Source organism: Paenibacillus sp. cl123 (assembly GCF_900101595.1).
Lineage (GTDB): Bacteria > Bacillota > Bacilli > Paenibacillales > NBRC-103111 > Paenibacillus_G.
The window spans coordinates 115,343-173,013 of sequence record NZ_FMYY01000003.1; the positions used below are offsets into that span (position 1 = coordinate 115,343).

General features: G+C 56.8%; 47 protein-coding genes (2 of these 47 running past the window's edge). 36 read left to right on the forward strand and 11 right to left on the reverse strand.

Annotated elements, in window-relative coordinates:
• The 4 genes in view from BLR08_RS07120 to BLR08_RS07135 are tightly spaced (at most 6 nt apart) and all read left to right on the forward strand, a layout consistent with a single transcriptional unit that may run on beyond the window.
• Window positions 1–814, forward strand: partial view of a spore germination protein gene (locus BLR08_RS07120; RefSeq protein ID WP_256257426.1) — the 3' portion only. Its footprint begins 719 nt before the window's first position; only the last 814 of its 1,533 coding nucleotides appear in the window; its start codon lies off the left edge, out of view; the stop codon is at window positions 812–814.
• Complete coding sequence (locus tag BLR08_RS07125) at window positions 801–1,910, forward strand: GerAB/ArcD/ProY family transporter (protein WP_072328502.1); 1,110 nt, start codon at window positions 801–803, stop codon at window positions 1,908–1,910. The genes BLR08_RS07120 and BLR08_RS07125 overlap by 14 nt, the downstream gene beginning before the upstream one ends.
• Window positions 1,900–3,093: a Ger(x)C family spore germination protein gene (locus BLR08_RS07130; protein ID WP_072328504.1), complete on the forward strand. Its 1,194-nt coding sequence runs from the start codon at window positions 1,900–1,902 to the stop codon at window positions 3,091–3,093. The genes BLR08_RS07125 and BLR08_RS07130 overlap by 11 nt, the downstream gene beginning before the upstream one ends.
• Before the next feature lie 6 nt (window positions 3,094–3,099).
• A complete protein-coding gene (locus tag BLR08_RS07135) occupies window positions 3,100–3,282 on the forward strand; it encodes a hypothetical protein (protein WP_072328506.1) in 183 nt (60 codons plus the stop codon).
• Window positions 3,283–3,338: 56 nt separating this feature from the next.
• On the opposite strand, the gene BLR08_RS07140 is transcribed toward BLR08_RS07135, so the two are convergent.
• Both BLR08_RS07140 and BLR08_RS07145 read right to left on the reverse strand, forming a co-directional pair.
• Entirely contained in the window at window positions 3,339–4,337 is a 999-nt protein-coding gene (locus tag BLR08_RS07140) for a Gfo/Idh/MocA family protein (RefSeq protein WP_072328507.1), read from the reverse strand.
• The gene (locus tag BLR08_RS07145) at window positions 4,334–5,347 is read right to left on the reverse strand and encodes a Gfo/Idh/MocA family protein (protein WP_072328508.1); all 1,014 of its coding nucleotides are present in this window, start codon (window positions 5,345–5,347) and stop codon (window positions 4,334–4,336) included. The genes BLR08_RS07140 and BLR08_RS07145 overlap by 4 nt, the downstream gene beginning before the upstream one ends.
• A 136-nt stretch (window positions 5,348–5,483) precedes the next feature.
• Between BLR08_RS07145 and BLR08_RS07150 the strand changes: the two genes are divergently transcribed.
• Window positions 5,484–6,359: a helix-turn-helix transcriptional regulator gene (locus tag BLR08_RS07150; protein ID WP_072328509.1), complete on the forward strand. Its 876-nt coding sequence runs from the start codon at window positions 5,484–5,486 to the stop codon at window positions 6,357–6,359.
• Between the two features lie 269 nt (window positions 6,360–6,628).
• Here BLR08_RS07150 and BLR08_RS07155 read toward each other — a convergent pair whose 3' ends face one another.
• Window positions 6,629–7,585: an AraC family transcriptional regulator gene (locus tag BLR08_RS07155; protein WP_072328865.1), complete on the reverse strand. Its 957-nt coding sequence runs from the start codon at window positions 7,583–7,585 to the stop codon at window positions 6,629–6,631.
• A gap of 126 nt (window positions 7,586–7,711) precedes the next feature.
• On the opposite strand from BLR08_RS07155, the gene BLR08_RS07160 reads away from it, so the two are divergent.
• The 3 genes from BLR08_RS07160 to BLR08_RS07170 all read left to right on the forward strand — a co-directional run bounded on the left by BLR08_RS07160 (window position 7,712) and on the right by BLR08_RS07170 (window position 10,534).
• The gene (locus BLR08_RS07160; RefSeq protein ID WP_072328510.1) at window positions 7,712–8,854 is read left to right on the forward strand and encodes a Gfo/Idh/MocA family protein; all 1,143 of its coding nucleotides are present in this window, start codon (window positions 7,712–7,714) and stop codon (window positions 8,852–8,854) included.
• Window positions 8,851–9,690 carry a sugar phosphate isomerase/epimerase family protein gene (locus tag BLR08_RS07165; RefSeq protein WP_072328512.1) on the forward strand — a complete coding sequence of 280 codons (840 nt, stop codon included), beginning with the start codon at window positions 8,851–8,853 and terminating at the stop codon, window positions 9,688–9,690. The genes BLR08_RS07160 and BLR08_RS07165 overlap by 4 nt, the downstream gene beginning before the upstream one ends.
• A 349-nt stretch (window positions 9,691–10,039) precedes the next feature.
• The gene (locus tag BLR08_RS07170; protein ID WP_072328513.1) at window positions 10,040–10,534 is read left to right on the forward strand and encodes a hypothetical protein; all 495 of its coding nucleotides are present in this window, start codon (window positions 10,040–10,042) and stop codon (window positions 10,532–10,534) included.
• 469 nt (window positions 10,535–11,003) lie between these two features.
• Here the strand turns inward: BLR08_RS07170 and BLR08_RS07175 are convergent, their stop codons facing one another.
• Window positions 11,004–12,905, reverse strand: a complete 1,902-nt coding sequence (locus tag BLR08_RS07175) for an ATP-binding cassette domain-containing protein (RefSeq protein ID WP_072328515.1) — start codon at window positions 12,903–12,905, stop codon at window positions 11,004–11,006.
• Window positions 12,902–13,864 carry an energy-coupling factor ABC transporter ATP-binding protein gene (locus tag BLR08_RS07180; RefSeq protein ID WP_072328516.1) on the reverse strand — a complete coding sequence of 321 codons (963 nt, stop codon included), beginning with the start codon at window positions 13,862–13,864 and terminating at the stop codon, window positions 12,902–12,904. Before BLR08_RS07180 ends, BLR08_RS07175 begins: the two co-directional genes overlap by 4 nt.
• A 124-nt stretch (window positions 13,865–13,988) precedes the next feature.
• Between BLR08_RS07180 and BLR08_RS07185 the strand changes: the two genes are divergently transcribed.
• Complete coding sequence (locus tag BLR08_RS07185; protein WP_072328517.1) at window positions 13,989–14,576, forward strand: biotin transporter BioY; 588 nt, start codon at window positions 13,989–13,991, stop codon at window positions 14,574–14,576.
• A 135-nt stretch (window positions 14,577–14,711) separates the two neighbouring features.
• Here BLR08_RS07185 and motB read toward each other — a convergent pair whose 3' ends face one another.
• The 3 genes from motB to BLR08_RS07200 all read right to left on the reverse strand — a co-directional run bounded on the left by motB (window position 14,712) and on the right by BLR08_RS07200 (window position 17,736).
• Window positions 14,712–15,515: a flagellar motor protein MotB gene (gene motB, locus BLR08_RS07190; RefSeq protein WP_072328518.1), complete on the reverse strand. Its 804-nt coding sequence runs from the start codon at window positions 15,513–15,515 to the stop codon at window positions 14,712–14,714.
• Entirely contained in the window at window positions 15,508–16,302 is a 795-nt protein-coding gene (motA, locus tag BLR08_RS07195) for a flagellar motor stator protein MotA (RefSeq protein ID WP_072328519.1), read from the reverse strand. Before motA ends, motB begins: the two co-directional genes overlap by 8 nt.
• 429 nt (window positions 16,303–16,731) lie before the next feature.
• A complete protein-coding gene (locus BLR08_RS07200) occupies window positions 16,732–17,736 on the reverse strand; it encodes an aldose 1-epimerase (RefSeq protein WP_072328520.1) in 1,005 nt (334 codons plus the stop codon).
• A gap of 175 nt (window positions 17,737–17,911) precedes the next feature.
• Here BLR08_RS07200 and BLR08_RS07205 point away from each other — a divergent pair, with 175 nt between their 5' ends.
• The 9 genes from BLR08_RS07205 (at window position 17,912) to BLR08_RS07245 (ending at window position 29,652) form a co-directional block, all read left to right on the forward strand.
• Complete coding sequence (locus tag BLR08_RS07205; protein WP_072328521.1) at window positions 17,912–18,949, forward strand: LacI family DNA-binding transcriptional regulator; 1,038 nt, start codon at window positions 17,912–17,914, stop codon at window positions 18,947–18,949.
• Window positions 18,950–19,082: 133 nt separating this feature from the next.
• On the forward strand, window positions 19,083–20,327 hold the full coding sequence (locus BLR08_RS07210) for a Gfo/Idh/MocA family protein (protein WP_072328522.1): 1,245 nt from the start codon (window positions 19,083–19,085) through the stop codon (window positions 20,325–20,327).
• A 2-nt stretch (window positions 20,328–20,329) separates the two neighbouring features.
• Window positions 20,330–22,303, forward strand: a complete 1,974-nt coding sequence (locus tag BLR08_RS07215) for an alpha/beta hydrolase family protein (protein ID WP_072328523.1) — start codon at window positions 20,330–20,332, stop codon at window positions 22,301–22,303.
• A 68-nt stretch (window positions 22,304–22,371) separates the two neighbouring features.
• Window positions 22,372–23,622 carry a Gfo/Idh/MocA family protein gene (locus BLR08_RS07220; protein WP_072328866.1) on the forward strand — a complete coding sequence of 417 codons (1,251 nt, stop codon included), beginning with the start codon at window positions 22,372–22,374 and terminating at the stop codon, window positions 23,620–23,622.
• Window positions 23,623–23,649: 27 nt separating this feature from the next.
• On the forward strand, window positions 23,650–24,387 hold the full coding sequence (locus tag BLR08_RS07225; protein ID WP_072328524.1) for a glucosamine-6-phosphate deaminase: 738 nt from the start codon (window positions 23,650–23,652) through the stop codon (window positions 24,385–24,387).
• A 159-nt stretch (window positions 24,388–24,546) separates the two neighbouring features.
• Window positions 24,547–25,710 (forward strand): N-acetylglucosamine-6-phosphate deacetylase, encoded by a 1,164-nt coding sequence (locus tag BLR08_RS07230; protein ID WP_072328525.1) that lies wholly within the window; start codon window positions 24,547–24,549, stop codon window positions 25,708–25,710.
• Window positions 25,711–26,102: 392 nt separating this feature from the next.
• Window positions 26,103–27,767 carry an extracellular solute-binding protein gene (locus BLR08_RS07235; RefSeq protein WP_072328526.1) on the forward strand — a complete coding sequence of 555 codons (1,665 nt, stop codon included), beginning with the start codon at window positions 26,103–26,105 and terminating at the stop codon, window positions 27,765–27,767.
• 45 nt (window positions 27,768–27,812) lie between these two features.
• Window positions 27,813–28,760 (forward strand): ABC transporter permease, encoded by a 948-nt coding sequence (locus BLR08_RS07240; protein WP_072328867.1) that lies wholly within the window; start codon window positions 27,813–27,815, stop codon window positions 28,758–28,760.
• 13 nt (window positions 28,761–28,773) lie between these two features.
• The gene (locus BLR08_RS07245; protein WP_072328527.1) at window positions 28,774–29,652 is read left to right on the forward strand and encodes a carbohydrate ABC transporter permease; all 879 of its coding nucleotides are present in this window, start codon (window positions 28,774–28,776) and stop codon (window positions 29,650–29,652) included.
• A gap of 81 nt (window positions 29,653–29,733) precedes the next feature.
• Here the strand turns inward: BLR08_RS07245 and BLR08_RS07250 are convergent, their stop codons facing one another.
• From BLR08_RS07250 to BLR08_RS07260, 3 genes are all read right to left on the reverse strand, one after another.
• Entirely contained in the window at window positions 29,734–32,010 is a 2,277-nt protein-coding gene (locus BLR08_RS07250; protein ID WP_072328528.1) for a helix-turn-helix domain-containing protein, read from the reverse strand.
• 235 nt (window positions 32,011–32,245) lie between these two features.
• Window positions 32,246–32,785, reverse strand: coding sequence for a glutathione peroxidase (locus tag BLR08_RS07255; RefSeq protein ID WP_072328529.1), 540 nt, complete (start codon window positions 32,783–32,785; stop codon window positions 32,246–32,248).
• Window positions 32,786–32,804: 19 nt separating this feature from the next.
• Window positions 32,805–33,266, reverse strand: coding sequence for a MarR family winged helix-turn-helix transcriptional regulator (locus BLR08_RS07260; RefSeq protein WP_371117125.1), 462 nt, complete (start codon window positions 33,264–33,266; stop codon window positions 32,805–32,807).
• Between the two features lie 211 nt (window positions 33,267–33,477).
• Here BLR08_RS07260 and BLR08_RS07265 point away from each other — a divergent pair, with 211 nt between their 5' ends.
• From BLR08_RS07265 to BLR08_RS07350, 18 genes are all read left to right on the forward strand, one after another.
• Window positions 33,478–34,053: a TetR/AcrR family transcriptional regulator gene (locus BLR08_RS07265; protein ID WP_072328530.1), complete on the forward strand. Its 576-nt coding sequence runs from the start codon at window positions 33,478–33,480 to the stop codon at window positions 34,051–34,053.
• Between the two features lie 92 nt (window positions 34,054–34,145).
• Window positions 34,146–35,420, forward strand: coding sequence for an HlyD family secretion protein (locus BLR08_RS07270; RefSeq protein WP_072328531.1), 1,275 nt, complete (start codon window positions 34,146–34,148; stop codon window positions 35,418–35,420).
• Window positions 35,421–35,429: 9 nt separating this feature from the next.
• A complete protein-coding gene (locus BLR08_RS07275; RefSeq protein ID WP_072328532.1) occupies window positions 35,430–36,695 on the forward strand; it encodes an ABC transporter permease in 1,266 nt (421 codons plus the stop codon).
• 114 nt (window positions 36,696–36,809) lie between these two features.
• On the forward strand, window positions 36,810–38,138 hold the full coding sequence (locus BLR08_RS07280) for a TolC family protein (RefSeq protein WP_072328533.1): 1,329 nt from the start codon (window positions 36,810–36,812) through the stop codon (window positions 38,136–38,138).
• Window positions 38,139–39,086: 948 nt separating this feature from the next.
• Window positions 39,087–40,250: a Gfo/Idh/MocA family protein gene (locus BLR08_RS07285; protein WP_072328534.1), complete on the forward strand. Its 1,164-nt coding sequence runs from the start codon at window positions 39,087–39,089 to the stop codon at window positions 40,248–40,250.
• Between the two features lie 17 nt (window positions 40,251–40,267).
• Window positions 40,268–41,374, forward strand: a complete 1,107-nt coding sequence (locus BLR08_RS07290) for a Gfo/Idh/MocA family protein (RefSeq protein WP_072328535.1) — start codon at window positions 40,268–40,270, stop codon at window positions 41,372–41,374.
• Between the two features lie 4 nt (window positions 41,375–41,378).
• Complete coding sequence (locus tag BLR08_RS07295) at window positions 41,379–42,215, forward strand: sugar phosphate isomerase/epimerase family protein (protein ID WP_072328536.1); 837 nt, start codon at window positions 41,379–41,381, stop codon at window positions 42,213–42,215.
• Between the two features lie 94 nt (window positions 42,216–42,309).
• Complete coding sequence (locus BLR08_RS07300) at window positions 42,310–43,158, forward strand: helix-turn-helix transcriptional regulator (RefSeq protein ID WP_072328537.1); 849 nt, start codon at window positions 42,310–42,312, stop codon at window positions 43,156–43,158.
• A 291-nt stretch (window positions 43,159–43,449) separates the two neighbouring features.
• Window positions 43,450–43,959 carry a DinB family protein gene (locus tag BLR08_RS07305; protein ID WP_072328538.1) on the forward strand — a complete coding sequence of 170 codons (510 nt, stop codon included), beginning with the start codon at window positions 43,450–43,452 and terminating at the stop codon, window positions 43,957–43,959.
• 5 nt (window positions 43,960–43,964) lie between these two features.
• On the forward strand, window positions 43,965–45,089 hold the full coding sequence (locus BLR08_RS07310; RefSeq protein WP_256328331.1) for a DUF3231 family protein: 1,125 nt from the start codon (window positions 43,965–43,967) through the stop codon (window positions 45,087–45,089).
• Between the two features lie 193 nt (window positions 45,090–45,282).
• Window positions 45,283–45,786 (forward strand): GNAT family N-acetyltransferase, encoded by a 504-nt coding sequence (locus tag BLR08_RS07315; protein ID WP_072328540.1) that lies wholly within the window; start codon window positions 45,283–45,285, stop codon window positions 45,784–45,786.
• A 107-nt stretch (window positions 45,787–45,893) separates the two neighbouring features.
• Window positions 45,894–46,166, forward strand: coding sequence for a hypothetical protein (locus tag BLR08_RS07320; protein ID WP_143151531.1), 273 nt, complete (start codon window positions 45,894–45,896; stop codon window positions 46,164–46,166).
• Window positions 46,167–46,335: 169 nt separating this feature from the next.
• Window positions 46,336–50,499, forward strand: a complete 4,164-nt coding sequence (locus BLR08_RS07325) for a response regulator (protein WP_072328542.1) — start codon at window positions 46,336–46,338, stop codon at window positions 50,497–50,499.
• Window positions 50,499–51,326 carry a CheR family methyltransferase gene (locus BLR08_RS07330; protein WP_072328869.1) on the forward strand — a complete coding sequence of 276 codons (828 nt, stop codon included), beginning with the start codon at window positions 50,499–50,501 and terminating at the stop codon, window positions 51,324–51,326. Before BLR08_RS07325 ends, BLR08_RS07330 begins: the two co-directional genes overlap by 1 nt.
• Window positions 51,327–51,369: 43 nt before the next feature.
• Window positions 51,370–51,972: a chemotaxis protein CheB gene (locus BLR08_RS07335; RefSeq protein WP_072328543.1), complete on the forward strand. Its 603-nt coding sequence runs from the start codon at window positions 51,370–51,372 to the stop codon at window positions 51,970–51,972.
• Window positions 51,969–53,096: a sensor histidine kinase gene (locus BLR08_RS07340; RefSeq protein ID WP_072328544.1), complete on the forward strand. Its 1,128-nt coding sequence runs from the start codon at window positions 51,969–51,971 to the stop codon at window positions 53,094–53,096. Before BLR08_RS07335 ends, BLR08_RS07340 begins: the two co-directional genes overlap by 4 nt.
• A gap of 215 nt (window positions 53,097–53,311) precedes the next feature.
• Window positions 53,312–54,358, forward strand: a complete 1,047-nt coding sequence (locus BLR08_RS07345) for a LacI family DNA-binding transcriptional regulator (RefSeq protein WP_256257429.1) — start codon at window positions 53,312–53,314, stop codon at window positions 54,356–54,358.
• Window positions 54,359–54,481: 123 nt separating this feature from the next.
• Window positions 54,482–57,671, forward strand: the 5' portion of a protein-coding gene (locus BLR08_RS07350; RefSeq protein ID WP_072328545.1) for an alpha-mannosidase. 161 nt of this gene lie beyond the right edge of the window; only the first 3,190 of its 3,351 coding nucleotides appear in the window; its start codon is at window positions 54,482–54,484; the stop codon falls past the right edge of the window.

The window sequence follows — 57,671 nt, forward strand, 5'->3', positions numbered from 1 at the left end:
ATTCCCGCTGATCATGAACACGGAGCGGCCGGATAAGGTAGCCGGGTCGCTGTTGCAGGGAAGACTGGCAGTGCTTGTGGACGGGGACCCGTTTGCGCTTGTGCTGCCGATCACGTTTGCCTCCAGCATCAAATCGCCCGAAGATTATTACCAGCACTGGCTGATCTCTACGTTGACCCGGCTGCTCCGGGTCGTGGCTATTTTTATTGCTACGTTCCTGCCGGCCTTGTACATTGCTCTGCTGGAATACCAGCATGGCATGATTCCTTCCAAGCTTGCTTTTTCGATAGCGGGATCGAGGGAGGGCGTGCCTTTTCCGGCGGTAGTGGAGGCGTTCGTTATGGAGTTTACTCTGGAGATGCTGCGAGAGGCGGGACTTCGGCTGCCCAAGCCGATCGGACAAACCATTGGCATTGTCGGAGGTCTGGTAATCGGGGAGGCGGCCGTATCCGCCGGCGTCGTCAGCCCGATTATGGTTATCGTCGTAGCGATCACGGCGATTTCTTCGTTTGCGCTGCCCTCCTATACGTTTGCCATCTCGCTGCGGATGATCCGGTTCGGCGTGATGCTGGCGGCCGCCTTTTTTGGCATTTACGGGATTATCCTGGTCTTTATCATGATCAACATTCATTTCGTCAATCTCAAGAGCTTCGGCCTGCCCTATGCCGCTCCGTTCGCTCCAACCTTCCCCCGGGATTGGAGGGATCTGCTGCTTCGCGCCCCGGTGTTCCTGTTGGGTAAGCGGACACAGATGATGAAGCCCAAGGATAAGCGAAAAATGAAGCCGGGGAGCGGAAACCATGACCAAACTTGACCGGATCGATCGGCAGATCGGAAAAAATGAAATGACCGCCACGGTCTCTTCCATGACCATCGCCGTCGGCATCCTGACGCTGCCCCGGGAACTGGCCAAAACGACGCATTCCTCCGACGGCTGGCTATCTATTTTGCTGGCCGGCCTGCTGGCTATGGGGTTCGGCTGGGTGCTGGGCAAGCTGGCGGTCAGGATGAACGGTCTAAGCTTTCTGGCTTTTATGTCCAAAACCATCACGAAGCCGCTCGCTTGGTTACTGACGGCCGGCATGAGTTTCTATTTTATGTTATTCGCCGCTTATGAGATGAGGGCGGTTGCCAACATCTCCAAGCAGTATTTGTTCGAACGCACGCCGACTGAGGTTATCTCGCTTACATTTCTTCTGGTGGTCGTCTATGCCGTAAGCGGCTCGCGAGTCGGGCTGGTTAGGCTGAATACCTTGTTTTTGCCGTCAGTGATTGTCGTAGCGCTGGCCGTCCTTTTTTTCAGCCTCGGTAATTTTTACTTCGAGGAGCTAAAGCCATTTTTTATCTCCGATTGGCGGGAGCTGCTGGCCGGGGCGCGATCCACGATATTCTCTCTGCTTGGCTTTGAGGTGATCCTCTTTTATACGGCGCTGATGAGCAAACCTCAGGATGCTCCGGGAGCTGCGGTAAAAGGGGTGGGCATTGCCGTCGTGCTCTATTTGCTGGTTTATGTGGTTGGAGTAGGCGTATTCTCGCGCGACGGCTTGAAGGAGGTGACTTACCCCGCCATCGAGCTGGCCAAGGAGGTACAGGTGCCGGGTGAATTTTTCGAGCGGTTCGAATCTTTCTTCTTCGTTATCTGGATTATGGCGATTTTCAATTCTGCGAAAATGGCCTTTGATATATCCGCCATGACGCTCAAATCGCTATTTCCGGGCATCCGGCGATTCCGCCTGATCGTTATGCTGGCTCCTGTCATTTATCTGATAGGAATGTTTCCGCGCAACGGCAATGAATTTATGATGCTTGGCGAAATCATCAGCTATGCGGGCACCGTCATTTTGATCGTCATACCAAGTCTGATCTACGCCTGGACAGTTATTCGAGGGAGGGGTAAGCATGCGCGGTAAGCTGGCGAAATGGACGCTTCTCGTTATGACCGTCCCCCTGCTCGGCGGCTGCTGGGACCGAATCGAAATCGACCAGCGGGGCTTTGTGGTCGGAGTAGCCGTGGATTTGCCGGAGGAGGTCAAAGAAACCCAAGGCTCCAAAAAATCGGACCGCAGGCTGCAGGGCACCTTTCAATTTGTTATTCCGGCCGGGATGAAATCTGGCGATTCGTCAAGTCAGAATGGAGGCGGCAAGGCGTACTTTAACATGAACTCGGTAGAAAGTTCCCTACCGTCCATTTCGGGCAATCTGGCTCAGAAGACGAGCCGGACTCCTTATTTCGAGCATCTGAAGATCATTGTCGTGTCTTCCAAGGTAGCGGCGAAGGAAGGGGCTTTTCCCGAAGTGCTGGACTACTTTCTAAGGGATAATGAGATGCGCCGCAATGTCAAAATATTGATAGCCGACGGCAGAGCCAGCGACATGCTGAAGGTGAAGGTGTATAACGAAAAGTATCCTGTCGCTTATCTTGAATCCACGGTCAAGAACAGCATCAAGAGCAACTACATGCTGCCGGAGTCGAGAATCGGCGACGTTCATGAATATTTCATGCGCAAGGAAAGCTATCCGATTCAATTGGTCAAAACCTCGGAGCTGGGCATTGTTCTGAGCGGGGCGGCGATTATTGAGGGCACAGGCAACAGGCTGGTCGGCTTTATGTCAGGGAAGGAGACGCAGGGGCTTAATTTTATTCGCAACTGGGTGGAAGGGGGCAGCATAGAGGTCGAATATGACCGGCAAATGGTCGTGTTCGAGGTTGAGCGGACACGCCGGAAGATGTCCGCCCAGATGGAAGCGGAGGGAAGGGTCGCGTTTAAGATTGCCATTCAAGCGGAAGGGACGCTGGGCAAATCGACGGGAATGCTCGATGTCAACGACGAAAACGTCGTCCGGAAGCTGGAAAGCAGGCTGGAGAAGGAAATTGTGAATATCGTCAACCAGTCGGTGCAGGTGGCTCAGCATAAGTTTAAACTAGATCCGCTTGGTCTGGGGGCGTACCTGTATCAGAACCGGTATCCGCTGTGGAAGCGGGTAATGCGGGATTGGGAGCGGGGCAGCTGCCTGTTCTGCAAGGCGAAGGTTGATGTTGACGCTGAAGTCACCATCCGGAGGATCGGAAATATTAACAAAAATGAGAGGTGACCCAGAGTGTGGGAGACGGTAAGAGACCGGTTTCCTTCGGGGATTGTACTGCTGCATGCCGCTCTGTCGTTTGTTATTCCCTATGTTATTTACCGAATCAACCAAGCGCTTCACGGGCAGGGCGACCCGCCTTGGAAACGGAAGGAGGAGGAGTCTGACAGCTCGGGCGCCGCACGCAAAAGCACCTGACGGCTTGCCGTCAGGCGTTTTGCGTTTTATGAAGCCGAGGCTATGGACAGGACGGCTTACCGTCCCGCCAGCGCGATCGGCTGTCCACGCTTAACCGACTCGTATCCCGCGATGGCGACTTCGGCTGAGCGCAGCCCGTCTTCACCGGTGATGGGCACGGACTTGCCCGCGAGCACCGCTTTGACGAAATCGCGCACCAAGTATTCGTCCATCGAATCGCCCCAAGTGGACCATACGCCTTTGCCCGATTCATTCGTGTAAAGCTCGTTCATCTGCGCGAAGCTGTCGACGGAGATGGCGCCTTGGGTGCCGATAATCTCCATCGTGACATCGCCCCAGGTCGGGAAAGCTTTCGGACGGGACCAGCTCGTGTCGAGCACGCCGAACACGCCGTTGTCGTACTTCACGTGAATCATGCCGGTATCGTCTACCTCCAGATGCTCATGGAATCGGGTTGCCGCATAGGCATACACTTCCGTTACCCGGGCTCCCGTAAACCAGTTCATCAGGTCCATCACGTGAACGGTATGGTCCAGCAGGGCGCCGCCGCCGGACAGCGCCGGATCTACGAACCAGCCTCCCGGCATCGAGCCCCGGTTCGTTCCTTTGATCGCGACGATCTCCCCGATATCGCCGCGATCCACCGCTTCCTTCGCGCGGACGACGGCCGTGATGTAGCGGCAAGGGAAGGCGGTCATCAGCTGCACGCCGTTGTCGCGGCAGACGGCGATCATCTCCTCCATCTCGGAGACCGAAATGCCGAGCGGCTTCTCGCACAGCACATGCTTGCCGGCACGGGCCGCATCCAGCGTGAGTCTGGCGTGATGCACGTTCTCCGAGCAGATCACGACCGCATCGACATCGGCGGCGAGCAGCTTTTTATGATCGGAGAAGAAGGGGATGCCGTGCTGCCGGGCAGCCTCCTCCACACGGGAGGAAGGGGCGTCATGAGCTATGCCTGTCAGCTCCACCTCCGGGAGAGCGGCGAGCGCTTTCAGATAAGAAAAGGCATGCCCATGCGCAAAGCTGATCAGACCGACTTTCAAACGATTCATGGCGTTTCCTCCTTGCTCGCTGTACTTTGCTGCTGCATATAGACCGCTTGGCCGGTGCTGAGCGATTTTAACGCGGCTTCGACGATTTCGACCGCCTTCAGCGCATCGTCGGCCGTCACATCCGCCTCTGCGCCTGTGCGCAGGCAGGAGATGAAGTGATTCAGCTCGCGTTCGTAGACTCCCTCATAGAGCGGGCTGTCGGTCTTCTCCACATAGCTTCTTCCCGTCGCCGGATCGGCGGTCTGCCGGATATGCAGCGAGCTTGTCTTGCGGCTGTCCGCCCGGACGACGCCTTCGCTGCCGGCGATCTCCATGGCGGTGAAGAACGGGGCGGGGTAGCCCCAGCAAGCCTCCAGATTGGCCACGGCGCCGCTCTCGGCAACGAGCGTCACGGAAGCATAATCGAACAGCTCGGAGGTGCGTCCGAGCGCATAGACGGACTTTATATCACCCAGCGTCCAGCGGACGAAGTCGATATCGTGAATCATCAGATCGGCAATGACGCCGCCGCTGAGCGACATATCCTTGAACCAAGGCTTGGCTTCGCCGGGATGTCCTCCCATCCGCTTGGCGTGAAGCGTGCCGATCCGGCCGAGCTTGCCCGCCGTCACGACGCTGTGCATGTGCCTGTAATCCGGGAAGAAGCGGACGACATGGCCGATCAGCAGACGGACGCCGCGTTCTGCGCAGTAGTCGATCATCGCTTTGGCATCCTCGGAAGACAAGGCGATCGGCTTCTCGCAGATGATATGTTTGCCTGCATCCGCAGCTTTGATCGTATATTCGCGATGCAGATGGCTCGGCAGCGTCAAACTGACGACATCGAACTCCGCTTCGGCCAGAAGAAGGTCGAAGGAATCGAACGAAGGGACCCCCGCAAGCTCGCCTAGCTGGCGAGCCAAGCCGGCGTTGACGTCGCAAACTCCCGTTAGCTGGACGTCAGGCATCCCGGCATAAGCCAGGGCATGCACGCGCCCCATTCCGCCGCAACCGACGACGGCTGCTTTCATGATACATCTCTCCTCGCTTGGTGGTATAATACTAGTGCTATCTGTTACGATACAGGTATGGAATTGTACTGTATATGCGGCGATTTGCCGCGTTCCTATCCAAATTTGCCAAGGCGAAGGCAAGGTGTGGCCCGTCATGAAGATTTTTCAGGAACCGATTCATTATCAGAATCCCGCTCTCCGGCTCAAGGTGGATCAGTTCATCAGCGATCAGATCGAATGCCCGTCCAACGGTCTGTGGCATCATCATAAGGAAGTGGAGCTCATCCTGGTGCAGCAGGGGCGCCATGAGATCCGGATGCCTAACCGCATCTATATCTTGGAGCCCGGCGATGTGATGCTGGTCGGAGCATCGAGACTGCATGCGCCCCGCAAGCTCGGCGAAGAGAAGCTCGTCCATATCGTCGTGCATGTCGACCTCCAGGCTTACTTCGATCCGGCGATGATGAGCTATTACCGGCACTTCTCCGAGGCGCTGCATCCGCTTGACGAGCTGAACGAGATGTTTCGCGACGAGCGGGTAAGGCGCGACGTGGGTCGCATTATCGAGGATATCCACCGCGAGGTCGTCGAAGCCGCCAAAGGGTATGAGATTGCGGCAAGCATGCATGTGAAGCACCTGATGCTGACGCTGCTGCGTCATGATGCCCGCGGGCTGCTGCAGCCCCACGAATACATCGACGCGGATGTCGTCCGCCCGATTCTGGATCATATCGACGAGCATCTGGAGCAGCGGCTCGACATGGAGCGTATCAGCCAGATGGCCGGCATGAGCTATTATTATTTCTCCCGCTATTTTAAGAAAATGATGGGTATGTCCTTCACCGACTACGTGAACCGGAGGCGTATTGCCAGGGCGGAGCGGCTGCTCGTTACCGGCAGGCAAAGCGTGATCGAGATCGCCGAGGAGGTGGGCATCGGCAATATGGCCCATTTCTACGAGCTGTTCAAGCGGTACAACGGCTGCACGCCCAAGCAGTTTATGAGCAAGGTGAGCTTCAAGGGGGAGTGACAGGCATAAGGGAGTACTTAAATCGTATATTTTAGAGGCGGTTTTCTTAAAGTTTTTCAGCCGCTGACCAAACGCTGTACCCTTGATCCCTTGAATAAGCGAGGATTTCCCCAGTGACTCCAACCTCCTGCAATGGGCAGGTAACCGATAGAAGCTTCCCGTCAGGATGCTTCTTTCTTCGGGAAGTCGCCGGGGATTTTCTTGCTTTCGCGGTGATTAGGCGATTATAGGATACGCCAGAACGTGTAAGCTTGAGTTACGCACAGCTTCTAATGACGCTTTAAAGCGTTTATCCTGGCTTTGCGGTAAGCGGAAGGAAGCTGCCCCTTGGACTCCCGGAAGATGCGGGAGAACGTCTTGAAGGAGCCAAAGCCGACTTCATGCGCGATTTCGGCGATCGTCATCTCAGTGGAGGCGAGCAGTCCGCAAGCATGACGCAGCCGCAGATCGCGGAGCAAGGGAACAAAGGACTGGCCCGTGGCTTCCTTGAGCAGCTCGCTGATGCGCGACGGGCTGAGCGGAAACAGCCGGGAGAGGTCGGCAAGCGACAGATTCTCGTCCTGGTAGTGGGTATGAATATAATGAATGATGCGCCAGACGGAACCCGGAGCCGCAGCGGGATAATCGGATGGACCTCCCGTTTGCATCGGCAGAGCGGCGGCGGAACCGCCACCGCCAGCCGCAGCCGCAGCCGAAGAGCTTCCCGGCCGCGCTGTCAGCTTGCTGCAGCGATCCCGGTCGAAGGCGATCAGCAGCTCCTTCAGCTTGGAGGCGATCAGCACATGGCGCCAACGACTGTCCCCGTGAAATTCCCGGTACATCTCCTCTACGATCAGACGGATGTCCTGAGCGGCTTTGTCCTCGAAATAGGTATAAGGGGGCAGCGATTCGGAATCGGCCAGCAGGTCGGACATCGCGAACCGGCTGCCCGGCTCCGTAATCAGCCCCATGTCGAAGTTGCCGTTGTACAGCACGAGCGCGCTGCCGGGGTCGGTAAACAGCTCGTGCACCTGGTAAGGCAGCACGAAGGTAAAGGTGCCGGGCTTCATCGGGTGGAGGACGCCATTGATGGATTCGCTGCCTGTCCCTTCGACGACGAAGGAAAATTCCAGGAAATCATGCCGATGCGCCGGATAGCCGTGCTCCAGACGATTTTTACGCAAGGAGAATGGCAGCGCGGAATCCATGTTCGGATAGGTTTTCAAATATTGTGGGAAATAGGTCATCGCATAAGTCCAGCTTTCTTCCGAAATATTGGGACATTTATCGAAATAGAAGGCATGCATGGCAATCGTTTTCATTTTACCATGAGGAGGAACTAAAGTCTGTAGGGATGGGGTTGAATAAAAAGGATGAATCAATCGCAGCGTATTCGTATAGGTATCATCGGAGCAGGCAATATCGGACAGGTGCATATGCGCGAGTTCGCCAAGCTGGCGGAGGAATGCGAGATTACGACGGTAACGGATGCGTACCGGCCTCTGGCCGAGCAGCGGGCCCGTGAATTCGGCATCGCCCATGTGGTGGATACGGCGGCTGAAGTTATTGACAGCCCTCATGTTGATGCGGTAATTATCGGGGTGCCGAATCAATATCATGCGTCCTTGGCGATTCAGGCGCTGGAAGCGGGCAAGCATGTGCTGGTCGAGAAGCCGATGGCGCTTAACGGACAGGCAGCCCGGCAAATCTGGGAAGCGTCGCAGCGTTCGGACCGGACTTTGATGGTCGCCCACCAGATGCGCTGGGAGACGGTGCCGATGATCATCCGCCAGCAGGTCGAGCGCGGAGAGCTGGGCCGCATCTATACGGCGAAGACCGGCTGGTACCGGCGCAAAGGCATCCCGGGCTGGGGAACCTGGTTCACCCGGATGAATGAATCGGGCGGGGGACCGCTTATCGATATCGGCGTCCATATGCTGGATTTGGCCTTGTTCCTGATGGGCAATCCGAAGCCGGTATCCGTCTATGGCTCCACTTATGGAGAATTTGGCCCGAAGCGCAAAGGAATCGGGACATGGGGCAAGCCGGATTGGAACGGCATTTACGATGTGGAAGACCTGGCTACGGCGATGATCAAAATGGAGGATGGCAGCTCGCTTACGCTTGAGGTCAGCTGGGCCGTCCATATGGATACGGACAATACGCCGTTCGTTCATCTGATGGGTACGGATGGCGGCGCGACATATCGCGGTGCAACCGGCAAGCTGCTGATGGAGAAGTTCGACCGGCCATTGGAAGCGCTGCTGGCGCGTCCGGAAAATGATGAGGGCGAACGTCTGCGTCTGAGCAGGCACTTCCTGGAGTGCATCCGCGAAGGCAAGCAGCCGATCAGCCCGGCTCTCTCGGGACTGACGAGCAACCTGGTGCTTGACGCAATCTACGAATCTTCGCGTACCGGCCATGAGGTCGTGCTGGACTGGAGCATGCTGGAGCAGTCTTCGGCACAAGCCGAGGCGGAAGTTGCAGTGGCGGCCGGCGAGGGGGGAGCCGTATGAAACGCGGGTTAACGAGAGCAGGTCTTGGCGACGCGGGTACGACGGAGTCCTTTATCGCGCGCGCTGCGGCTTACGGTTTCCAGACGGTTGACCTGGGAGCGCAGGAGCTGGCTGATCCCGAGCAGGCGGCAAGCATCGGCGCGAGCCTCAAGCAGCATGGCATAGAAGCCGGATCGTTCGGCTTGCCGGTAGAGTGGCGGAAAACGGATGAAGCGTTCCGCGCCGGACTGCCGCTGCTGGCCGCGGCTGCGGCCGGGGCCGCTTCGATCGGATGCCTGCGCTGCTGCACCTATATTTTGCCGTCGACAGATGAGCTGCCCGCGCCTTTCCTGGCGAAAGCAACTACGCGGCTGAGAATTTGCGCCCAGCTGCTGGGCGCGTACGGAATCCGGCTGGGTCTGGAATTTGTCGGTCCGCATCATCTGCGGACCCGGTGGCAGCATCCGTTCCTGTGGACGATGGACGATACGCTGGCCTGGATTGACGCGATTGGCGAGCCGAATGTGGGGCTGCTGTTCGACGTGTACCATGCCTACACGACCGGGCTGGCCCCGGCTGAGCTGGACCGGCTGACGGCAGCGCAGGTCGTTCACGTGCATATCAACGATGCGCCGGACGTGCCGGTCGAAGCTGTGCTGGACAATGAGCGTCTGTACACCGGCGAAGGCGTCATTGACGCAGCCGCGTACTTGCAGGCGCTGCAGCGTATCGGCTATGACGGGCCGGTTGCGCAGGAAGTACTGCTGCCCGCAGCGCCGACCGATTCGGTGGAGGCGCTGCTGGAGAGGTCGAAGGCCGGCTTTGACCGGGTATTCACGGCAGCGGGATTGGTGTAGCGGCGCCGGTTGGCGTCCGGGTGTCCGGGTGTCCGGGTGTCCGGCTGTCTGGCTGCGAGCCGGACGGCGCGGTGGCGCGCGGGAGATACCGGGCGGTGTTTCCGGTGATCTCCGAATGGTTTCGGCGGTTCGCCGGACAAATAAACGAAGCGGGCCCGGTCTCCGTGCAAACGGCGGGTCCGCTTTTCAAATTTCCCCGTTTGGACGACAAACAGGACCCTTTACCCGCATAGCGGAGTGAAGGGTCCCTTTTAAATAGAAAACTCCGTTTTTCTGCGCCTCTGGACCTTGCCGTTTATGGAATGAATAGGTATAGTGGTGGCGGGAGGCGATTTATATTCAAATTAGGATGAGCCGTGATTTATTCCATTCCTTCGAAGACAAGGAGCTGAGCCAAGCTTGCATCGGAGAGGTGCTGCGCGGTCTGCGGGGTCAAAGCCCCGAGAAGAAGCTGGAGGTTTACCGGGCTTTGACAGCCGGGCAGCGGGCGCTATTTATGTTCCATGTGTGGCATGACCATGCCTGCCATTCAGCCGACGAGCTGTACGCCTGGAGCGCTCAGCTTATCAGCGAACAGTCAACTTGGGCGGAGATCAGGCAGGGCCTTGCCTACTTCGGAGCTCTCGAGCTTCTTCAGGTGATGGATGAGCTGGAGCTTATGATCGGGGCGGCAGACGGAGAGCGTGAGAAGCCTTCCATACTTGATCTTGACCGGCATCCGCAGCTTCGCGAAGAGCTGAACCGCGTGATGGCCGGCTTTCAACAGGCCGCCGAGGAAGCCAAGCGGCGGATCGGCTTGCATGTGCGGGCTAATCCCGGGCAGTTTGTGGAGCTGGTTGGCTAGTGAGCGATTGGATTAAACGAGCTTATATAGAGCTGGACCAGGAACCGGTATCCGATCTCATTCGGACGCCGGTTTTTTGTTCCAAGCTCAGAACATTCAGACCCTTTACGAGGCGAAAGCGAGATGGCTGCTCTTCGGTTGAAACAGGGCCTGTCACGGGGCAACTGCACATAAGAAACGCTGGAAGTTTTGCAGCAGCCAGCCGGAAAGCGACTCTGCCCGGTTTCCCTCATCCCGCCAGAGCGGTAGTGTTGATTATTAGCCCGCCGGCAGTCCTGAAGCACGATTAATGTCTTTTAAGACCGCCGGCGGGCAAGCACGAGCTGCATGGAAGGCGCGCAGACGGTATGAACCTTCCTTGTCGTCCGGGTTCGGTGGCCTATGAAGTCGGTTGAGCGTACAACGCTCTCACATCCCTGGTATTCGTCCCTTTCCCCGACTAAGCAGCGCTGCATGCCGGCCGCCTTCGTCAGCGGGTCGCAAGGAGCACGGCCAGCCAGAGCATACCGGCCACAGACAACAGGGTATCCGTCCAGCTCCAAGCGAGCAGCGAAGGCTGTACAGAGTGGAGGGTGCTGCGGCCGAGGCCCAAGCCTTTCATCTCCATAGCGGTCGTCAAATCCTCCGCCCGTTGAAATAATGACATCATCAGCGGCACCACGAGAGCCGGGATGTCGCGGACTCTGACGGTGCCGGGGCGCAGAGCGGCTTTGCCTCTGGCCCGGACGATCAGGGAGAACCGTTCCCACTCGCTCATAATCATCGGAATGAACCGGAAGATAAGCGAAACGGCCAGGGCGAAAGAATCGACGGGCAATCCCGCTTTATGGAAATAGGAGAGGGCCCAGTTCAATCCTTGCACCATACCGCCGTAGGGAGTAGCCACGGCAAACCATAGGCTGGCAAGGGTGATGACCAGCAGGCGGTACACATAGAAGGCGGTTGTGGCCGCCTGCTCGGCGGAAAAACCGAATAGGGGCCGGTCGCCGTCAGTCGTCAGTGTCAAGCCGGATAGCGCCACGGAAAGCAGAAAAAATACAGCCAGCGGCTTCATTACTTTCCGCAGGCTGCTGAAAGCCGACCGCGGCAGCCCTATGAAGCCAAACACTACCGGCAGCAGCGAGATCGTGAGTCCAAGCCAGCTCTCCTGCAGCATAGTGCCGATGACCGACAGAACGTAAAGCAGCCATTTGGCCCGCGGATCTGCCCGCCGCAGGAAGGCCGTTCTCGGCGGCGCAGGTTCCCCGTTTGCTGCAAGCGGCAGCTTCTCCGTGGCTGAGGAAGTGGACTCCGCTTCCCCGGGAAATGAGCCGGCATGCCTGGTAGCCGCGCCAGCGTCCCCAAGAGCAGAGCCGGTATCGCTGGGAGCCGCCCCTGCGTCCTCAGGAGCAAAGCCGGCACTCCCGGGAGGCGAACCAGCTTCACCGGGTGCGCCAAAAGGAGACGGCTGCGCTTCCGAATCCGCCGGATACGGAGCAAAGCGTTCGGCAGCCGCCCAGCCGGCATCTCTGGCCCCTTCCCCGTGCCCGCGGAATGCCAGTGCCGAAGCGATCGCTTCGGCTGTCTCTTCCGGGGTCAGGCGATCCGGCGGAATCGTTATTCCCTGCGCGCCAAGCGCCTTGGACACCGTGACGCAGCCCGGCACGCCGACGCCGGTCCGGAGCAAAAGCTCCGGCTGTGCGCACAGAGCCCGAGGCGTCAGATCGGCGGCGACGTTTCCGTCTTGCAGAATAACAACCCGATCCGCCAGCGGCAGAAAGGTGTCCAGATCATGCGTCACGATAACTGTGCCGCCTCCGTTCTCACGCCGCTCGCGAATATAGTCCAGCAGCCCGAGCACGGCTGCGGCTTCGAGGCCGGCCGTCGGCTCGTCCATCAGCATCCAGGCCGGGCCGGCCGCCGCGGTGGTCGCCAGCGCGAGTCTGCGGCGCTGACCGCCGCTCAGGGTGAACGGCGAACGCTCCGGCGCGAAGGCGTCCGTATGGCCCAAGACGGCGCTGGCGGCGCGCGTGCGCTCTTCTTCTTCCATGCGGCTCAGCCGGAAGGGACGGAGCGAGTAGGCGAACTCATGGCGAATCGTCCGGGCGAACAGCTGCTGCTCGGGAAATTGAAAGACGAGGCCGAGCCGCAGCAGCAGGCGGCGATCGGGGCGTCCTTTGCGCCAGAGGGGCGCTCCGTCCAGCCGGACCTCGCCGGATGCTGGCGCGCGGACGCCGGCGAGCAGCTGCAGCAGGGTGGATTTGCCCGACCCTGTGCGTCCGATCAGCAGGGTAATCGTGCCACCGGACAGGCTGAGATCGAGCGGGTTCAGCAGCAGGCGTTCCGGATGATCGGGAGCGGCTGCCGAAGCCTGGATCAGCGACAAAGTCATAGCGGGCTGACCTCCCTGCGCAGCGGATGGCAAGCCTGCAGCGCCGCCGCCAATTGATCGGCCTGCAATGGGCAGCCCTCCACCGCGATGCCGCGTTCACGAAGCGCCTTCACCGTCCGGACGACGTAAGGAGGCTCCAGCGCGAGACGTTCGCAAGGCGCTGGCTGCAGCACAGCTGAAGCTGTCTGCCGGCCCGATATACCGCTTCGAGCATCCGGCCGGTCATTTCCGGCGCATACGCTCGAAGCTTCTCCAGAGCGGGACAGGAGCAGTCCGGCCGGCTCGCTATAGAAAAATGCTTCCGGCGTTCCGTCGAAAGCCAGCTCTCCCGCTTGGAGCGCTATAATCCGTTCGGCGGCCGCGGCTTCCTCCATCCGGTGCGTGATCCAGATGATGGTCGCGCCCTGGCTGTGAGCGGCTTTCACCAGCTCAAGCATGTGCTCGCGCGTATGAGGGTCCAGCATGGCCGTCGCTTCGTCGAGCAGAAGACCGTCCGGCCGTGCGGCCAGCGCCAGCGCGATATTAACGAGCTGTCGCTGCCCGCCGGACAGCGAGGAAAAAGGCGTTCCCGGGGCCAGCCGCAGTCCGACCTGAAGCAGCGCGGCTTGGCGGACGGCCGCCAACTGCTCGGCGTTATCGTATAGCTGCCGAAGCGTTAGAGCGAATTCTTCCTCGACCGTATCCCCGAGAACTTGGGTATCAGGCTGCTGGAGCACGCCGCGCAGCTTCGAATTCTCCTGCATCGCCAAGCTGCCGCGGGAGAGGGGACAAAGCCCGAGCATGACGCTGGCGAGGGTGCTCTTGCCGCTGCCGTTCGGCCCGACGAGGGCTACAAACTCGCCTTGGCGGATATCCAGGGTGATGTCGCTCAATGCTTTGCGGCCGCCGCCAGATCCGGACTCGGAGGAAAATTGCACGGCGGCTTGCCGCATGGAAAGAAACAGGGGAGAGAAGCTCATCGCAAAAAATCCTTTCACAGGCTGGAAGTTTATGCTACAATCCTGATTGTTAACCGAAATGAATGAAAAATGGTTAACGAATAATCTTTCTCTACCATACCAAAATCAGGAGGATTACACAATCATGAAACTGACGCTTCGCGGAATCGTATTTAGCGCTCTATTCGCTGCTTTACTTGTGTTGTTCGGCTATATCAGCATCCCGCTCGGTTTTACGCCGGTGCCGATTACACTGCAAACGTTGGCTGTTATGCTGGCAGGAGCGCTGCTCGGGCCGCTGTACGGCTTCTTAAGTGTTACCCTGGTCATTGTGCTGACCGCTCTCGGCTTCCCTCTGCTGCATGGGGTGGGGGGATTGCAGGCGCTGCTCGGGCCAACCGGAGGCTATATTTTCATGTGGCCTTTCTCCGCGCTGTTGATTGGCTTGCTGCTGCCGCGCATCAAGCTCAGCGGCTTGGCCGGTTATGCATCGGCGTTTGCCGTCCTGCTTGTATTCGGCTCTTGGCTGCTGTATGTCAGCGGAGTGCCTTGGCTGGCCCAAGCGACCGGTATAACGCTTGAGAAGGCGATGATTGGAGGCTGCTACCCGTACCTGCTGGGCGATGCGATCAAAGCGGCTGCGGCGCTCGTCATTACGATTCCGCTCCGTCAAGTATTTCCGGCCGAACGGCTGACGGGGACAGCAGGGGGGAAGGTCGTCACGCTGGACTAAGCTGCTCTTGGCAGTCAAGCCGGGCCAAGCCGGGCCGACTGCCGCCATACACGTCTGCATAGAAAAAAGGACCTGCCGCTGAGGCCAGGTCCTTATTACATTTTCGGCAACCGGAATGTCTTTTATAACGAACGGTTACTTAGGCACGTCCTTGATTTGCGGCGACTTGACGCTGCGCAGGATACTGACTTCCACTCTGCGGTTTTTGGCTTTGCCCTCTGTCGTATCATTCGTATCGATAGGGTGATATTCCCCATAGCCGATCGAACGGAAACGCTCAGGTCCGACTTGGGCGTTTTCCAGCAAAATTTTCATGAAATTCAGCGCACGCTTGGAGCTGAGATCCCAGTTGGTCTCAAATGCGGCCGTGCCGATCGGCACGTTGTCCGTATGGCCGGCAACTTCGATCCGGTAATTCGGATACTGGGCCAGCATATCGGAGATGGCGACCGCCAGCAGCTTGGCTTCGGGCTTGACGTTCGCCGATCCGGAGGCAAAAAGCGCGTTGTCGCGGATCGTAATCATAAGCAAATCCTCGGTTAGCTTCGTATCCAACTGGGCGGACAAGCTGTTAGCATTAATATATTCGTCCAGCTTTTCCTTAAGCTGCTCCAGATCCTTCTGTTCCTTCTGCAGCTGCTGTTGCTCGGAGTACGTTTCCTGCGGCTGCGCCGACGTCGGCTGATCGTATTTCTTGGCCTCCATATTCGGCTCCGTCGAAATCGGAATCAGATTGGAGGACTCGAATGCGCCTACGCCACCCGAGAACGCCTGGTTTAACGAACGCATGATGCTGTTGTACTTCTTGGAATCCGTCTGGCTGGAGGCGAACAAAATAATAAACAGCGCCAACAGCAGCGTCAGCAGGTCGGCATACGGGATGAGCCAGGATTCATCCACATGCTCCTCATGATGCTCGCTATGCTTCTTTTTACTCATCCTTGTTCCCCGCTTTGTTATCCTTCTTCTCATCCCGCTGGGAGGTCGGCACGAAGACCATCAGCTTCTGCTTCACGGCAGTCGAGGAGATGCCGGATTGAATCGAGAGCAGACCTTCGACCATCATAAGGCGGATTTCAACCTCTTTCTTCGACTTCTGCTTCAGCTTGTTCGCGATCGGATGCCAGAGTACATAGCCGGTAAAAATACCGAGCAGGGTGGCGACGAAGGCGGCGGAGATCAGATGGCCGAGCGCTTCCACCTCGTTCAGGTTGCTGAGAGCCGCGATCAGACCGACAACCGCCCCGAGAACCCCGAGCGTCGGCGCGTAGGTGCCGGCCTGCGTGAAGATCTGCGCGCCTGACCGGTGGCGCTCCTGCATGGCATGAATATCTTCCATTAACACGTCGTGGACGAAATCCTGGTCGTTTCCGTCAATGATCATTCTCATGCCGTTGCGCAGAAACGGATCTTGAATTTCCTCGACCTTGCTTTCCATCGCAAGCAGCCCTTCGCGGCGCGTAATGGATACCCAGTCCGTGAACAGATTGATCAGTTCCATCTTGGGGATCGATTTTTGCTCGGTGAACACAATTTTAAGAAGCTTCGGGAACATCTTCAGCTCCTCAAGCGAGAAGCCGATAAACAGCGCCGCCGCCGTCCCGACAATGATGATCATGATGGCTGCGGGATTTGCCAAGGCCGCCGGATTCGCGCCTTTCAGAATCATGCCCACGATAACTGCAGCGAAGCCTAGAACAAGGCCGATTACGGTTGACTTTTCCAAGAGAGAAACACCTTCCACACCAGTATTTTTTCGGATTCAGACTTGCATGATGATGGAAGACTATTTCGACAAAAACTGACACTTCTCCTGCCGGAGCGCATAAAGTTTTTTCATCTTCCTTCACAAAATCGGACGGCAGCACCAGGGGGAATGCCAGTACGAAAAAGTCCGATCCCGTCAAGCGGCATAACCGGGAGAGCTCGGCATGACCCATCGGAAGCCTGCCTGACGATTAGTTCGGCAGTCATGGTCAGATGGGAGGATTGGCCGAAAAAAGACTCTGTACCGATTATATCGGTGACAGAGTCCTGGTTTTGAAGGCTAGGGGATTATTTCTTGTAAAAAAACCGCGGTGGCAGCGGATGGGGACGGAAAGCAGAAAGCCGTTCAGACTCCTCCTGGGATAGTCGCCGCCGGGGCTAGGCTAAGCTACTGCGCGCGAACGACGTAGAGCCGGCTTGTCTCTTCCCAAATCTCGCCCGGCGCGAGCCGCACAAGACCGGTTTCTTCAGCAGGAAGATCGACATTGGGGGCATTGACAAGGTTGATCTGCGGCTCAGGGCAGAAAAATTGGCCTGCGGCTTGATTGTTCCAGACCATCCAGTACTTGTAGGCCGTTCCTGCGTCATAGATCAGCTTGGTTCCCGTTCGTCCGTCCGTCAGCACCATCCGGTTATGGCCGTTCTGGGGCACGGCCGTATAGTGGTTGTCCATCTCTTCGAACCATGGGGAGATGCCGCCGGCTTTCATCGCTTCTTCGCCCGCATTCAATGGCTGGAAGGCGCCTGTAGGCAGCATCCGCTCAGTCATCTCGTAGCGCTGGCCTGTCGTCAAGGTGAAGGTGCAATCGCTCTCCGTGCTGCCCGGCTCGAACGGCGCGTTGATCGCTGTGTGGAAGCCAAGCAGGCAGGGCATCGCTTCCGAACCGTTATTGCGAATGCTCACATGCTGCATAAGCCCGTCTGCCGATAGCGTGTAGCGAAGGCGGAAGGTGAAGGCATGCGGGAAATAGCGGTATACCGCATGCTGGGCGTCAACCCGCTGCACCAGACTTACATAGCTGCTGGCCGCGGTCGCGCCAAACTCCTCCACTTCCCAAGGGATCGTATGCAGAAATCCGTGCAGGTGGTTGCCGCGCGCTTCTTCATTAACCGGAAATTCGTATACGGCGTTGTTCCAGCGGAATTTGCCGTCCTCATACCGGTTGGGCGGGAACAGCACAGGCATCCCGTGGACGCCCGGCTTGGCCAGAAACGCATCCATCTCCTCGGGAGCCGGCTCGCGCAAAAAACGGCTGCCGTTCACCGTATCGCGGAAGGCGATCAGGTTGGCTCCCACGCCAGGCAGAACGACGGCTTCATACCGGTCGCCCCGCAGCGTAATGGCCGGCAGTCCTTGGTATGTATCCTCACTTGCTTGATAAGTCGATGTCACAATAAGTCCCTCCGTTAATGGTCGTAATACAGTCCCTACAGCATCTATCATACCTTTAACCGTCCTTGGTTTCCATATAAATGTTGTTGAGGAGGTGTGAAGAAAACATTGCTTTCTAAGAAAAGGACTTGTAAACTACTTACATAGTACTCGATTACTTGAAGGGAGCACTACCATGAGCAAGCCTACGACCATTCATGATATCGCCCGAATGGCCAATGTTTCCTCCGCTACCGTCTCGCGGGTGTTGAGCAACAGCAGCTATCCGGTCAGCCAGGGATTGAAGGAGAAAATTCAGCGTATCGCCAAAGAATCCAACTATGTTCCCAATATGCTGGGCAAGCAATTAAAAACGAACATCAGCACCACGATCGGGGTTGTTATTCCATCTATCGTCAATCCGTTTTATGCCTCGGTCGTATTCGGGGTAGAAGAGGTGGCCAGGTACAACAATTACACGGTAATCGCCTGCAGCTCCTTGCAGGACGCCGCCCTGGAAGACGAATATATCCGCATGATTATGGAAAAGCAGGTCAAGGGACTGATCATTTCGTCGATTACGACGGATAAGTCGCAGCTGAAAAGCCTGATGAAGCTCGGGGTCAGCGTAATCGCCATCGATCAGAAGGTGGAGGAAGAGGGAATCGTCCAGATCGAGTTCGACTACCGGAAGGGCGGCTATCTGGCGACCCGGCATCTGCTGGCCAATGGGCACAGCCGCATCGGTTATGTGACATCGAGAATGGACAGGCCGAGCCGGAAGAGCATCTGCCAAGGCTATATGGACGCGATGAGCGAAGCGGATCTGCCCACGATGATCGTGGAGTCGAGCGCGGACGACCCGAGCAATGCGTTATCCGAGTTCGATGCAGGGAAACGCCTGACCGACGAGCTGCTATCGTCAGAATCGCGCCCTACGGCAATTTTTGCCTGCAACGACATGATGGCCTTCGGCGTCATTAATGAGCTGTCGCTTAGAGAAATCCATGTGCCTCAAGACATGTCGGTGATGGGTTTCGACGGCATCGAGATGGGGCAGATGATTCATCCGCCGCTGACGACCATCAAGCAGCCGGATTACGAGATGGGCAGGATGGCCTGCAAAATGCTGTTCGATATGATGAAAGGCGAGGACAATCCATTGTTCAACGTTACGCTGCAGCCCAAGCTGATCGAACGCAAATCCGTCCGTCATATCGGGCAGGAGCAATAAACGTTTGGAAATATACTAGCCATCCCAAAAGGAGGTGTGGTATACTTCCACTATCAAGTAATCGATTACTTGATCGTTGCCGATTAAAAAGAAATCGATTACTAATGACAGTGTCAATCCGGGGAGGGTCATCATGAAGGTGTATGTACTGGTAGGCGCAGGCTCGAGGGCATTGTATATGTTCGCGAAGCCGATGTCGGCGGAATGGCAGGAGCATGTTGCATTCAAGGGTGTTTACGATATTAACCCGGTACGGGCGGCATTGCTTAGTCAGGAGTGCGGCAATGTGCCGGTGTATGACGATTTTCACAAGATGCTGGCTGATGTACGGCCCGATGTCGTCGTGGTGGCGAGCACGGATTACACGCATCACACGTATATTATCGATTCGCTTCGCGCGGGCTGCGACGTTATCACCGAGAAGCCGATGACGATCGATGAGGAGAAGTGCAGACAAATTTTGCAGGCGGAGAAGGAAACCGGCAAGAAGGTTACAGTTACGTTTAACCTCCGGTTCGCTCCTTATTTTGCGAAGGTCAAGGAGCTGCTGCTGGAAGGCGCAATCGGGGACCTCTACCATGTCCACCTCGAATGGTATCTGGACCGCCGGCACGGGGCGGACTATTTCCGCAGATGGCATTCGGAGCTTGCCAAGAGCGGCGGTCTGCTGGTGCATAAGTCTACGCATCATTTCGACATCATCAACTGGTGGATGGCCAGCCGGCCGGCCGAGGTTCATGCCTTTGGGGCCCGGCGGGTGTACGGCGACAACCGGGCCGAGAAGGGCGAGCGCTGCCTGACCTGTGCTTATAAGTCCTCATGCGAATATTATATGGACATCGAGCAGAATCCGTTTATGGAAACCTACTACCATCAGGCGGAACAAGAAGACGGATATATCCGCGACCGCTGTCTCTTCGATGAGCGGATCGATATCTACGATACGATGTCGGTCAATGTCCGGTACGAGAACGAGGCGCTGTTAACCTATTCGCTGGTCGCCTATAGCCCTGTCGAGGGCTGGCGCGCGACCTTGAACGGAAGCGGCGGAAGAATGGAGCTGACGAACGAATACAGCAATGCGGATATGCGGCAATCGGATGTGAGCCTGATTAAGATTACGAGGCCGGACGGAACTGTAGAGCAAATAGAGGTCGTCACCTCGGCGGCCGGCCACGGCGGAGGTGACGCCAAGCTCCGCCAAGCGCTGTTCGCAGGCAATGTGGAGGACCCGCTCGGGCAGCAGGCTGACAGCTCGATCGGCGCGGACTCGCTGCTCATCGGAGCGACGGCGAATCGCTCGATTGCAGAGGGCCGGGCGGTCCGGTTCCCGGACATGACCGCAGCCTCCGCAGCATCCGGTCAAGGGAGCCGATAAGGATGGCGCAAGTAAACGAATTGGAGCGCTATATTTGCACCTTGTACGATACGCGCGATCAGCTCAAGAGGCATATATACGACCGGGCGGACCGGGCATTCGCCGCAGGCGATCAAGCCCGGGACCGGATTGCCGGTCCGGAGCAGCTGAAGGCCCGCCAGCTGGAGATGAAAGCCGCGTTCCTGACGGCCATCGGCGGGCTGCCGGAGACGGAAGCGCCCTTGAACGCGAGAACGGCGGGCAGGTCGGAAGGCTCCGGATACAGCGTCGAAAACGTCATCTTCGAATCGCGGCCCGGTCATTATGTGACTTCGAACCTTTACTTGCCGGCGCAGCTCGAAGCGCCCGACGCAGCCGTGCTGTTCTTGTGCGGACACGAGTATGAGGCGAAGCATAGTCCGTATTACCACGAAGTGTGCCTGAGGCTTGTTCAGGCGGGGCTGATCGTGTTGGCATTAGACCCTGTCGGGCAAGGAGAACGGCTTGGCTTCCATGAGCCGGGAAGCGCGGGCGGAGAAGCTGTCTGGGGCACCCGCGAGCATCAGTACCTCGGAGTCAAAAGCCATGCGGTCGGGGAAAGCGTGGCGCGCTACTTCATCCACGATGCGATGCGCGCAGTCGATTACTTGTGCAGCCGTCAGGAGGTCGATCCGGCGCGCATCGGCGTAACGGGGAATTCCGGCGGCGGCACTCAGACGGCGATGCTGATGATGTGCGACGACCGGATCGCAGCTGCTGCCCCGGCCACCTTTATTATGAACCGTCAAATGTACATGCATGCCGGAGGTGTACAGGACGCGGAGCAGGTATGGCCGGGCTTGACGGCGGCGGGCTTCGATCACGAGGACTTGCTGCTTTCGTTCGCCCCCAAGCCTCTGCTGGTGCTCGCTGCCGAATACGATTTCTTCCCGATCGAGGCTACCCGGCGAACCGTCGCCCGCAGCAAGCGCTTCTGGGAACTGCTCGGCAGGGAAGAGGGACTGCGGCTGACGACGGACCGCTCCCTGCACCGCTTCACGGATAAGCTGGCTGTAGCTGCGGCTGCTTTTTTTGCCGAGCAGCTTGCGGGCCGGCATCCATCGGCTGCGGCGGATCGGGAGCCGCTGCCTCCTCTGCCGGCGGGCCGGCTGATCTGCACCTCCAGTGGCCAGGTGCGGGAAGAATTCCCGGACGCGAGGTCCATTGATGACGAGATCATAGTTCAGGCGGATGAGTTGGAGCGGACAAGAGGCGCATCATCCGATGACCGCATGCGTCAGGAGAGCCTGGCTTGGCTGCGAGAGAAAATCGTATCGAACCGCAAGCCCGTCGGGCTGTCGCCCCGGCGCGTACCGATGGGGCGTGTGGACGATGTAACGGCGGAGTACATCCTCTGGTGGTCCCAGGAAGGGCTGATGAACAGCGGATACGTGTTTCAGAGCACGGAAGCGGAGGACGGAGCCAAGCAGCCGGTTACCGTCTGCGTGTGGCGCGGGGGCACCGGCAGTTTGGAAGCGCATTGGACCTGGATTCGGCAAACCTGCGGCGGGGGACGGACGGTCCTCGTTCTTAACAGCTCCGGCGTAGGGCCGCATGAGCCTTACCCGATCTATGCCAGGCCCGCCCACGGATTTTTCGGCGTCATCCACAAGCTGGCGGACGACCTGATCTGGCTGGGCGACAGCTTGGCGGCTTTGCGCGCCTACGATGTCATTCGCTGCCTCGATCTGATCGGGCATTTGGATGAATGGCAGAGCGGCCAGGTCGATTTTTATACGGAAGGACTGCAAGGCATCTATGTCCGGCTTGCAGCTGCCGTGGATGAGAGAGTCGGACATATCGCGGAGGAGCGGCCCGTGAAAAGCGTGGCGGATCAAGTAAGATCGCGGCAGTACGAGGAAGAGGATGTCATGAGTGTCGTGCTGCCGGGATTGCTTCGCTATTGCGACCTTCCGGAGCTCAGGGAGCAGAGCGCCGGATCGGAGAGTGACGTATGACCCGAACCCGGAGCGTTAACGAAGATCGCAGCGAATACGGAATTACTCAAGGAAAGGAAGCCGACGGCATGACCCAACCATTGACGATTACATTAGTCGGAGCCGGCTTGCGCGGCATGATCTACAGCGGGTTTTCCTTGAAGCGGCCGGATCATATGCGGATCGTAGCCGTGGCCGATCCGAACGAGCTGCGGAGAAACCGCTGCAAGGAGAAATACGACATCGAGGACAATATGGTCTTCGCAAGCTGGAGTGAGTTGTTCGCCAGGCCCCGGGTGTCGGATGCGATCTTTATTTGCACCAGGGACCGGGACCATTTCGAACCGGCGATGAAGGCGATGGAGCTCGGCTATCACGTGCTGCTGGAGAAGCCGATGTCTCCGGACTGGCAGCAATGTCTGGAGCTGGGCCGGCAGGCCGACAAGTACGGCCGCATCCTGAGCATCTGTCATGTGCTGCGCTACGCGCCCTTTTTCCGCAAGATCAAGGAGCTGCTGGACAGCGGCCGGATCGGACGCTTGATGTCGATTCAGCATAACGAGAATGTAGGCTACTGGCATCAGGCGCACAGCTACGTTCGCGGCTATTTCAACAGCGCGGAATCGTCGAGCCCGATGATTCTGGCCAAGTCCTGCCACGATCTCGATATCATCGCCTGGCTGGCCGGAGGTAAGTGTCTAAGCGTCGCCTCCTACGGCCACCTGTCTTATTTCCGTCCGGAGAATGCGCCTCCCGGAGCGCCGAAGCGATGTCTCGACGGCTGTCCCGTGGCAGATGAATGCGTATATTACGCCCCTAATACGTATTTGATCGAAAACGGCGGCTGGAAAGCGGAGGCGGCAAGCAGCGACCCGAGCTACGAGGCGCGGTACAAGGCGATGAAGGAAGGGCCGTTCGGCCGTTGCGTATACCACTGCGACAACGATGTGGTCGATCATCAGGTGGTCAGCATGGAATTCGAGAATGAGATTACCGCCGTCTTCACGATGAGCGCTTTTACCGAGAAAACGAGCCGTACGCTCAAGCTGATGGGCACGCACGGCGAGATTCGGGCGTCGATGGAGACTGACGAAATCGAGATTCGCCGGTTCGGCAGCGGCGAGCAGGAGAAGATCAAGCTCGTTCCGCCGGAGGGGCATGTCGGTCATGGCGGAGGCGACAGCCGGCTTGTGTACGATTTCGTCAAAGCGGTGAAGTCGCAAGGGGAGCACAGCAGCGCAACCTCGGTTCATGCTTCGATCCAAAGCCATCTGATGGCGTTTGCCTCGGAGCGGTCGCGCCTGGAGAAGCGGATGGTACGGCTAGACGAGTTTCAATAAGCTCATAACTATAAGGAGGCATGCATCATGCAGCTAACAATCAAGGAAACCGCGGATCAAATCGGCCTGGAGGCCGCAATCGCCTGCAGGCAAATCATTCAGGAGGCCATTCAAAAGCAAGGGAGCGCTCGCATCGTGCTTTCTACGGGAGCCTCGCAGTTCGAGTTTTTGCAGCATTTTGTGAAGATGGATGTGGAATGGGACAAAGTCGAGATGTTCCATCTGGACGAATATATCGCGCTGCCCGAAGCCCATCCGGCTAGCTTCCGCAAATATTTAAAGGAACGCTTCCTGGCTTACGTCAATGTGAAGCAGGCTTGGCTGGTGGACGGAGAAGGCGATCCCGCAGAAACGCTCAAGCGTCTGAACGAGGAGATTGTAAAGGCGCCCGTCGATCTGGCGTTAATCGGCATCGGAGAGAATGCGCATATCGCGTTCAACGATCCGCCGGCAGACTTTGACGTGGAGGACCCGTACATCGTCGTAGACTTGAGCGACACCTGCAAAAATCAACAGGTGGGCGAGGGCTGGTTCGCGACCACGGCGGATGTGCCGAAGCAAGCGATCACGATGTCCGTGAAGCAAATCATGAAAAGCCGGCATATCGTGTCTGTCGTTCCGCGTCCGTCCAAATCGCAGGCTATCGCGGACATGATGAAGCTGGGAGTGGACTGCCATTGCCCGGCCACGATGCTCAAAACTCATCCGAGCTGGGAGCTGTATCTGGATAAGCATTCGGCTTCGCAAGTTTATACCTGGTGCTGACGGACGGCTCCGCCCGGCACACAATGGACAGCCATCATTCGCATAGGCGCGCGCCCCCCGGCGCATGCCTGCGCTGCGGCATGATGGCTGTCAGCTTCTTTAAGGGGATAGGCGTCCAGCAGAAGATAGAAAGTCGAAAGCTGAAAGGGGAGAATCACGATGATTTGGCAGGGTAAGCTGGTGGAGACAGGCATGGCGGCAGCCATTGTCGTAGAGGCGGGGAACATAATCGAGGTGCGTCCTTTGGAAGCGCAGGCATCCGGTCTGCCGTGGATATCGGCAGGGTGGATCGATCTGCAGGTGAACGGCTTCGGCGGGTACGATCTGAACGGACCGGTCACGACAGCGGAGGACGTCGAAGGAGTGACCAGGGCGCTGCACAAGCGAGGCGTGGCTTCCTATCTGCCTACGGTGATCACGGGGCATCACGACCGGATGCGCCAAGCGCTGGCAGCCATAGCGGATTATCGGCGTTCGGGGAAATTCGCGGCCGGCTCGATCGCGGGCATTCATATGGAAGGCCCTTACTTGTCGGGAGAGGACGGGAGCCGGGGGGCCCATCCGAGAGAGCATATCCGCAACCCCGATTGGGATGAGTTTATGCGGCTGCAGGAGGCGGCTGACGGCTTGATCAGCATGGTCACGCTTGCGCCGGAACGCGAGGGAGCAATTCCGTTCATCCGGCGTCTGGCGGAAAATGGGATCGTGGTCGCCATCGGACACACGATGGCAACCGGAGAACAGATCGAGCAGGCCGTAGCGGCAGGCGCCGCGCTGTCGACGCATCTCGGCAACGGCTCGCAGCCACTTTTGCCTCGTCACCCTAACTACATCTGGCACCAGCTGGCGGAGGACCGGCTGTGGGCGACCTTCATCCCTGACGGTCACCACCTGGCGCCGCCCGTGCTGAAGTCGATGCTGAGAGTGAAGGGGAACAAGTCTATTCTTGTGAGCGATTGCACGCAGTTCGGCGGCATGGCTCCGGGCAAGTATGACAGCCTGATCGGCGGCAAGGTCGAGCTGACGGAGGAAGGCCGGCTCCACACGGTGGCGAATCCGAGCATACTTGCAGGCTCGGCCGCTTCCCTGGATATCGGCGTAGAGAATGCCGTCCGTTACACGGACATGGGCTTGGAGGAAGCGATAGAGGCGATTACGCTCCGGCCCGCGCAGGCGATGGGGCAAGCGGAGTCGGGGATGGGGCGTATCGCCATCGGCCATCCCGCCCATCTGACACTGTTTCGGTACGACGCTCAGCCAGGCCGCATCACGGTTCAGGAAACGGTTGTTTCCGGCGAATCCGTATATCGACTGCAGCCATAAATCGCATATTATCGAGAATAAACAGCCTGTCCAAGCGCGCGTCCTTGGCAGGCTGTTTTTGCTGCCGGCTCCTGCCCGGGGGCGGCTCTATATGGGATTATAAGGGAAATACAGGACATAATACGAGTATTCCGTATGCTTTTTTATATGCTTATCGTTCGATTTTGGACTTCTTGGCGACGTGAAAACAAATGGAGGATATACCGGTCTGCTTTTTTTCGGTAAATTGGGAGTACGCGGCGGTTCGGCAGCACAGCCCCCTGGTCCGGAAGCGATAGGGGGACGAGGCTGTCGGCTGTACCGAGTAAAGCACGATGCGCGATCGGCAAATGTTCGCTTGGAGGCATGGAACTTAAACGAGTCGAGATTTCAACAAAGGGAGGTTCAATGCAATGATCAAAAAGAAACATGCTGTGATGAACAAAAAATCCGTGCTGTCTGTGATGTCGACCGCTCTGGCGGCAACCGTCGTATTAGCTGGGTGCGGGGCCGATGAGAACACAGCCAAGCCGGACAATACGACCCCGGCGCCAGCCGACAATGTGCAATCCGAAGGATACAAGCTTCCTATCGTCAGTGACGGCAGCGTGACATTGACCGTAGCGACCCGTGACTTCGATCCCCCGTACAGCTATACCAAAGGCTTCCCCGTATGGCAGGAAGTCGAAAAACGCACAGGCGTCAAAATCAATTGGCAGGTAACGCCCAACGATCAATATGGCGACGTCATGAAGGTCAAGCTGGCGGCGGGCAAAGATTTGCCCGATATTATATCGCTGCCGACCGCTGATCCGGTGAAGACGGCGGATGACGGTCTCATTATACCGATGGACGACTTGATTGCCAAATATGCGCCGAATATTGCCAAGTTTCTCGATGAGAATCCGGAGGTCAACGGCAAGCTGCGTTCCCCGGACGGTAAAATCTACGCGTTATCCTCGGTTACGTCAGGCGCCGCCTATGCGGACCCGTACGGCTTTCTGATCCGCAAGGACTGGCTGGATAAGCTGGGGCTGCAGGAGCCGAAGACGCTGGACGATTGGTACAATGTGCTGAAGGCATTTAAAGAGAAAGATCCGAACGGCAACGGCAAGGCGGATGAAATCCCGCTTAGTCCCGATCTGAAGCTGAGAGGGCTTACGTTGTTCGGCGGGGCAAAAGGATTGCATCTCTTCTACAGCTCCGGTTATTATCCGGACGCCAGCGGCAAGGTGCAGTACGAATGGCTGAAGCCGGAAGCGAAGGAGCTGATCGTCTGGCTGAACAAGCTGTATAAGGAAGGCTTGATCGATCCCGAATTTATGACCCGGACATCGGATTCGAATACGGCGAACATTACCCGCAGCCAGGTCGGCGCCACGAACCGTTTCCTTAACGGCAAGCCGAAGTTCGAAGCGGCCATGAAGAAGTCAGGCGAAGAAGGGGTGACCTGGGATATGACCGTGCCGCCTTCCGAAGGAAACAACAAAGGCTTTTATGAAAAGTATGGCCCGATCAGCGGCTGGTTCGCCATCTCGAAGGATGCGAAAAATCCGGAGGTCGCCATTAAATTCCTCGATTACATCTATGCGAGCGAGGAAGGAAACCGGCTGATGACCTTCGGGATCGAGGGGAAATCGTACACGATGGAGAACGGTCAGCCGAAGTTCACCGAGTTTGCCTATAACAACCCGGACGGGCTGGACATCAATGCGGCGCTCCGGTCGCTCGGCGCATCGCCGACGATGCCATGGATTCGCGCGAGCGAGGGGCCGCTGTCTCTGCAGCCGAAGGCGATCATGGAATTGGACCCGAAGTCGGCTGAACAGGCGAAGAAGGTGGAATCGTATCTGATCGAGGCGAATCCGTATTCGCTTCCGTCCGTGGAGGAATCCGAGATTCTGGCCAGATATCAGACGGAAATCACGACTTATGTAGACTCCATGCTGGCTAAATTCGTTACCGGCGTAGAACCGATCGACTGGGATAAATTTACGAAGCAGGTTCAGGCGCTTGGCATCGATAAAGTGATCGACGTGAAGCAGAAAGCATATGACCGGTACAAAAACAAAAAATAAGTGCTTATAGAAATGGAGGCGGAGACCGTGCAAACGGATTCAGACATGATCGATCGGACGGCGCTTCTCTCCAGCAAGAAAAGCTGGTTTAAACGGATAGGCAAAGTCATCCAGCGCGACAAATATTTATATTTGCTGATTTTGCCCGTCATCGTGTATTACATTGTATTTCATTATATTCCGATGTACGGGGTTGTCATTGCGTTCAAAAAATTTCAGCCGCTGAGGGGCATTCTGGGCAGTCCGTGGGTCGGCTTCCGGTACTTTGAAGAGTTTTTCTCGTCGCCGCATTTTTGGGTGCTGCTGAAAAACACGCTTCTGTTAAGCGCGAACTCGCTGTTTTGGGGCTTTCCGGCCCCAATCCTGTTCGCGCTGCTGCTCAACGAAGTGAGACGGAAGATGTTCAAGCGCGTTGTGCAGACGATCAGCTACTTGCCTCATTTTATTTCCTTCGTTGTGATCGCCGGTATGGTCGTCAGCTTTACGAGCTTGCAGGAAGGCGTCATCAACCAGTTTCTCGGACTGATCGGGATGAAGCCGATCAACTTCATGGCCGAGCCCGGCTGGTTCCGGACGATCTTCGTAGGGACCGGCGTCTGGCAAGGCTTCGGCTGGGGTTCGATCATCTACCTGGCGGCGATCGCGGGCATCGACCCGCAGCTGTATGAGGCGGCGGAGATGGACGGCGCGGGGCGCTGGACCAAAATGTGGATGATTACGCTGCCTTGTCTGTTCCCGACGATCGTCATTATGTTTATTTTACAAATTGGCAGCTTGATGGATGTCGGTGTGGAGAAGGTGCTCCTGCTGTCAAACCCGCTGACGTACGAAACGTCGGATGTCATCTCCACTTTCGTATACAGGCGAGGCATTCTGAACGGCGATTACAGCTTCGCTACGGCCGTCGGACTGTTCAACAATGTGATCAACCTGATTCTGCTTGTGGCGGTCAACACGCTGTCGCGGAGAGTATCCCAATCATCGCTATGGTAGGAGGTAGAGTGCGATGAAATCAGCAGGAACCTGGAGTGACCGTCTATCGGATGTGTTCATTTATACGATCTTGACGGCCGCTCTGCTCATCACGCTGTATCCGTTCCTTTACGTATTCAACATGTCGATCAGCGATCCCATTCATGTGCTCAACAACACGGTATGGCTGTTTCCCAAAGGCTTCTCGCTGGCAACGTACTTCAAGGTATTCGAGAACGGGGAGATCTGGATCGCTTACCGCAATACGCTGTTCTATACGGTCGTGGGAACGCTCATTAATGTGATTATGACGTTTCTCGCCGCCTATCCGCTTTCCCGGCGAACGTTCTCCGGACGGAAGCCGCTCATGATGGGCATTGTCGTGACGATGTTTTTCAGCGGCGGGATGATTCCGAGCTTTATTCTGATCCAGAACCTGGGGATTTATAACACGGTGTGGGCGCTGCTTCTGCCGGGAGCGGTCAGCGCCTTCAATATCATCATCGCCCGCACCTTTTTCCAGAACATTCCGGAGAGCTTGTTTGAATCCGCCAAAATGGACGGGGCCAATGACATCGGCATTTTGTTCAAGATTGTGCTGCCGCTGTCCAAAGCGATTCTGGCCGTGCTGACGCTGTTTTATGCCGTCGGACATTGGAACAATTACTTCAACGCGATGCTGTATGTGACCGATGTGAAGCTTCAGCCGGTGTCCCTGTATTTAATGAAAATTCTCATCCAGAATCAGGACCCGACGATGCAGGATATGAGCGAGGCGCTGGACCGCGTGCTGTTCTCGATGCAGCTGAAATATACGATGATTGTCATCACCACGCTGCCGATCGTTCTCGTATACCCGTTCCTGCAAAAGTATTTCGTCCAGGGTGCCATGATCGGATCGTTGAAGGAGTAGGATTGTTTATTTCCGGAAAATGAAGTGACAAAAAGACCGCGTCCAGGACAGACGCGGTTCTTTTGCTGCATACGGACGGCTTTATTCGGATACGGCCGCCTGCTCGCCTTCCAGGACGAGCCGGCGGTAATCGCCGGGTGTGATGCCGCACAGCTTCTTGAAGATGCGGATGAACGAGTTGACGTTCTGATAGCCGATGCGTTCCGACACCTCGTTGATGCGGATATCTTTCTGGGCGAGCATTTCCTTGGCTTTCCGGATGCGGAGATCCTGCACATATTCGGTGAAGGTCATGCCCGTCTTTTCCTTCAAGTAGCTGGATAAATAGCTGCGCGAGCGCTGGAGCTGCTCCGCGGCCATCTCGAGAGACAGGTCCTCGCTGTAGTGCTTCTCGATATAATCGAGCACGAACTCCTTGACCGGGTCGTGCAGCTCTTTCTTCCGCCGGACGAGCGCGCAGGTTTCCCCGATACAGGCGGTCAGCACGTGATCCAGCTCTTCGACCGTTCGGCATTGTTGGAGCTGCGCATAGGGGGAATGGCTCTCCATGAGCGTAGCGACATCCAGATGATGCGCCAGCAGCGTCTTGAGCAGCTGTGCGGTCACTTCCTTGCCGAACAGCGCAAACTGATGGGCGTTCCGCTTCTTTTGCTCCATTTGCTTCAGCAGACGGCGGACGAGGGACACAGCCCGGTCTCCCTCGCCGGCCTGGAGCTGCGCGGCCAGTTCCCGCTCCTGCGCAGGCGGCAGGAAGAAAAACGGGTCCTCCTCGTACGGGATCAGCTCCGTCATAATCTCCGTCTGACCGGACATGCTGCGCTGCAGCAGCATCTTGCTGCATTCCTCGAAGCCTGCGGCCAGCTCGGCTTCATGAAGCCGCTTCGGATTGACGGCTGCGGTTAATTGGTAGTACGTATCATCGAAGTCGACCATGTATTTGAGCTGCTTCAGCGCCTCGAGCAGCTCGGCTTGTTCCGTATCATCGAAGATGAGCGTCAGGATCTGGTTTTTTTCCGCCTGCAGCGTCACCTTATCCTTGAAATACCGCTCCAGATGCTGGTTGATGAGCTCCTGGATGTAGTAACAGGCTTTCTCCTGAGTGACGGAGGTGAGAAAGTCATAATTTTTACTGAACGCCACCTGAAATACGATCAAGTAAAACGGCTTGCTTTTTTCCGTCAGTTTGCGGATGCCGTCCTTCGGATACAGCGATTTGGCTCCGCACAAATAGCTGTATTGCTGCAGCAGGCTTGTTTTGTGCGTCAGGTCCGTGCTCATTTCCGAGTTGCTCTGGGCCATATCGGCCATTTTCTCATTGATCCAGTTCCACTCGTGGATGCGGCTTTGAATCGCGGGAGGACGGCCCGTTCTCTTCATGCCCTCGATGGTGCGCTGGATCGGATGGTTGAATTTATAGCTTAGGATGATGGAAAGGATAACGCCTATGCAGATGGCGGCTACCAGTATGGAAAGCAGCATCGTGTTCATCTTGGATACTTGGGAGGCGATGTTGGCTTGCGAGATAATGTTGACGTAAGTGAAGCCGGAGTACTGGCCTTTTTTATAGAAATAATAATGATCGTTCAGCGTCACATAGCCCTCCTGCTCTTCGAACGCCGAGGTGTCCAAGTCGACGCCTTCGCCGCTTGAATAAAGAGGTTTTCCGAACTCATCCAGGATGAGAAAGCTGTCGTTGATGGAAAAATGAAACCGGTCAAACAGCTTCTGGCTGTCTACTAGCGCAAGCAGCATAAACGGGTTGTTTCCGTTGCCTCCTTTGGACACGACAGGGAACAATACGCCAAGATCGCTGACTTGACCGTTAAGGTCGAGCTTGCGGAAATGATCTGCCGGGAATACGCGAAAGGCGTATTTTTCCTTGAATTGCTCGTTCCAGAACGTACTGCTGTAGCCGGAGCTGACAAAGTTGTTGACAAACAAATCATGGGTGTCGCTTGTGCCGTTTTTGTCGATGGCATATTTCTGGTTGGGCAAGTAGACGAGCAAGTTATCCATATACAGGAAGGTGTTGTTGGTCATCGCCTGGATGTGCTTCAGCAGGGAGGCGACCGCTCCGTAATCGTAGAAGCTGTCCGGCTTGGCCATAGCGCTCAAGGTTTCGTTGAAGCTCATCAGCAGGAGGTCGTTCTGGATAAGGCTGAAATGCTTCTCGTAGCCGTCGACCGTCTTCCCGAGGCCAAGCGTATTGTATCGTACGATTTCATCCTGAACGTTTTTCTTGAAGAAGGTGATGGAGATCAGGTTGAAAGAAAGAAGCAGCACGATGATGCAAAGAAAGGAGACCAGGAGTTTGGTAAATAAAGTATTCCATCTTAGTAATCGATTGCTGTTTCTCATGCAGTCCCTCCTTATAGAACAAAATCGGCCTGGGCCGGATCTGTTGCCGTTTAGCTTGCTTCTTCTATATTACAATAAATTCGGCTTTCGGAGTACCCCTTATCGATTAATGAGAGGAGGATGCGTGAAATGGGGAGAAGATTCTGAGACGGGGAGCGCCCCCGTGCAGTTGGCTGACGGAGGCGCGGGCAAGAGCTTTGGGTGTTAGGCAGGCGGGTTTTCGTGTGGCAGCCGGCTAAAGAAGAGCGTCGATCGCTTCCTGCATCTGTGCAGGCTCCACGGGAGATTCGAAGCGGCGGACGACGTTTCCTTCCCGATCGATCAGAAATTTGGTGAAATTCCATTTGATGTCGTTTCCTTCTAAAAGTCCATGCTGCTGCAGCATGGAAGCCAGCATCTTGCCGGCGGGATGATCGGGATCGAAGCCTTCAAAGGGCGCCTGCTCCGTCAAGTAAGCAAACAGCGGATGCTTATGCTCGCCGAGCACCTCGATCTTGTCGAACAGCGGAAAGCTTACGCCGTAGTTGAGCTGACAGAACGTATGAATGTCTTCGTTCGTGCCCGGTTCCTGTGCTCCAAATTGGTTGCATGGAAAGCCCAGCACGACGAGGCCCTTGTCCTTGTTCGCTTCATACAGCTTTTGCAGCTCGGCATATTGAGGCGTGAAGCCGCATTTGCTGGCAGTATTGACGATAAGCAGCACCTGTCCGGCATAATCTCCCAGACTTTTTTCCTCGCCTCTGATCGTGCGCGCGTTGTACGCATAAACTCCCATCTCGTTCTCCTCCTCAGGTTCAAGTCATGTTAAGGGTATGAACATGCTGCATCAGAGCAGTGAGTCTGATTCGCAGTTCGTATATCTCTTCCGCGGGCAGACCCGGCAGGTCAAATACCTTCTGCGGAATATCCAGCGCTTTCTCGCGGAGCGCTTGGCCCTGGGGGGTCAAGCGAATCCGGACGCTGCGCTCGTCGTCAGGATCGCGGAAGCGCCGCAGCAGCTTCATGCTCTCCAGCTTCTTAAGCAGAGGGGTCAATGTCCCGGAGTCCAGATACAGCCGGACGCCGAGCTCCTTGACGGTAATATCGTCGCGCTCCCAGAGGGCGAGCAGGGCAACGTATTGAGTATAGGTCAAGCCGAGCTCGTCCAGATGGGGACGGTACAGCTTGGTCACCTCGCGGGCGCAGGCATAGACGGCAAAGCAGAATTGGTTCTCCAGCTTCAGAAGGTCATCGGCGTTCAGATCGGCGGATTTCAAGGCAGCCTCCTTGACTTGAATTTCGTTAAATTCAATTTCATTCAATTTATATAGTTAACCATTAAGATAGCAGTTCGGCGTATAAAAATCAAATTCATGAAAAAACACCATTCGGGCTGTTGCACGGGAAAGCGGGCTGTGATATATTTATCACTGACCGCAGAACCGGAATGTTATTTTGGTCAGTTTGAGGGAAGTCGGAGGTTATCGTATGGATCCTAAAAAAAGCGTCATTCTGGAAGCGGCCAAGCAAACCTTTTCCTTATACGGCTTTAAAGGCACGACGATGGGACATATCGCCAAGCTGGCCGGGGTAGGCAAAGGAACCTTGTATTTGTATTTCACCAGCAAAGAAGAGCTGCTCCATGAAATTATTCGTTCATTAACCGACGAGATGAAGCATGCGGCCGACGAGGCCCTGCAGAAGCAAGAGCTTGCCTCGTTCGAGCGGATTCACACGGCTCTCTACAATATATTGATGTTCCGCAAGGAGCATGAGCTGCTGATCAAGCTGTTCCGCGAGGAGAGGGAATTCGGCAATCCCGTCATGAAGCAGGCGCTGGATCTGATCGAGCACGAGTCGCTGTGCTACATAGCCTCCCATGTCGAGCGGGCGGTGGCGGCCGGGCTTCTGGCGCCTTGCGATCCGGATATTACAGCCTTCGTGCTGTTTAAGCTGTACTTGGCGCTTGTGCATGACTGGGGAATGAAGCATCCGCCGCTGGATAACGAGAAAATTTCGGAGCTGCTCCAGCTGTACGTCATGAAAGGTCTTTCGGCCCGCTAGGGCCTTATTTCAATTGTATGCCGCATGTATGCCGCAAGCCGGCTTCCGCTCTGGCGGGAAAAAGAAGCTTATCATCTTATGGAGGGAACTTTATGCGATTCATTAGACCTGTAGTTTATTCTGTGATGGCTGTCGCCATCGGAACGGGAGGCTTCCTGCTGTCGTCGAAGCAGGCGGCGGGCAGTACTCAGATTGGCCTTCAGTCGCATCCGACCGCTTATATCGAATCCAATGAGGTTGGCGCAAGCTTCAAGATCGGCGGCCGCATTACGGAGGTGCTGGTGAAGGAAGGCGACGCCGTCACCAAGGGCCAGCCGCTGGCGCGCTTGCAGAGCACGGAGCTTGAGGCCAAGGTATCCCAGGCGAAAGCTGCCGTTGCGCTGGCCCAAGGCAAAATCGCCGAGGCGCAAGGCGCGACGGCGACCGCGCAGGCGAAAAAGCAGCAGGCAGCCGCAGGCGTGAGCGCTACGGAGCAGGCAGCCGAGCAGCAGGTCGCACAAGCGGAGGCTGCCGTGAAGGCGGCCCAGGCGAAGGTGGACGCCCTGCACAACGGCGCCCGGCCGGAAGAGAAGCAGCAGGCCGAGATTCAGTACCAGGCGGCGCAGGAGGTTTATACGGTCGCCGAGCAAAATCTGAAGAGGATGCAAACGCTGCTGGAGCAAGGCTTGATCGCCCAAGCCGAGGTGGATAAGGTGAAGGTTAGCCACCAGGAAGCGAAGGCGAAGCTGGAGCTTGCCGAGCAGCAGCGCAACCTGGTGAATCAGGGTCCCCGTGAAGAGGAAGTGCGCGGCGCGGAGGCGCTCCTGGAGCAGGCGAAGGCGGCGCTTGGCCTCGCGCAAGCTGGCCGGGCGCAGGTGCTGGTGCGCCAAGGCGACGTGGCGGCGGCCGAAGCGGCCATTCAGCAGGCCCAGGGAGCTATTCAGTCGGCTAGCTCCGGGGAGCAGCAGGCGAAGGCTGCCCAGCAGGAAGCGGAGACTTATCAGAGCTATACGGAGCTTGTTGCGCCGGCGGACGGCCTTATCCTTTCCCAGTCGGCTCAGACGGGCGAGCTGGTCGGCTCGGGTTTCCCCGTATTTTCCATCCAAGCGACGGATGCTCAATGGGCAAAGTTTTATATGACAGAGAAGGCGGTTGCCGGACTTAAGCTGAACGACCCGGTGAAGCTGAAGCTGCTGGCGACCGGCGAAGAGGTCACAGGCACCGTGAAGTCCATCGCCGCGGCGCCTGATTTTGCCGTCAAGAAGGCGACGCAAACCTCGGGAGAAACAGATGTGCGCTCCTTCGGAGTAAAGATAGAGCTGCCGAAGCTGCCGGACAGCGCTGTGATCGGGATGACGCTGCAGTGGATCGGCGTCACGGAAGGATGAGGGTGCGCCATGTCAGAGCTTAAAGTCAGTCAAGTTATCGCAGCGGAGTGGCGGCATATATGCCGGGACCGCCGGCTGTTTCTGATCTTATTTTTCGTTCCTGTCATGTATTTATTCCTGTTCGGCTCGCTGTACACGCATCACAAGGTGACGGAGATGACAACGATCGTCATGGACGAGGATCAAAGTCCGCTCAGCCGCCAGATCGTGCAGGCGTTTGACGAGAGCGAGTCGTTTCAGGTAACGATGGAAGCCCGCTCCGAGCAGGAGGTCGAGCAGGCGATCGCGTCGGGCGCAGCGAAGGTCGGCATCTTCATCCCGAGCCGGTTCGAAGCGAGCTTGAAGCAGGGGCATACTTTGCCGCTGCTAACCTGGGTGGACGGCAGCAATATGCTGTATTCCAATTCGGCGACCAAGGGAGCCAATGAGGTCATCACGACGTTCAGCATGGGGCTGTCCGCGAAGAAGCTGCAGCTGCAGCAAGGACTTCAAGACGAGCAGGTGGCAGGCGTGCTGTCGCCGATTCCGTTCCGGTACCGGGTATTGTACAATCCGACATTCAACTACAGCGATTTTATGATGTACGGGCTGCTTGGCGCTATTTTGCAGCAGGTGCTGTTCCTCGGCATCTCGCTGACCGTAACGCGCGAGAAGGATGGAGGCACCTGGTCGCGCTTCGCGGTCTGGCGGAGGGACCCGTGGAGAATCGCGTATGCGAAGACGGTTCCGTACTTCATCATCAATGTATTTAATACGACGGTTGCCATGCTGATCGCCTGCTACGTCTTCAAAGCTCCGTTATCCGGCAGCCTGCTTGCGGGGCTCGCCGTCGTGCTGTGCTTTACCTTTGCTGTATGCGGCATCGGGTATCTGATCAGTTTGTTCTCCGGCAACCAGCTCGGAGCCACGCAGATTGCGATGCTGATTGCGGTCCCTTCCTTCCTGCTCTCCGGCTTCACGTGGCCGTTCGAAGCGATGCCCAAAGCGCTGCAGGTGCTCGGAGATTTGCTGCCGCTGACGTATTTCCTGGACGGCGTTCGGTCGGTATTTATCAAGGCGGGAGATTATTCGGCCATCCTGCAGGATTGTCTGGCGCTGGGCATGATGGGGCTTGTGACCTTCTTCATCGCCATGCTGCTGACGCGCTTTGTCGTTTTCCGCAAGGAGGCGGGGAATGCCGAGGCGGTGCCTGCTGAAGCGCCGGGAACAGTTAGTGCCATACCTGCGGGAGCGTCGTCGGCGTCGGTTCCGGGTACGGGCAGTCTGCCGGGTTAAGCGGACGCCGCTCTCGAGCTGAGGCCAGCGTTTCGGCTTCGGCCTGGGGCTCGTCCATCATCAGATTCGCATCATGAGAAGACAGCTGTTTAACTTAGAAGGAGATGCAAGAATATGAACAAGTCTTTGAAAACAATGGCCGGTTTGGCGGCCTCGCTTGCGGTGCTCGCAAACACTGTTATCCCTCATGCATATGCTGCCGGGGAGGATGCGGCTGCTGCGAAGCAGGCGGTGTATGTGAATGAGCCGTCGCTTGAGACGGTAGCTTCCATCGATCTTCCAGGCGTGCTGGAGCGGGTGATGAAGGATTCGGCGAATTTGCAGCTGCTGCTGCTTAAGTATGCGGCCCAAAATTCCAAGCAGCAGGATCTGGAATCTCAAGCAAGCGCTATGTACGGCGGATCGGTCGCAAGCGTTCATCTGCCGGATACGCCGCAGGAGCTGGCGGCGGGCATGGCGGCGCAAGGCGTTGCTGTCGACCCGGCGGACAACTTGTGGATCGGTCCGATGACGACGGTCACGAACAAAGCGGTCAATCAAGTGATTCAGGGGATGGGCGCGATGACGGACGGCATGAACAAGATACTTGCCTCGCAGCGCGAACAGATGAAGTCGGCCGCGCATCAGTTGTACACCGACCAGCGCAATACGCTGCTGCAGCAGGAAGAGGCGAAGGAGGGCATCCGGCTGCAGACCGTGGCCCAGTATGCTCAGCTGCTCGGACAGAAGAAGCAGCTCGTCTTCATGAAGGAGTACGAAGCCGTGCTCAAGAAGGAAGTCGCCAGAGCGACCGCGCTGCAGGAGCAAGGGCTGGCTTCCGCGGAGGATATACGGACAGCGAGCAATGTCCTGGCCAAGCATCAGGAAGATATGACCGCGCTTGACCAGAATTACCGGCTGGCGCTTGTTCAGCTCTCCTTCGATATCGGAATTGCCTTCAATCCCGAGCTGGAGCTGAAGGATATCGCCGAGCTGTCGACCGAGCCTATAACGCCGATTGTGCGTGCGGATACGAAAAAGCTGCTGGAGAATTCTTACGGCATGAAGTCAAGCGCGAATAATCTGGATGAAGCGATGTGGCAGCAGGGCAATACCGTAACCGGCTCCACTTACGGCTCCGCCTACCTGGGCGCGAACGGGGCTATTGCCGGCACGAAAAACGCGCAAACCCAGCTGGAGCTGACCAAAAAAATCGAGGCGACCTACACGGAGGCCGAGAAAGCCTACCAGAGCTGCCTGGCGGAAGCCCGGCTGACGACCGAGGCCAAGCTGGATCGCGATAAGATGAAGCTGCGTTATGAGGCGGGCGTTATCTCGCTCCACGACTTGAATAAAGTCGATCTGAAGGTTCATGGGCAGGAAACAACGCTCGAGGCGGCCAAGTTGAAATATTACACGCTGCGCGAGAAGGCGAAGGCGATGGAGAAAGGTTTTATCTCTTGAGGCGGCGTTTCGCCGACCGTGGCGTAAAGGAGGCTGTCCTGCGAAGGGCAGCCTCCTTTATTTACCATTTAGTGCCCCCCCATTCATGGGAGGCATAGGTAGCAAATGTTCCGCGCTTCATTTGTGCCGGCGGTCGGGCGCAATGCGCAATTATGCGGTTTTCCGCACAAGCCGTATGGTTGAGCGCCAGTCGGGTGAGGTTTATGCGGTTTTCCACACAAGCCGTACAGTGTGAGCGCCAGTCGGGTGGATTTTTATGCGGTTTTCCGCACAAGCCGTATGGTTGAGCGCCAGTTGGGTGAGGTTTATGCGGTTTTCCACACAAGCCGTACAGTGTGAGCGCCAGTCGGGTGGATTTTTATGCGGTTTTCCGCACAAGCCGAAAGGTTGAGCGCCAGTCGGGTGAGTTTTATGCGGTTTTCCGCACAAGCCGTACAGTGTGAGCGCCAGTCGGGCGAGTTTTATGCGGTTTTCCGCACAATCCGTATAGTGTGAGCGCTGGTCGGGTACCTCACACATAGTTTTGTCCAACACTCTGACGCGGTTAGAAAGGCTTACCATACATAGCACATACCTTGGCCGCTGTCGGACGCGTTGATTTAAACGGAAGAGCTGTTACTATATTTTGCCGAGTTTGTCATCAGGCGGGTGCTGCCGACCGTGGACAGGCGCCGCCGAAACCAGAGTATGTCCCTTCATACGGATCCCCTCGATCATATCCGGTTTATCTGCCATGACCTTATTTCGCTTGACTATCAGATGCTCGCATTTTCGGCTAAAAACCATTCCAGCCTCGATAACGCCATACGCCCACAGCAACCAGAGTTAAATAAGCATGGAGAATTGGGCAACACTAGTGAAGTGCGGCGGCCGGGTTCGTGCTACCATTAAGGAAGGCAAGAAGCTGATAATTCATAAATAAAGCGATCCCGAAAGGAATGTGTCTTCATGGCGAATGTAAGAATCGGCTTGGTCGGTCTTGGCAATATGGGCACGGGCCACGCGAAGTATTTGATAGACAATGAGGTGCCGAACGGCCAATTGACGGCTGTCTGCGACATGCGGGAGGACCGGCTGGCTTGGGCGGCTGAGCATCTCGGCGAAGGCGTTAAGCGCTACAACAGCTACGAGGCGCTGCTCGATTCCGGCGAGGTGGATGGCGTGCTGATCAATACGCCTCATTATTTCCATCCGGAGCAGGCGATTCAAGCGCTGCGCAAAGGCTTGCACGTGCTGATCGAGAAGCCGGCCGGCGTTTACACGAAGCAGGTTCGGGAAATGAACGAAGTCGCCAAGGAGTCGGGACGCGTGTTCGGCATCATGTATAATCAGCGGACGAACCCGCTGTACGCAAAGCTCCGCGATTTGATCAGCTCCGGCGAGCTGGGCGAAATACGGCGCACGAATTGGATTATTACCGATTGGTACCGCTCCCAAAGCTATTATGATTCGGGCGGCTGGCGCGCGACATGGGCTGGGGAAGGCGGCGGCGTGCTGATCAATCAGGACCCGCATCAGCTCGATCTGTGGCAGTGGACGATCGGGATGATGCCGACACGCATTCGGGCTTTCTGCTCCTTCGGCAAACACCGCAACATCGAAGTGGAGAACGAAGTGACGGCTTATGCGGAATATGAGAACGGGGCAACAGGCGTGTTCGTCACTTCAACCTGCGAAACGCCAGGAACAAACCGGTTCGAGGTCACCGGCGACCGCGGCAAAATCGTCATCGAAGACGGGACCATGACGTTCCACCGTCTGCGGGTGTCGGAGTCGGAGTTCAACCGCACGTTCAAAGGCGGCTTCGGCCAGCCGGAATGCTGGAAATTCCCTGTTCCCGTCCAAGGATCAAACCCTCAGCACAAGGGCATCACGCGCGACTGGGTAAGCGCAATTGCGAACGGTACTCCGCTGCTGGCTCCGGGCGAAGAGGGCATTAAAGGGCTGATGATCTCCAACGCGATGCTGCTGTCCACCTGGACCGATAACTGGGTCGATCTGCCGATCGACGAGGAGCTGTTCCTGGCCAAGCTCCAGGAGCGCATCGACGCATCGAACACGGAGAAGAAAGCCGGCGAGTACAAAACGCTAGAAGTAGGCGGAACGCATTAAGTAAGGAGGACAAGCGAATGGTAGATGTCAATAACGGAATGAATTATGCGCCGGAAGGCAAGCCGAGCCCGGTCGTCAAGGCAGGCGAGTTCACGTTCGCGGCTATGGCGCTGGATCACGGCCATATTTTCGGAATGTGCAACGGTCTGATCGAGGCTGGCGCCGAGGTGAAATGGGTCTATGATCCGGACCCGGCCAAGGTGGCGGACTTCCTGAAGCGTTATCCGCAGGCGAAGGCCGCTTCCTCGGAGCAGGATATCCTGCAGGACCCCGAAGTGAAGCTGGTTGCAGCGGCGGCGGTTCCGTCCGAGCGCGGTCCGCTGGGCGTTAAGGTAATGAAGCATGGCAAAGACTATTTTACGGACAAAACGCCGTTCACAACGCTGGAGCAGCTGGCGGAAGCCCGCGAGACGGTCAAGGCCACCGGCCAGAAATATGCAGTCTATTACAGCGAGCGGCTTCATGTGGAGAGCGCGATCTTTGCCGGCAAGCTGATCAAGGACGGCGCGATCGGCCGCGTCGTGCAGGTGCTTGGACTTGGGCCGCACCGTTTGAACGCGCCATCGCGTCCGGACTGGTTTTTCCAGCATGAGCGCTACGGCGGCATTTTATGCGATATCGGCAGCCATCAGATCGAGCAGTTTCTGTATTTCACCGGCAATACGGATGCCAAGGTCATGCACAGCAAGGTAGGCAATTTCAACAACCCGCAATATCCGGAGCTGGAGGATTTCGGGGACGCGACTTTGATTGGGGACAACGGCGCCACCGGCTACTTCCGTGTGGATTGGCTGACTCCGGACGGTCTCGGCACCTGGGGAGACGGTCGGACGATCATTCAGGGGACGAAGGGATATATCGAGCTGCGGAAATATATCGATGTAGGCCGGGAGCGTACGGGCAACCACATCTTCCTCGTTGACGAGAAGGGCGAGCATTATCTGAACGTGACCGGGCAGGTCGGTTACCCGTTCTTTGGCGAGCTTATCCTGGATTGCATCAACCGCACTGAGCTGGCAATGACGCAAGAGCATACATTTAAAGCGGCGGAGCTCTGCCTGAAGGCGCAGCTGCAAGCCGTTCACATCCAAGACGAGGCAGTTGTCCGCGCAGAAGGAGTGTAACGGAATGAAGTTATCGGTGTTTACCGTATCGGCACCGGATCTGACGCCTGAGGAGCTGGCCGCTGCGGCCAAGGAAGCGGGCATACACGGCATCGAGTGGCGCTATAAGGATGTGCCGGCAGACGCTGCGGGGGAAGCGCCGTCGTTTTGGCGCAACAATCTGTGCTCGATTCCCGAACAGGGAGGAGCTGCCGAATGGGACCGTTTCAAGGCGGCGGCCGATTCGCAGGGGCTTGTATCGCTCAGCGTGACGCCTTATCTGAGCGTGGGCGATCTCGAGGCGACCGAGCGTGTGCTTGCCGCCGCTCGTCACATCGGCGCCTCGTATATCCGTCTGGCCGTGCCCGGCTACAATCGGACGCGCAATGCCCGCGAGCTGTTCGACGAGGGATTGGCTTATCTGCGTCAGGCGGCGCCGCTCTGCAAGGAGTACGGCGTCAAGGGGCTGATCGAGACGCATCACAATACGATATCCGCCAGCGCCAGCGCGGCGTACCGGCTGGTTGAGAGCTTTGACCCGGATACGATCGGCGTCCTTTATGACCCGGGAAATATGGTGTATGAGGGCTACGAAAATTACCGGTTCGGCATGGAGCTGCTCGGTCCGTACCTGGCCCATGTGCATGTGAAGAACGCGGTTTGGAAGCCATCCGAAGAAGATGGAGTCTGGAGCGCCGGCTGGAGTCCGCTGTTCCAGGGCATCGTGTCTTGGAAACAGGTGATTGAGGATCTCCAGGCTATCGGCTATGACGGTTATCTCGGCGTCGAAGACTTCAGCAGCCAATTCGGGACGAAGGACATGCTGCGTCATTATGCGGACCATATTAGCCGGCTGCTGTAGCTTGCCGGGAAACGGAGCAGGCGGGGACTACGATTGTATCGGCATGCCGTCTCATGGTATGCTGGGAAAAACACCGAACGCTTCGGAGGTTCCCATGTATCCAAGGAAGACGGATTCCGATTTGATCTTTACTTATACGTACAAGGCGGATAGACCCTTACAGCCTGCTTTTCATTCCCATTCGCATTATGAAGTCTATTATTTTCATGGCGGGGTATGCAATTATTTGATCGGGGACCGGATCTATGTGCTGGCTCCCGGCGATCTGATCCTGATGAACGGGATGACGCTGCATTGCGCCAAAACCGATCCTGCGGTGCCGTATGTGCGCTCGATGGTCCACTTTGAGCCGGCTGCTCTCCAGCCGCTCCTGCCCGCTTATCCGCAGGTTCCGATCTTCCAACCTTTCCAGGAGCTTGGGAACTACAGGCTTCGTCTGACAGGCGGGGACCGTGAGGAAGTGGAGGCTATCTTTGCTCGGATGCATGAGTTTCAGCAGCGTGGGGACGCGATCGGGGCTTATCGGTGCCGGCTGGCCTTCTCGGATCTGCTGTGCCTGATCTACGCGCATTGCCTGCAGCCGATGCAGGACCGGAGCGATCAGCCGGTCGAGAAGGAGCGGACGGCCCAGCAAATCATTTCCTATCTGGAGGCGCATTACACCGAGGATTTGCGGCTGGAGCAGCTGCAGCAGGATCTGCACCTGAGCAAATATTACGTATCCAAGCTGTTCAAGGAAGTAACGGGCGTCACGATCTTCGATTTCATTTATCAGCGCCGCATTAACCAGGCGCGGATCGAGTTTCTGCTCGATCCGAAGCTGCCGGTCACCGAGGTATGCTTCAAGGTCGGCTTCAAGCATCTGGCGCACTTCAGCCGCGTATTCAAGCAGCAGGTGGGGCAGACGCCGGAGCGATATAAGCGGGCGATTGCGGGAGCTTAAGCGGATTTTTTATAGTAGTAAGAGGAGGACGGCGTCTGGGGACGCCGTTTTTTTCGTGCGAGCCAGCTAAGCTTGGCCAAACGGACCAGCGTCTTGGTCAAACTGATTCAACTGTTGAAGCAACGGAATAGCGACCGAGGGGTGCTGAAGCGGATTAGTCCGTGGTTGCCGGATATTTATGCTATACTAATCAGAGATTTCGTCACCGGCAATGGTATATAATAGAATATGTCAGCCGGATATATTATATCGGGCAGCGTATTTATTTCAACTCTACAAGGAGAGATGAGGATGTACACGAGCGTAAACGCATTTCTGGAGGACTGCAAGCAAGAGGCGGAGCTGACGTTGAAAGTTCTGGACAAGCTGACGGACGAATCGTTGAAGAAAGCCGTTTCAGACGCTCAGCAGCGGACATTGGGCGATTTGGCTTGGCACCTGGTAGGCAGCTACAGTGCTTTTTTGGAGTCGGCAGGTTTGCAGATGGAAAGCCCGGACCTTTCGAAGCAGCCGGATTCCGCGGCCGATATCGCCCATACTTATCGCAAGGTTCATGATATGGCTTCATCGGCGTTGAAGGAGCAATGGACGGATGCCAAGCTTCCAGAGAAGCTGCTGCTGTTTAACTTTATCGATACGACATACGGCGGCGTATTGCAATATTTGATCCGCCATCAAATTCACCATCGCGGCCAGATGACGATTCTCATGCGTCAGGCGGGACTTCAGGCCCCGGGCATCTACGGGCCAAACGAAGAGGAAACCGCAGCCATGCATGCAGCCGGCGCGACAAAAGGATAGATCCATTGAAAGAGGCAGCGCCGACTCGGCGTCTGCCTTTTGCTTTTTTCAGCAAATCGCTCATATTTTGTCTCTTGCTGGGTAAGTTAAATAATACTTCTACACCTTCCGACTCCAAGAAAAGAGGGTTATGTATTATGAAATCGGTACTCACAGGAACAGAAATGGGGAAGCTCTGGGCGACCTATATCGGAAACACGATGGGTAAGTGTATGCTTAGTTATTATTTAAAGCATATAGATGATCCCGAGATTAAAGTGGCTTTAGAATATGCATTGGATTTAAGCACTACGAACATCGAAACGATTGAGGTTTTCTTTAAAGAGGCTGATTTCCCTATTCCCATCGGATTTACCGACCGTGACGTGGACTTGAATGCGCCTCGTTTATATATTGATGAGTTTTATCTGCATTACTTGAGATATGCGAGCAAAGCGGGAATGAGTCTCTACACGATTGCGGTTCCTCTGGTAACAAGAAGAGATATTCGGGATTTTTTTATAAAATGCGTTGAGGAAACGATGAAATTGCAATCTCTGGTTGCCGTAATTTCAGAATCAAAAAACGAGCTTATGAATGCGCCTGTTATTCAGCCGCCCGAGAGAGTTGATTTTGTACATAGCAAAAAATTTCTAGGCTCATTTATTAATGAAGGCAGACCTCTGCAAGGCTTGGAAATTGCGCATATCTTCGGAAACCTGAATAATGATATCACAAGCAAAGCGCTTATAATCGGATTTGCTCAAGTAGCCAATGACAAGAAGGTAAGAACATTTTTAGAGCGCGGAAAAAATATTAATCAGAAGCATATCGAATTGTTAACGGAAAAGCTGTCTCAGGACGGATTGCCCTCACCGACACTCAAGGATCATTTTGTGACCTCTTCCACGGTCTCACCTTTTTCTGACAAGCTGATGGTTTTTCACAAGCTGGACATGTTTAATGTGAAAATTAGGGAATATGCCAATGGTATTTCGTTGAACGGAAGAAAGGATATCGGAGCCTTATTTGTGAGATGCCAAGCGGAAGTGATGTTATATGTGGAGGATGGCGCAAGTCTCATGATTGAGAACGCATGGCTGGAAAAGCCGCCGGAAGCCGTTGACCGCAGTAAATTCATAAACAAATAAGCTCTTGTCAATCCCCGGTACAATCCAGCGGTCACAAGAAGCCACGCCTTGCATCATTTTGGCAAGGGGTGGTTTTTTCTTATGCTTAACAGGATAGGAAAGCAAATTCTATCGCTCATATAGTAGTTTTTTTCGAAATGGTGAAATGAAATGAAGGGAACGCGTCGAATAAGGTTAGCAGGGAGGGAAGCTCATGATCACTCGAATCTTGCGCGAATCAGATGCCGAATCTTATCACAAATTACGACTCGAGGCCTTGCAAACGAACCCGGAAGCATTCGGTTCAACGTATGAGCGGGAAGCGGCGTTTACCCAGGCTGCCGTCATAGAGCGGATAAGACCGAATAAAGACAAGTTTGTTCTAGGGGCATTTAATGAATCGGGTCATTTGGTCGGAATCGTTACCTTTATCCGTGAAAGCGGCGTCAAAATGGCGCATAAAGGCCATATATACGGCATGTATGTCGCTGAGGAGATGCAGGGAAAGGGCCTGGGAAAAACGCTCTTGCTTGAATTGATCAGGAAAGCTAAAGAGTGTGACGGTCTGGAGCAGCTGAACTTAACGGTGGTAGCTCATAACGAAGCCGCCAAAAAGCTGTACGGCTCGCTTGGCTTTCAACGTTACGGCGTAGAAAGAAACGCGCTTAAGTATGACGGGCGCTATGCGGATGAGGATTTGATGGTGCTTTGGCTGTAGCCTGTGGAAACGGTCAGATACGACGGTAATCGAGAATTACCGCACAAGCCTAATTGTCAGCTGTATTTATGAAGCAATAAATTCAACTTGGGAAGGCGAATGCCATCATGATTAGACTCACATTCATGTTTAAGCAATTTTTAAGGGAGCCGCTGTGGTTTAAACTGCTTATTTCCGCAGCTTTGCTCGCAGCGATCATAGGCAGCAGCTCCATTTTCTCGGAGAATGCTTATTACCAGAGCGCAGCAAAGCTGGCCGCGGCTGCTTTTTTTCTCACCTATGGCATCAAAATGCGGATGAATCGCAAGGTTTCCTTTCTCTTCTTCGCTTTGGCTGTTATCTGCTTGTACCTGTCCTGGCATAATCTCGTACCCGCTTGATACCGAGTGAGAGGAGCGAACGATCCCGCGGGACGGCGGTTCTGTCCGGCAGCCTGGCTCATCCGGCAGGAATTTGCCCATCTCCGGAGAATATTTCTAGATTATTAAACAGGCGCACCCGTGATGGATGAACGCCGACCCTAGAGCAGACAAAGCGAGGAACGATACGATGGGATGGTTAAAAAACCTGAAATTAATCCATAAGCTTCTCCTGATGACCGCCTTGCCGATGCTCGGCGTTTTGTATTTCTCCATATCGGCTGTAGGAGAGAAGATCCAGCATCTGAACAGCATGAGCCGGCTGGAGGAATTGACGAGGCTGGCGGTGGCAACCAACGAGCTGATTCATGAGCTTCAGATCGAACGCGGCCTGGTGTCGACGATGTTCGGCTCCCGGAAGGAGACCGAGATGTCGGCAATGACGGCTCAGCAGAGAGAAACGGACCGCAGCGTCAATGTCTTCCGGGAAGCTTTCGGGCAAATGGACGGCCGCTTGATGGACAAGTCTTTTTGGAGCGGTTTTGAAACGCTGGCCGAGCGGCTCGATACGATGGCAGAGGTCCGCGCCAAGATGATCGCAGGGCAATCGACTTATGAACAGTCGGTGCAATATTACCGGGACACGGTGTCCCAAGCTTTTCTATCTAATGAGAGTCTGAAGACGTTAAGCCAAGATGTCAGGGTTTCGCAAATGCTATCCGCTCTGCTGAACTTTTCCCGCAGCAAGTATGGAGCGAGCCAGGAGCGCAGCCTGATCTTTGAGGTGCTGTCGCAGAACCGGCTGGAGCCGGCTAATCTGCTGCGGCTTGGCCAAGTGGACAATGAGCAGCGCGTGTACGGGCAAATCTTCGAAACGTTCGCCGATCCCGAGGCGCTGGCGCTGCATAGATCCACGCAATCCAGCCGGGCAGTCGCCGAGATAGCGCGCCAGAGACAGCTTGTGGAGGCGACAGCGCCGGGGCAGTCTGTCAATCTGGACCCCGGTGCTTGGTTTCAAGTGTCTACCGAACATATCGACCAGATGAAGAAGACGGAGGACACCATATCCGAGGCGCTGGTCGCGGAGATGAGAGCTATTCAGCAGGCTTCGCGCAACGAATTGATTGCTGTGGCGGTGACCAACGGGCTGCTGCTCTTGCTGGCGCTGCTCCTTAGTCTGCTGGTTGCGCGCCTGCTGCTGCAACCGATTCGGGAGCTGAAGCAGTCCACTCTCCACATTCTGGAAGGGAGGCTGGAGACGTCGGTGACCGTATCGTCCAAGGACGAGATCGGAGACCTCAGCGTAGCCTTTCAACAGATGATCGACAGCTTGCGCGATGTTATCTATCAGGCAGACCGGATCACGAAGGGCGACTATAGTCAACAGATAACGCCCAAGTCTGAAGGCGATGTACTGAGCATAGCGCTGCGCGATATGCTGACCTCCCTGAAGGAGGCGAGGCTCGAGAACGAGCGGCAATTCTGGCTCAAGACGCAGCTTGCCCGGTTAACAGGCATGTCGCAGGGGCTGGAAAGCCTGGAGAAGCTGGCCAGCCTGCTGATTTCGGAAGTTTGTACGCTGGTGGGAGCGGGCCAAGGGGTATTTTATATTCGGGAGAACACCAATTCCTCCAAACCCGTCTATGTGCTGTACGGAAGTTATGCCTTCCGGGAGCGGAAAAGCTTGTCCAACCGGATCGCGCTTGGAGAGGGCTTGGTCGGCCAGGCCGCTCTGGAAGGCAAGACGATTCAACTGCGCGGAGTGCCTGACGATTATGTGCAGATCGGCTCGGGACTGGGGGCCGCCGCGCCGCTCGCCGTGCTTGTGCTTCCGGTGTTGTTCGAGGAGCGGACAATCGCTGTTCTGGAGCTGGCTTCGTTCAAGCCGTTTACCGAGGTGGAGGAAGATCTGCTGGAGCAGCTGTCGGGCACGCTGGGGGTTGTGATCCAAAGCATGATGAGCAAGCAGCAGACGGAAGAGCTGCTCCACGAGTCGCAGCAGCTGGCGGAGGAGCTGCAAGCCCAGCAGGAAGAGCTGCGGACGGCCAACGAGGAGCTGGAGGAGCAGACCCGGATGCTGAGGCAGTCGGAGGAGAAGCTGCGCGTACAGAGCGAGGAGCTGCAGACCATCAATGAAGAGCTGGAGGAGAAAACGAATTACCTCCAGCTGCAGAAGACGGATATCGAGAAGCAAAACGCGTTCATCCAGCAGTCGCAAAAAGAGCTGGAGGCGAAGGCTGCGGAGCTGGAGCTGACGAGCCGGTACAAATCGGAATTTCTGGCCAATATGTCCCATGAGCTGCGGACGCCTCTCAACAGCTTGCTGATTCTGGCGAAGTCGCTCGCTGCCAATGAGGAGAGGAATCTGACCGAGGACCAGATCGAATCGGCTAAGGTAATTTACAGCGGCGGGCTGGACCTGTTGAGTCTGATCAATGACATTCTCGATCTGTCCAAGGTGGAGGCCGGCAAGCTGGATATCCGGATAGAGCCGGTCCGCCTCGACATGATCGTGCGGAACTTGCAGGTGCAATTCCAGCCGGTGGCGAAGGATAAAAACCTGCGACTGGACATCACGGTGGATAGCGATGTGCCGGAGCTTCTCGTAACGGACGGTCAGCGCGTCGAGCAAGTATTAAAAAATTTGTTGTCCAATGCGTTCAAATTCACACATCGCGGCGCAGTGTCGGTTCATATTTACCGGCCGGAGCAGGAGATTCCTGCGGCTGCCGGACAAGGTGGGGGCGGTATGCTGGCGTTCTCCGTTACTGATACGGGCATCGGCATTCCGCAGAGCAAGCAGCAGGCGATCTTCGAGGCGTTCCAGCAAGCGGACGGCTCTACAAGCCGCAAGTATGGAGGGACGGGGCTTGGGTTGACCATCTCCCGCGAGCTGACCAGACTGCTGGGCGGCGTGCTGCATCTGCAGAGCGAGGAAGGGGCGGGCAGCACATTCACACTGTATTTGCCTCTTGAGCCGGAGGCTGCGGCGGAAGCGTCTCTCCCGGCTCCGCCGGCCGAGGAGATTCGGATAGCGGAACAGCAGGCGGCGGCAGGCGCTTCGCCGGCTGATCATGCCGAACGGGCGGAGGGCGACGGACAGGCCGCTCCGGCAGGACTGTACCCGATTCGGGAGCTTATCCCGGACGACCGACAAGCCTTGACCGCTGCAGGTCAGGAGAAGTCGATCCTGATTATCGAGGACGATCCTGACTTCGCCGCGGTGCTGCGGGATTTGTCCCGCAAGAAGGGCTTCCTGAGCCTGGTGGCGGGAGAGGGCTTCAGCGGCCTTCAGCTGGCCAGGCGATATTTGCCGAGCGCCATCCTGCTCGATCTGGGGCTGCCGGACATGGACGGTCTCAAGGTGCTGGATCATCTGAAGTACGATGACGATACCCGGCATATTCCAGTGCATATTATCTCGGGCATGGATGCGGGGAAAGCTTCCCTGATGAAGGGAGCGGTCGGATTCCTCGCCAAGCCGATCGGGAGCAAGGAGCTTGATGATGTCTTCGAACGGATCGAGCATGTGCTGAACGAGCGCATTAAGCAGGTGCTGGTCATCGAGGACGATACCGGCAACCAGAAGGCCATCTACGAGCTGCTGAAGCATAAGAAGTTAGAAATTCACAGCGCATTTACCGGAGAAGAAGGTATTGAGCGAATCAGAAGCCATGCCTACGACTGTGTGATTCTCGATCTGAAGCTGCCGGATATGACCGGCCAGGAGCTGCTCGACCGGCTTGTCTCCGATCCGGGCATCGAGACTCCTCCGATGATCATCAACACCGGTCAGGAGCTGACGCAAGAGGAGTACAAGGACCTGAACCGGTTCACCGACAGCATCGTCATCAAGGGGGCCAATTCTCCGGAGCGGCTGCTCGACGAGGTTTCGCTGTTTCTCCACAGTGTGCAGAAGTCGCTCCCCGAGAAGCAGCGCCAGATGATCCGGACCGCGCTGGAGTCCGATGAAAGCTTGAAAGGCCGCAAGGTTTTGCTTGTCGACGACGATCTGCGCAATACGTTCGCGTTGTCCCGGCTGCTTCGCCAGCACGGACTTGACGTGGTCATGGCCGACAACGGCAAGCTGGCGCTGGAGAAGCTGGAGAGCGAGCGCGGCATCGAGCTGGTCATTATGGACATTATGATGCCTGTTATGGATGGATACGAGGCTATGCGCCTGATCCGCGGCAACCCGCTCTACGCGCATCTGCCGATCATTGCTCTGACGGCCAAGGCCATGGCCGGCGATCGTGAGAAATGCATCGAAGGGGGAGCCAACGACTATATGACCAAGCCGGTAGACGCCGATAAATTGTTGTCGTTAATTCGCGTATGGCTCTTTGAATCATGATGACGGAGAAAGAAACGGAAAAGCTGGAAGCGGACCTGGTGCTGGAGGCGGTATACCGGGGGCATGGCTACGATTTCCGCCAATATGCGCGCTCCTCGCTGCTCCGAAGGCTGCACTACATCAGGCAAAGGGCCGGGCTCGTCCATCTGTCGGAGCTGATACCGCTCATCCTGCATGATGAAGGCTTTATCCGGGAGCTGCTGACCAATATGTCGGTGACGGTAACCGAGATGTTCCGCGATCCGGACTTTTTCCTGGAGCTGCGGACGAAGGTTATCCCGGTGCTCAAAACATACCCGTTCGTAAAGATCTGGCATGCGGGATGCGCTACGGGAGAAGAGGTATACTCGATGGCGATTCTGCTGCAGGAAGAAGGCTTCTACGACCGCGTCCAGATCTATGCGACCGATATGAATCAGCAATCGCTGCAGACAGCCGAAGAGGGCATCTATCCGCTGGACGCCATCCGCAAATTTACGGTTAATTATAATTTGAGCGGGGGGAAAGCCTCGTTCTCCGACTATTATCATGCGAAATACCAGATGGCCAAGATGAATGAGGAGCTGAAGCGCAACATCGTGTTCACCGCTCATAATCTGGTGACGGATCACGCCTTTGGCGACATGAATATGATTGTGTGCCGCAATGTGCTGATCTACTTCGACCGGCATTTGCAGAATCAGGTGTTCCGGCTGTTCGATCAAAGCCTGATTCACCGCGGGTTTCTATGTCTGGGCAGCAAGGAGTCCCTGGAGTTCTCATCCTTGCGGGGCTCTTATGAGGATGTCTCGGCGCGTTGGCGTATTTTCCGCAAGCCGTTGACCTAGATCGGGCTTTACGTACACCTAGAAAAATGGGAGGCGGAAGCAAATGAGCTACGAAGCAGTTGTCATCGGCGTGTCTGCAGGCGGGTTGAAGGCGCTTGGGACATTGCTGCCTTTGCTTTCCCCCCGCTTTGCGCTGCCGCTATTGATCGTACAGCATACGAGGGAAGGCAGCGAAAGCTTTCTGGCCGAGCACTTGAACGAACGCTCCTCCATCCGGGTGAAGGAAGCGGATGATAAGGAGTATGTGCTTCCCGGCTGTGCTTATCTTGCCCCTCCCGGCTACCATTTGCTGGTGGAGGAGGACCGCAGCTTGAGCTTGTCTGTCGATCCTCCTGTGCTTCATTCGCGGCCTTCCATCGACGTTCTGTTCGAGAGCGCGGCTTATGTGTACGAGCGGCATTGTATCGGGGTCGTACTGACGGGAGCAAGCGGGGACGGGAGCATGGGGCTGCGCCGGATTAAGAGAGCAGGCGGCCTCACCGTCGTGCAGAATCCGCTAACCGCCGAATGCGGTACGATGCCGCTGGCGGCGATCCGGACGGCGGAGCCGGACTATATTCTGGACCTGGAGGAGATCGCCGGGCTGCTGAACGAGCTGGGAGACCTGCCGCCCGCAAGCGGAAATGAGAAAGGAGAGCATCTATGAATCATGGCCTGGAGAGGCAGCAATCCAAAATTCTGGTCGTCGACGACCGCCGGGAAAATTTGTACGCCATGGACAAAATATTGAGAACGCTGCCTTGTGAGGTGCATGCCGCCTATTCGGGCAATGAAGCGCTGTCGCTCACGCTCCGTCACGACTTCGCTCTGATCCTGCTTGATGTCAATATGCCGGAGATGGACGGCTTTGAGCTGGCTGAGCTGCTCCGCAGCAACAAGGATACGCAGCGCATTCCGATCATTTTCGTCACGGCGATCAACACGGAGGACAAAAGTGTGTTTAAAGGCTACGAGTCCGGGGCCGTCGACTATTTATTCAAGCCGGTAGACGTAGATATTTTGCTCAGCAAGGTTAAGGTTTTTCTCGAATTGAACCGGAAGCAGAAAGAGCTGGAGCTGATCCAGAGTGAGCTGGAGCGCAGCAACCGCAGCCTGGCCGAGTTCGCCCAGGTTGTGTCGCACGACTTGAAAAATCCGCTGCATGTCATTACCGGACTGAGCGAGCTGCTGCTGCTTAAGTATGCGGAAGGGATGAATGAGCGGTGCCGGAGCTCGATCGAGCAGATTGCCTCCTCGGCCCGGCGCATGGACAGGCTGATTACCGATATGCTGGCGTTCGCACGCGTGGACGCCCAGGCGATGGCGTATGACCTGGTCGATCTGAACGAGGTGCTGCAGGACGTCGTATCCGATCTGAGCAGCCGTCTGGAGGAGACGGGGGGAGAGGTCGTAAAGCTCGATGAGCTGCCCCGGCTGGAGGCGGACCGGACGCAGATGTATCAGCTGTTCCAGAATCTGCTGGCCAATGCGATCAAATACCATGCAAAGGGTCGCCCCCCTCGTATTGCGATCGGAACGATACGGCTTGCCAGCCCGGATGTATGCTGCTTTTATGTGGAGGATAACGGCATGGGGATGGAGGAAGCGGAGCTGCCGACCATCTTTAACCCGCTGACCCGTCTGGGCAATGCCAAGGGCCTGGAAGGAGTGGGACTGGGCCTCGCGACCGTGCGGCAGATCATCCAGCGGCATCAAGGGTCCGTTGAAGTGACGAGCAAACCTGGCGTCGGGACAAGATTCAAGATCGCATTTCCCGTCACAAGCCGGTAGGGAATAGCTCGGGACCGGGCGCAGGAGCGGATGTTGCTGCGTTCCGGCTGCTGCCGCGGAGCCTGTGATGCGGAGTCCGCGGCAGCAGCCTGTGAAGCGGAAATGGTGAGGTGGAAACGGCCGGTGTTCCGGCTATTGACCGGACGATGATCGACCTCCGGTAAAGAACAGTTGCCAGGAGTTTTGACACGTGTTATCTTAAGGGTGAAGCTGAGGTGAGGAAATTGAACAAACGCGTTACGAGTCATGATGTAGCCAAGCTGGCCGGCGTTTCGCGCGGCGTCGTGTCCGCTGTTCTGAACGGCACGCCCGGAATTCGCGTCAGCGAAGAGAAACGCAGAGACGTGCTGAAGGCCATAGAAGAGCTGAACTACAGCGTCGACGCGCAGGCTCGCAGCATGCGGACCGGCAAAAGCGGCTGCATAGCGGCTTATGGCAACCTGGATAATCCGTTTTTCCTGCAGGTGCTGCAGGGGGCTCAGCGCGTATGCACCGAACGGGGCTACCACCTGCTGCTGTATGGATATAACGGACTGGAGAGCAAGCAGTCCTTGATTGCGCTGTTTAACCAGCGGAGGATCGACGGGCTGCTGACGAAAGATGTTACCGGCTATGCCGACGATAAATGGGCCGCCATGGTGAAGGAAGCGGGGCTGCCGTACATGTCGGTCGAAGGGTATCCGGAGAGGGAGGATGTCCCGTCCGTCCTGCTCGATTATGGGGCCAGCATCCGGCTGGCGCTGGATGAGCTATATAAGCTGACAGGGCTGCCGCCCATCTATGTCGAGCTGTACAACGGGCCGGAATACGCGCCCAATTGGGGAGACCGCCACCGCCTCGCCGCCTATAAGGACTGGATGCGAGAGAAGCTTCTGCCGGAGACTGTCTGGACCTGCAAAGCTGACGGAGAAGATGCGGATTGGTGGGATGAGCGGCTTCGGCAGCTCCCGCGTCCATCCGCGTTGCTGGCTAATTGGTCGCGCGGAGGTTTGCTGCTCTATCGCTCGGCGCATCGACTGAACCTGCGGATTGGAAAAGAGCTGTATGTGATGGCTGCCGACAATACGATGGGAGCCAATGCCTACATGGTGCCGGCTTTATCGTCTGTGGAGGTGCCTTATCTGGCAATGGGGGAAGCGGGGGCCGGAAGGCTGCTGGATATGATCGAAGGCAAGCACCCGCAAGCCTCCCCTAAACTATGGGTGCCGGCAACGCTCGTGCAGCGGGAAAGCACGCCAGGCATCCCTATGGTGGGCGGGTGACCGCGTTCTGAACGAAACCAGGCAGAGTAGGGGGGCTGAGCTCTGCTCTGCTTTGCTTCGTTTTGTTTGGTTTGGTTGATGATATAACGTGTTATCAAATGTAATCGAAAAGGAGTGTTTCCTATGCATTGGACTGTAGAAAAATTGGAAGACCGTATCCGCATGCTGGAGCCATACCGTTATCGGGACGCCATACCGCTTGCCTGCGGGTGGCAGGAAGATGCGGAAGGAGAGGTCGGCGCTTATCCGCCCGATCTCAGCCGGGCGGCCGCCGCCGAGCGGGGGGCACGCTGGACGGGCAGAGACCGCTATATCTGGCTGAAGGCGCAAGCCGAGGTCCCGGCTCACTGGCAGAGCAGACGGGCGATCGGAGTCTTCGACTTCGGCTTGACGGGCGGCGGCGGCAATAGCGGCTTCGAGTCTTTGCTGTTTATCGACGGTCAGCCCTATCAGGGCGTGGATACGAACCATCGCGAGGTGATGCTCCCGGATGATGCGGCCGGCCGGACGCTGCCGCTTGTGTTCCGCCTGTGGTCGGGACTGGGCGGTTATGACAGCGGGGCCGTACTGGAGCATACTCTCCGCCGGGCCGATCTGTGCTGGCTGGATGAGGCTGCCGACGATCTTTATTATACGGGCCGGGCGATGCTGGATACGGTCAAGCTTCTCGGAGACGGCCGGGCGGAGCGTCATGAGCTGCTAGCTGCGCTGGATGAAGCCTTCCTGCTGCTGGACTGGTCCAGACCGGGCTCGGAAGCCTTCTACGCATCCGTCGTCCGGGCGCAGCAGGTTTTGCAGGAGCGGCTGACCTGCCTGCCGAAGCAGCATGCCGTGACGGTCCAATGCATCGGGCATACGCACATCGACGTCGCCTGGCTGTGGCGGCTGAAGCATACCCGGGAGAAGGCCGCCCGTTCCTTCTCCACGGTGCTGCGGCTAATGGAGCAGTATCCGGATTATGTGTTTCTGCAAACGCAGCCGCAGCTCTACGAATACATTAAGACGGATTATCCGCAGATTTATGAAGCGATCCGGGAGCGTGTGGCGGAGGGGCGCTGGGAAGCGGGGGGCGCGATGTGGCTGGAGGCGGACTGCAATCTGACGTCGGGCGAATCGCTCGTGCGGCAGCTGCTGTACGGCATCCGGTTTTTTCAACAGGAATTCGGCGTGACCTGCCGGTATCTGTGGCTGCCCGATGTATTCGGCTACAGCTGGGCTCTGCCGCAAATATTGCGGCAAAGCGGCATCCGGGCCTTCATGACAACGAAGATCAGCTGGAATCAGTATAACCGGATGCCGCATGACACTTTTCGCTGGAGAGGGATCGACGGGACGGAGATTTTAACGCATTTTATCACGACTCCGGACCCCGGGGGCGCAGAAGGCAGCTTTTTCTACACGTATAACGGAGCGGTAACGGCGGAGACGGTCCAGGGCATCTGGGACGGCTACCGGGACAAGTCCGTCAACCGCAAGCTGCTGCTGGCATATGGTTATGGAGACGGCGGGGGAGGCGTAAACCGCGATATGCTGGAGATGCGGCGGAGGCTGTCCCAGCTGCCCGGTTTGCCCCAGGTGACTACGGGGCGTGCAGATGCTTTCTTCGAGGAGCTGCAGGAGACTGTGGATCAGACGGGGCAGTATGTGCATACCTGGGACGGCGAGTTGTACCTGGAGCTGCACCGCGGAACCTATACGAGCCAAGCTTATAACAAGCGGATGAACCGGAAGCTTGAGCTGCTTTACAAGGAAACCGAATGGCTGGCGGTCCGCCAGGCGCTTGCAGCGGGCTGGAGGTCGTATCCTCAGGCTGCCTTGTATGCGGGCTGGAAGATCATTCTCCGCAATCAATTTCACGATATTATCCCCGGCTCCTCCATCCGGGAGGTGTACGAGGACAGCCGGGAGGAATATGCAGAAGCCGAGCTGATCGCGCGGCAAGTATGGGAGCAGGCTGACGGCGCATTGACAAGGGCAGGCGAAGGGGCAGTTAGCCGGTGCGGCGACGATGCGGAGGCTGAATCGTCCCGCGCGGCTGGCGCGAATCATGGGGCCGCTGGGGCCCCGGCTCCGGAGAGACGGAGCGTCGCCGATGCGGAGGCTGAATCGTCCCGCGCGGCTGATGCGAATCATCGGGCCGCTGGGGCCCCGGCTCCGGGCAGCCGGAGCTATACCGTTTGGAACAGCTCGTCCTGGGAGCGGACGGAGCTTGTTGCGATTTCGGGAGCCGCCCAGCTGGGGGAGGGCCGCTGGTACGGCGCCAGCGGAGAGAAGCTGGAGGCGCAGCGCTCGGAGGCGGAGAACAGCTGGCTGGTGCGGGTGCCGTCGGTGCCGTCGCTGGGGCATGCCGTCATCGCGTTTACTCCGGATGCAGCGCCGTCCAAGGAAGCGGCTTCCGCTCCCGGGGGGCCGGAGATTCCTTTTACAGCTGAGCCGGGACGAATCGAGTCGCCTTATTACGTCATCGAATGGAATGCAGCCGGACATCTGGTCCGTATTTATGACAAGCAGGAGAATCGCGAGGTGCTCGCGCCGGGCATGCAGGGCAATGTGCTGCAAGTATTTGAGGATAAGCCGAAAAGCCGGCATGAGGCATGGGATATTGATCTGTTCTACCAAGAGAAGCAGCGGACGATCGAGGAGCTGCAAGAGGTGCGGATAACGGAGCTGGGGGAACTGTACGCGACGGTGGAATTCCGCTGGACCTATATGGACTCGTCCGTTAAGCAGAAGATGGTCCTGTATGCGCGCAGCCGGCGGATCGACTTCGATACGGCTGTCGACTGGCATGAGCAGCGGCAGCTGCTTAAGGCAGCTTTTCCGGTGGATATCCGGGCAACGGAAGCGACCTACGATATCCAGTTCGGCAATGTGAAACGTCCGACGCACTGGAACACGAGCTGGGACTATGCCCGCTTCGAGAGCGTGGGACATCAATGGGCGGATCTGTCCGAGCGGAGCTACGGCGTCAGTCTGCTGAATGATTGCAAATACGGCTACGATATCAAGGATAACCGGCTCCGGCTGACGCTGATCAAGTCGGCGGCAGTGCCGGACCCGACGGCCGACCAAGGAGAGCACCGGTTCACCTATGCGCTGTACCCGCATGCCGGAGATTGGCTGCAGGGCGGAACCGTACAGGCGGCATATGCCTTGAACCATCCGCTGTCTGTATCCGCAGGGGCGGCTGCATCGGCGCCGGCCTCGCTTTTCGCCATCTCGGGCGGAGCGCATGTGATGGTCGACTCGGTCAAGAAGGCGGAGGATCAAGACAAGGTCGTGCTCCGGCTGCATGAATATGGCGGCAATCGCG

What these genes read in the sequence shown, in the direction of transcription:
- BLR08_RS07125 (WP_072328502.1), top strand. Translation starts at nt 801, where the DNA reads ATGACCAAACTTGACCGGATCGATCGGCAGATCGGAAAAAATGAAATG.
- BLR08_RS07130 (WP_072328504.1), top strand. Translation starts at nt 1,900, where the DNA reads ATGCGCGGTAAGCTGGCGAAATGGACGCTTCTCGTTATGACCGTCCCC.
- BLR08_RS07140 (WP_072328507.1), bottom strand. Translation starts at nt 4,337, where the DNA reads ATGAATCGTTTGAAAGTCGGTCTGATCAGCTTTGCGCATGGGCATGCC.
- BLR08_RS07145 (WP_072328508.1), bottom strand. Translation starts at nt 5,347, where the DNA reads ATGAAAGCAGCCGTCGTCGGTTGCGGCGGAATGGGGCGCGTGCATGCC.
- BLR08_RS07150 (WP_072328509.1), top strand. Translation starts at nt 5,484, where the DNA reads ATGAAGATTTTTCAGGAACCGATTCATTATCAGAATCCCGCTCTCCGG.
- BLR08_RS07155 (WP_072328865.1), bottom strand. Translation starts at nt 7,585, where the DNA reads ATGACCTATTTCCCACAATATTTGAAAACCTATCCGAACATGGATTCC.
- BLR08_RS07160 (WP_072328510.1), top strand. Translation starts at nt 7,712, where the DNA reads ATGAATCAATCGCAGCGTATTCGTATAGGTATCATCGGAGCAGGCAAT.
- BLR08_RS07165 (WP_072328512.1), top strand. Translation starts at nt 8,851, where the DNA reads ATGAAACGCGGGTTAACGAGAGCAGGTCTTGGCGACGCGGGTACGACG.
- BLR08_RS07170 (WP_072328513.1), top strand. Translation starts at nt 10,040, where the DNA reads ATGAGCCGTGATTTATTCCATTCCTTCGAAGACAAGGAGCTGAGCCAA.
- BLR08_RS07175 (WP_072328515.1), bottom strand. Translation starts at nt 12,905, where the DNA reads ATGACTTTGTCGCTGATCCAGGCTTCGGCAGCCGCTCCCGATCATCCG.
- BLR08_RS07180 (WP_072328516.1), bottom strand. Translation starts at nt 13,864, where the DNA reads ATGAGCTTCTCTCCCCTGTTTCTTTCCATGCGGCAAGCCGCCGTGCAA.
- BLR08_RS07185 (WP_072328517.1), top strand. Translation starts at nt 13,989, where the DNA reads ATGAAACTGACGCTTCGCGGAATCGTATTTAGCGCTCTATTCGCTGCT.
- motB (WP_072328518.1), bottom strand. Translation starts at nt 15,515, where the DNA reads ATGAGTAAAAAGAAGCATAGCGAGCATCATGAGGAGCATGTGGATGAA.
- BLR08_RS07205 (WP_072328521.1), top strand. Translation starts at nt 17,912, where the DNA reads ATGAGCAAGCCTACGACCATTCATGATATCGCCCGAATGGCCAATGTT.
- BLR08_RS07210 (WP_072328522.1), top strand. Translation starts at nt 19,083, where the DNA reads ATGAAGGTGTATGTACTGGTAGGCGCAGGCTCGAGGGCATTGTATATG.
- BLR08_RS07215 (WP_072328523.1), top strand. Translation starts at nt 20,330, where the DNA reads ATGGCGCAAGTAAACGAATTGGAGCGCTATATTTGCACCTTGTACGAT.
- BLR08_RS07220 (WP_072328866.1), top strand. Translation starts at nt 22,372, where the DNA reads ATGACCCAACCATTGACGATTACATTAGTCGGAGCCGGCTTGCGCGGC.
- BLR08_RS07225 (WP_072328524.1), top strand. Translation starts at nt 23,650, where the DNA reads ATGCAGCTAACAATCAAGGAAACCGCGGATCAAATCGGCCTGGAGGCC.
- BLR08_RS07230 (WP_072328525.1), top strand. Translation starts at nt 24,547, where the DNA reads ATGATTTGGCAGGGTAAGCTGGTGGAGACAGGCATGGCGGCAGCCATT.
- BLR08_RS07235 (WP_072328526.1), top strand. Translation starts at nt 26,103, where the DNA reads ATGATCAAAAAGAAACATGCTGTGATGAACAAAAAATCCGTGCTGTCT.
- BLR08_RS07240 (WP_072328867.1), top strand. Translation starts at nt 27,813, where the DNA reads ATGATCGATCGGACGGCGCTTCTCTCCAGCAAGAAAAGCTGGTTTAAA.
- BLR08_RS07245 (WP_072328527.1), top strand. Translation starts at nt 28,774, where the DNA reads ATGAAATCAGCAGGAACCTGGAGTGACCGTCTATCGGATGTGTTCATT.
- BLR08_RS07250 (WP_072328528.1), bottom strand. Translation starts at nt 32,010, where the DNA reads ATGAGAAACAGCAATCGATTACTAAGATGGAATACTTTATTTACCAAA.
- BLR08_RS07255 (WP_072328529.1), bottom strand. Translation starts at nt 32,785, where the DNA reads ATGGGAGTTTATGCGTACAACGCGCGCACGATCAGAGGCGAGGAAAAA.
- BLR08_RS07265 (WP_072328530.1), top strand. Translation starts at nt 33,478, where the DNA reads ATGGATCCTAAAAAAAGCGTCATTCTGGAAGCGGCCAAGCAAACCTTT.
- BLR08_RS07270 (WP_072328531.1), top strand. Translation starts at nt 34,146, where the DNA reads ATGCGATTCATTAGACCTGTAGTTTATTCTGTGATGGCTGTCGCCATC.
- BLR08_RS07275 (WP_072328532.1), top strand. Translation starts at nt 35,430, where the DNA reads ATGTCAGAGCTTAAAGTCAGTCAAGTTATCGCAGCGGAGTGGCGGCAT.
- BLR08_RS07280 (WP_072328533.1), top strand. Translation starts at nt 36,810, where the DNA reads ATGAACAAGTCTTTGAAAACAATGGCCGGTTTGGCGGCCTCGCTTGCG.
- BLR08_RS07285 (WP_072328534.1), top strand. Translation starts at nt 39,087, where the DNA reads ATGGCGAATGTAAGAATCGGCTTGGTCGGTCTTGGCAATATGGGCACG.
- BLR08_RS07290 (WP_072328535.1), top strand. Translation starts at nt 40,268, where the DNA reads ATGGTAGATGTCAATAACGGAATGAATTATGCGCCGGAAGGCAAGCCG.
- BLR08_RS07295 (WP_072328536.1), top strand. Translation starts at nt 41,379, where the DNA reads ATGAAGTTATCGGTGTTTACCGTATCGGCACCGGATCTGACGCCTGAG.
- BLR08_RS07300 (WP_072328537.1), top strand. Translation starts at nt 42,310, where the DNA reads ATGTATCCAAGGAAGACGGATTCCGATTTGATCTTTACTTATACGTAC.
- BLR08_RS07305 (WP_072328538.1), top strand. Translation starts at nt 43,450, where the DNA reads ATGTACACGAGCGTAAACGCATTTCTGGAGGACTGCAAGCAAGAGGCG.
- BLR08_RS07315 (WP_072328540.1), top strand. Translation starts at nt 45,283, where the DNA reads ATGATCACTCGAATCTTGCGCGAATCAGATGCCGAATCTTATCACAAA.
- BLR08_RS07320 (WP_143151531.1), top strand. Translation starts at nt 45,894, where the DNA reads ATGATTAGACTCACATTCATGTTTAAGCAATTTTTAAGGGAGCCGCTG.
- BLR08_RS07325 (WP_072328542.1), top strand. Translation starts at nt 46,336, where the DNA reads ATGGGATGGTTAAAAAACCTGAAATTAATCCATAAGCTTCTCCTGATG.
- BLR08_RS07330 (WP_072328869.1), top strand. Translation starts at nt 50,499, where the DNA reads ATGACGGAGAAAGAAACGGAAAAGCTGGAAGCGGACCTGGTGCTGGAG.
- BLR08_RS07335 (WP_072328543.1), top strand. Translation starts at nt 51,370, where the DNA reads ATGAGCTACGAAGCAGTTGTCATCGGCGTGTCTGCAGGCGGGTTGAAG.
- BLR08_RS07340 (WP_072328544.1), top strand. Translation starts at nt 51,969, where the DNA reads ATGAATCATGGCCTGGAGAGGCAGCAATCCAAAATTCTGGTCGTCGAC.